A 57,671-nucleotide genomic window follows, 5' to 3' on the forward strand; every position below is an offset into this window, starting at 1 on the left:
GTGGCCGTCCGCGAGGCCTCGGCCAGTCCGGGGACATCGTAGGCCTTTTCAAAGCGGATATGAACGCTTTTTTCACCCGTGCGCTCCATGGTTCCGCAATGTTCCCTGCCTCGCGCCTGCAAAGCGCCGCCGATGCGGGGAACGCTGTGCCCATAGGAATTTGCAAAGACGTTATCGTAGCGTTTTCCGCCGAAATAGCTCGCACTATAAAGGCCACGTCCCGGATCGCAAAGAAACACCCGGCCATCAACGGCGAGGATAAAACTGCCGACGTCATTATGGTTATGCGGCTCGTCGTTATGCCCTGCCTTAATGGCCAGCGCAAACGGCGCCAAGATGAAACGCGCAATGCCGGAAACGGGCATGAAAACGTCTTCAAGCGCCGGCTCGGGCGCGTCGGCGCCGTCCCACCACGCAAGATTGCGCAACGACGAACTCAGACGCCAGTCGGTCATGTCTGACGCAAGCCCCAGCAAGGCGGTCGCGCCGTGCCGTTCCGCAAACCGCGCGGCGAGGAACGGGCGGACCGAGGATCGCTCCTCGGCATCGGCGAAACTGGCATACAGCCCGTTGCCGAGATAGGCCGCAAGCGGATAACGCGCGATGGCCGCCAGCTTCGGATTGGCCATCAGGTCCATGGCGCCCTTGGTCCGTTCCCGCAGCATTTCGGCAAATCCCACGAAATGAATCAGTCCGTAATTCCAGTACCCGATTCCCTCCAGACAGCCGCCGTCCGCCTCGAAGGCATTTGCGATGAACCGATCCAGTTGCGTAATGACCGATGTGATTGCATTTTCGAGTCGTCCGGGGTCGTCCTCCAACAACAGAAAAACCTGGCCGACGGATCCCGCGCAAACACCGGTCCAGTTGTTGCGGCCGCCGCCCCATGAGTATTCACCGGCGTGCTTGAGATACGGATCGCAAATGCGCGCACGTATCTCGTCGCGGACGCGCGCCCGTATCTCGTCGTTCAGGTTTTCGCCCAACAACGACAACACATGGGCGAGTTCGCATCCGGTTTCCGCGGCGAAAAGGTCTATATATCCCTTGCCCTTGGACTCGTGCGCGGGCAACACCCACGTGCTCTCCTCGCAGATGTTCCAGAGCAGATCGCTGACCCGGTTGATGCGTTCCTCAGACGGATCAGCCCATGCGCTTAAAACCGACTGGGTAAGCAGGGTGCGTTTTTCAAAATAGGGCCTCTCATAGGGAAAACGTTCACCCGCCACGCGAAATCGGCGATATAATGTGTACGTCGTTTCGGGAATGGTACGGACGGCATCCGCCGCGCGAGCCCATCGTAGCAGTGCGGCCCCGTGCGAAGTTTCTAACCATTCCCCCGGTGTTTTTGCCGCCAGTTCGGGAAGCAGAACCGGTCCGGCCGCGCCTAATGGCATGCCTAATGGCGAATCAGCCCCTCCTCCATTGGCATCCAAAGTCGTTATCGCCTTTCCATGTTGGCATCCCGCGGATGCAAACGCAATAAACAATACAATAATGCCCTTCGTCATGTGTGTTTTCATGGCGCCACTATAGACGCGGGGACTGCTTGAATCAAGTCATGGAGGTTTCAATATCCACGCAACGGTGCGGCTCCGAATGCCGATTCGGCAGGGCATTTTCGATCGCATTCTGTTTTCATGCTATGAAAATCGTCCCATTATGATGTTGCGTTTTCGATTCCCCTTGACCGCAATAGTATAAAATGGACGCCATTCACCTAGGAAAAATTCGATGGATGAAACGATACAGCGTCATTGTCATGAATTAAACCGCTGCAATCAGCGGGGCGGGCGCATGTTGTCCGTGTTCGATCTGATCGAAGCGCAGACGATCGATCTGGAACTTGCGTCGGGGCTGATGGCGGGCATCACGCGGGGCGCATCGTTCATGGTGGGCGCCCGTCCGGGCGGCGCGGGCAAGACGACGGTCATGTGCGCGTTGCTGAACCTTGTGCCTCCGGATTGCCGGTTGATGGCGGCGACTCCGCCGGCCATCCAGGCGGCTTTGCCGGCCACGCCGGAAGCAAAGGTCTGCTACATTTGCCACGAAATCGGCCCTGGGCCGTATTTTGCCTATTTGTGGGGCGGCGGATTGCGCGCCTATTGCGCGCTTGTGGACAAAGGCCATGTCCGCGCGACCAATCTGCACGCAGACGATCTTGCCGAGGCGCGCGCTCAAGTGTGCAATGAAAACGGCGTACCCGCCGCGCATTTCAACGCCTTTCACTATATCGTTTTTCTGCGTGTTCGTGGTGGTTATCCGGCGACAAGACGCTGGATCGCAAAAGTGTATGAAAGCGACGGCCTGTCGTCGCATCGGCTGGTATATGACGCATCGAAGGGGGGACTTTGCGGGAACTTTTCCGATCCGTCCCGGATCGTCCAGTGCCGGGCATTTCTCGAAAAGACGCACACGTCCGGCGTGCGCACGATTGAAGCGACCCGCGCCGCGTTGATCGCGCACTGGCCCGACTTGGCCTGAACGTCACGGCATCAACTGGATGTCATCAATGGCGACGCGGACGCCCCTGTCGCCACAGGGATCGAAACGGAGCGCGGTAATATTGCCGCGCCAGCGGGGACATGCCTTGAGATCCACGGTATAGAGGTGCATTTGGCCGTCGGCAATGAGCGGAAACGAGGCGCTGGCGGCTTCGCTGGTGGCCGCGCTGCTGATTGACCAGAACAGTTGCGCGCGGGCATCGGGTTTCAGCGCGCCCTCCAGTTGCATGTTGAACGTGGCCTTCGTGAATTGGGCGGCCTTGATTCCATGGGTTTCCACGACGAGGGCGGGATCGTCGTTGGTCGTGTCGAAAAGGAGTTTGCCGTCTTCACAGCGCACATTCGCCACGCCCATCATGGCTTTCCAGCCGGCATCGGGTGTGTCGAAGGTCCACGCGCTGACGGACGGGCGCGCGGGATAGTCGTATGGTCCAAGACCGATATCGGCCGGTCCCACATTGACGGGCCAGAGCCGAGCATTGCCCACGCCGAAGACGCGCCGCACGGCTTCCAGCATGTCGAAACCGAATTCGACGCACGGTTCGATATAACTGCCCTCCCCCCACTCGTTCACCGGGCCTAGCACAACAAGCGGCTTGTTGTTTTCGATGGCAAACGCATGGGCGGATTCCAGGAGTTGCTCGAACAGGAGCGCCGTGCGGCCTTCGATCACGAACGCCTTGTCGCCATGCCACGGACGGGAATCCCAGCCCGTGTCCACGACGGGATAATAGGCCAAGGGTTTGGCTTGCGCGTTTTTCCTATCCCATTCAATCTTCGATCCCCGAACGACATTGAGATACGGCATTCGCTTCAGGGCCATGGCGCGGTCATGATCGCCGCCCCACTCGTGGTACGTCGTAATGCCGGTATATCCCTCATTTTCAAGATTTTTTATGCCGGCCTGCGAAAAATCGTAGCCCATGGCCACGAACGTAATCCCATCGTAACCGGCCGCCCGCGCCATCTCCTGCGATTCGTTCATGGCCTGTTTGACCGCATCGGAACCGCCTAGATCGCGGCGGACATTCGACGGCGCCCAAATGAACACAGCCGGCTTGCCCTCGATGCGGTAATACGCCGGCAGGTTGAAATACCGGTCAATCCATTCTTTTGTTACGGCGCGCCAGTCTTCGGCGGAATGCGTGTTGGGCGGATTATGGTTTGCCCACATGATGGCGACTTTGAGCATGTCGCGGTAACGGGCTTTTCTGTAGGCTTCGAACCAATGCGTGAGACTCTGGCCGCCTTGGCACCAATACCAGTCCACGAGAAAACACGAGATCCCGTTCTCAACGGCCCACTTGATCTGCCAGTCCACGCATTCGGGTTTCGATTCGTCATAATAGCCCAGCGCGGGCTTGCGAATCGGCGCCGTGCGCCGGATGCAATCCCATTTCGCGTCGGAATCCCATCCCGGAAAATAATAGGCGCAGACATCCACGTCGCTCTTGACCGGCACGGGCCGCGGGGGATAGTCGGCCTTGTTCAGAAACATGGACTTGGTAAAATTGAGTTTACCCTCGACGGTCTTGCCCGTGCCGACGCGAAGATACACGCGGTGTTCCATGGCTATCGGGGTCGAAACGGTCCAGAACAACGACGCGGATTCGCCGTACTCCAGCGGCGGCACTTCGCTTTCGGGCGTGGATCCCGGCACGAAACGCAAGTCGGGCGAAACAACCATGCGCGCTGGCGTGGGCTCGCTTTTCGCGGCGCCGATATTGGCTACCCTAGCCAAGATGCGGCAGGGCGTGCTGGTGCGGCTCAAGGCATTTTCAAATCCGAGATAAGTGACGGCCAACTCGGCCGGTCCCCGGGGTTCGCCTACAACGGCGATCGCATCGAGTTTCACCTTGCCTTTCGGCAGCCGGATGCCGATGGCATGAACGCCGTCGCGCCATTCCGGGATTCCCTGCATTTCCACGTTGTAGATGCGCGGTTCGGGACCGCCGCGCACATTGAATTCCGCCGACTGCGGCCCCACCACGCCCTCGGCCCCCCAAAGGATCGCCCCCACTCCGTCCGAATCCGCTTGCAACGTGACCGAAATCCAGCCCTTGTCGTGCACGGCCAGGTTGAGCGGCGGGGAGTAGAGATCAGACGATTTTGGACTTATGGTCCACGGCGTCACATCACCGTTGAAGGTCCATTCGAAGGTGGAATCCGAGGGAGCCGCCCCGCCGCCCCATTCGGCAATTCGAATCTTGTCAATCTCGAAATGCGCGCCATTGTAGAGATCCAGCCGGAGTTGCCGGATGGTCTTTTCCGTCTGCCAGAACGGCGCGATGATGATATCCTGGGTCTGCCCATTGCCTTCCACGTTGAACCGGAGGCTTTTCTCCTGGCTGAATCCCCCGTGCGGTCCAGTTGTTTCGCCTGTCCAGAACAATTCACCCTGGCCATCCTGGTTTGCGATCAGCCGAATCGCCACGTATTGCCACGGCTTGGCCTCGAATTCCAACCCGGATATCGAAAAGAACGGATCCCGGTCAATAGCATCCGCGCAGAGTTTGCCGTTTTCGACGGACACATTCGCCAGATAGGCATTCGCCGTCCAGCCCTGCGCGTCGGTATCGAAGGTCCATTCAGGCAATTCGGCCATGCCTGCCGACACGATTGCACCCGCCAACGCCATCATCCACATTATCACTGCCTCCGTCGTTTCCAACGTTTTACCATGCAACACCAACGTCATTATAACGGCCGGACGCCGGACTTGGAAATCCCCGGTTCCCAGGAATGCGCATCCATGAGATACAATACGCAAAAAAGGCACGGCATCATGAATCGCGATTGGCTGGAAACGGCTCTGCAAAAGGAAACGCTGCTCAAGGATCTGCTCTCGGCCCAAGGAGCAATCGTCGTGGCGTATTCGGGCGGCGTGGATTCGACTTATCTGGCCGACGTTGCGCACGAGACGCTCGGCGATCGCGCACGGTTGGCGCTGGCGGACTCGCCAAGCATCCCGCGCTCGGAATTGGAGGAGGCCCGCGCGCTGGCGGCCGCACGCGGCTGGAATCTTGTCGTCCTGAAGACGGCCGAATTCGACAAGGACGAGTTTCTTCGCAACGACGGCCGCCGCTGTTATGTCTGCAAGGGCGAACTGTTCGAACAAATGAATGTGTTCGCGCGGTCCGAAGGCATTTCCTGCATCGCATACGGTGAAACGGCGGACGATTCCGCCGACGCCACCCGACTGGGCCGGCTGGCCGCCCGTGAACATCGGGCGCTTGCGCCGTTGCAGACGGTCGGACTTGTCAAGGATGAAATTCGCGTGCTCAGCCGTCGGCGCGGGCTGCCCACGTGGAACAAGGCGTCCTTCGCATGTCTGGCATCCCGCGTACCAAAAGGATCACGGATCGACGCCGAATCGCTGGCGCGCATCGAACAGGCGGAAGAGGCGCTCAAGAATCTGGGATTCCACCAGTACCGGGCGCGGCATCACGGGGACCTCTGCCGCATCGAAGTGGACGCCAACGAACTCGCGCGGGCCGTGGATCCCGCCGTTCGCGAAACGATTCTGCGCGAATTGCGCAATGCGGGCTACCGGCACGTCACGCTCGACTTGGCCGGCTACCGAACCGGCAGCACCGCGACGTGAGATTGCACATTCACCGGCTGAGTTCTTTCCCGTCTAAACGGGGTGTTGAAAAAGAGGAGAGCCGCCATGGCGCGAGGCAGCGTGTACGGTCCGGAACGCGCAATATTCACCGAACCACGGTCGGGATTGCGCATCATTCAGTTGACGCATCATTCGACAATCGCGATGAACATGTATTTCGAGATGTGCTCGTTCACGGAAGACGAACGCCATGTCGTTCTGCTGGCGCAGCGAAGCGCGTGCCGCGACGCCCCATGGGATTTGTTACGGGCACGGACGGACGGCAGCGAACTGGTCCAATTGACCGAATGCGACGCCATGGGCGGCGCGGTGATTTGCCCGGCATTGAACGCGGCGCTGTATTTCGCGGACCGTGAAGTACGGAAAGTGGACCTGCTTTCACTGCACGAGACCGTTGTCGCGGAAGCACCGGCCATGCCGTACCCAAACCAGATTTCCTTCGGGGCGGTGGACGAGGCGGGCGCCGTCTATTTTGCGAGCGGCAGGCTCGAATCGGGACGCGGCGCGGTATTTCGCGTCGCAATCGGCTCCGGCCGCTCCGAAGTCGTGTTCGAGGGCGAATGCCAAAATCATCTCCACATCGATCCGCAAGGCAGCACATTGTATTTCGGCGAGAACACCCCCAACGGCTGCGTCCGCTATTTGATCGACGCGAACGGACATCATCTTCGCGAATATGGCTTCGACTGCTTTGCGCATCACACGTGGTTCGGGCGCACCGGCTTGATGCAGGGCTGTCTCCTGCCACCGGGACAGGCGATTGCAACATACCGGGAAGGGGACGACACCTACCGCACGCTGACGCAGGGTCGGTATTACTGGCACTCGTCCGCCAGCCGCGACGCCCAGTGGATTGTAGCGGACACCAACTGGCCACGCGAGGGCATTTTTCTATTGCATGTGCCGTCGGGCACGGTAACCTTTGTTTGCGATCCGTTATCTTCCTGTTCGCATCCGCAATGGACCCATCCGCATCCCAGCCTGTCGCCGTCCCTGAAATTTGTGCTGTTCAACAGCGATCGCACGGGGTTGGGACAGGTCTATCTCGCGGAATTATCGCCGGAATTTATCGAACAGGCCGCGTCCGGCGCCATCCTCAAGCCGGTTGCGCTGGATTCGAATCGGTAGGGAAGGAATGCCGGCCCCTTCCCCTTACGGCCGCAAGGTTTTTTGAAGGTGCTGAACGACCTGCCGGGTTGTCGGCGACTTCTCGATTTCCTTTGCCAGTTTCTGGCAGGCATACAAGACGGTCGTGTGATCCTTGCCGCCGAACGCCTCCCCCACTTCGTTCAACGACAGGCTGGGAATAAGCGTTTTGCACAGGTACATGGCCACCTGACGGGGAAAGGCCACCATCCGCTGGCGGTTGCGCCCGCATAAATCCGCGATGCGCACATCGAAATGATCCGCAACCGCGCGCTGAACCGCCTCGATGGTGATGGGCTTGATCTTTTCTTTTCCAATCAGATCGGCCAGCACGTCTTCGACCATTTCGATGGTAATGCGGCGCCCGGTCAATTTGCTGTAGGCGACGACGGTGATGAGGGCGCCTTCCAGTTCGCGGATGTTGGTCGAAATGTGCATGGCGATGCACTTGAGCACTTCCGCCGGAACGATGACGCTTTCCTCGGCGGCCTTGCTCTGAAGGATGGCGATCCGCGTTTCGATGTCCGGCGCCTGAATGTCGGTAATAAGGCCCCATCCGAAACGCGATATGAGCCGCTCCTCGATGCCCTGGATTTCCTTTGGACTGCGATCGCTCGACAGGACGATCTGCTTGTGCCGTTCGAATAGCGCGTTGAACGTGTGGAAGAATTCCTCCTGCGTCGCTTCCTTGCCCGCGATGAAATGCACATCGTCTATCAGCAGCACATCCGCCTTGCGGTACGTTGCCCGGAATTTCTGTGTCGCTTTTTTGGCAATGCTCGCGATCAACTGGTTGGTGAAGTCCTCCGAGGAAATGAACACGACGTTTGCATTCGGATCGCGCTGCAAGACAGCATGCCCGATGGCCTGCATCAGGTGCGTCTTTCCGAGTCCCGTGCCGCCGTACAAGAAAAGGGGATTGTACGCCCGCGCCGGATTGTCGGCCACGGCCTGCGCCGCCGCGTGCGCAAACCGGTTGCCCGCGCCCACCACGAACCGCTCGAACGTGTAGCGGGGATTGAATCCCCGCACAGGCGGGGAAGCCGGGGCCGGCACATGACGAGGCGCGACCGGTCGCTCTTCCGCCGGCGCCGAGACGGCCTGCCGGGACGGCGAAAAGCGCACCTCGCGGAAATCCGGAATGACTTTCCGAACACTTTCCGTAATCGTGTCGAGATAATGATCCCGAAGCCAGTCCGCAAAAAACTGGCTCGGTACGCTTACCACCAATTCGCCATCGGCATACGATTCGTACCGTGTCTGGGAAAACCAGTTTTTATAGCTGTGTTCGTCAAGTACCTGTTGTAGATAATCCTGCGCCAGTTCCCAAGTGTTCGCCTCTTTCGACGGCATTATCGCTTCCTTCAAAAAGGCCATTTGTGAACAGCCCAATCTTTACGAAACCCCGCCTCGACGCGCAAACTCCCCCGGCAGCCCTACCGGTCGCGTCAAAGCACAAGGTTTTCTTTTACTCTCTCGCGCGCATAAAGTCAAGCATAATTTCTTTCGAGAAAACGCGATCTCCCTGGGCAACGATCATGTCAACATGGTTTTCCACCGATATCGAAAAAGCATCCACAGGTTATCCACACCTTATCCACCAATCCAGTAAAAACGCCGTAAAAAAAAGATGTTTCCATCATCGCTTTCCAGAATGCCTCGACGCGGAGTCACCATGCCGCAAGGAGTCGGTTTTCCACATGAAAGCAATACGGGAAGCCATGAGGCGCACAAAATTGGCCATCAGGCAAGTGTTTTTTACAATCCGCCACCGGCGTGCTGTCGGGTTCTTCGTCCGCATCCGCCGTGCGAAACAAACGGATCGTCGTCTACATCAAGGGAATTCCGTTTCCGCTTCTCGTCGAGAACGATCGCCTCGTGTACCGGGGCGTGCCCGCTACCCGCATGCGGTAACGTTTCGCTCCCCGTCGAAATTCACCACCAACCGTTGTTCGTTGACTTCTTTTCCCCATTGAGTGCCCGGCCGCTGTTCAACGAGGCGGAACCCGTGTTTCTCATACAGATGCCGGGCCGCGTGCAATCCCTCAAACGTCCACAGAAAGACGCGCCGGTGGCCCGCCTCGCGGCAGAAATCCATGGCGGCTCGCATGAGCCGGTTTCCAGCCCCATGACCGCGCAACGCGTCGGACACGATAAAATAACGCAGATGGGCGCCCGCGTCCCCGGCGTGCCGCCCATCAATGGAGATATGGCCCTCGAGGCGTCCGGCAACCCACGCGGTCCAAAATCCGTCCCGCGCCGGATCGTACCGCAGGAGAAACTCCGCGAGGTCCGCGGCCGCCTTGGCCTCGAAAAACACGTCGAATCCCCAATGATCGTGATAATACGCGCCGCAGAGTTCGACGACACGTCCAAGGGCGCCGGGCACATAGCCCCGGCGTATCTCGATTTCGGGATCAGGCATCGAGCACCTTTCGGATGGCGCGCAGGAGTTCCGGGGTCCGGTAGGGTTTCGATATGAGGTTGAACCCTTCCTTGACAACGAAATTGGTGTGCACGGCGTTTTCGCTGTACCCGCTGCTGAAAAGAAAACGGACGCTCGGGGATTTTTTCTTGATGCGTTCCATGACTTCCCTGCCGCCGAGTTTCGGCATCATCACATCCAGCAGCGCCAGATGAATTTGGCCGTCATGTTCCTCGAAGATGCGCAGCGCCTCCTCGCCGTCGCATGCCGTCAGCACGGTATAACCCGCATTGCGCAGCAGGCGCGCGACGAGTCCCCGCACCATTTCCTCGTCTTCGGCCATCAGAATGGTTTCGGACCCGCCGACGGCGCGCGGTTCAATTTTGCTTCCGACCGCTTCGGCGGGGCGATCGACGATCGGAATATAGATCTTGAACGTGGTGCCCTTCCCTGGTTCGCTGTACACATGGATAAGGCCGTTGTGATGCTTGACGATGCCGTAGACCGTGGCCAGGCCAAGGCCCGTGCCATGCCCCACGGCTTTCGTGGTGAAGAACGGCTCGAAAATATTCCCCAAGGTCTCGTCGTCCATGCCGTGGCCCGTGTCGTTCACGCTGAGCAGGACATACCGGCCTTCCACAGCCCATGGATGGCTCTTGCGGTAATCCTGGCCGATGGTCACGTTTTCCGTTTCGATGGTCAGCATGCCGCCGCCGGGCATAGCGTCGCGCGCATTGACGCACAGGTTCATCAGCACCTGCTCGAATTGCCCCTTGTCCACGCATACGGTTCCGAGACGTTCACCGCGCAGGAAACGAAGATCAATATGTTCACCAATGATCCGGCGGATCATCTTGAGCATCGGCTGGATCAACTCGTTCAGGTCCACGTTCACGGGCTGAATGACATGGCGCCGGCTGAACGCCAGCAGTTGGCGGGTCAATTCGGCGGCGCGCTCCGCGGCCCTATGTACCTCGTCAAGATCCTGCCGCGTGGCGGATCCCGGTTCGCTGCCCGCCCGCAGGATGTCCAGATGGCCTAGAATGACTTGAAGCAGGTTGTTGAAATCGTGCGCGATTCCGCCCGCCAACTGTCCCACCGCCTCCATTTTCTGGGCCTGCCGCAACTGGGTTTCAAGCCGGGCCTTTTCTTCTTCCGCGCGTTTGCGTGCGGTAATGTCGTCGAAGGTGACGTAAAAAGTCCCGCGTTCCACGCTGTACGCGGACACGGAAAAATGGCGTTCCAATGCCGGCACCATCGTTTCGAACCGTTCCGGTACGCCGCTCCCGGCCACCCGGCCGTAAATTTCGAACAACTCGGGATTCGATTCGCGAATGCCAGGGATTACCTCGGAAATGGGTTTGCCGATCACATCCGTGAGGCCGGTCATCTCTTCAAAAGCTTTGTTTACGTTTAGATGAACATAATCCACCGGGCGTCCGTTTTCGTCGTAGATCATTCGACAGTGCGCGAACCCTTCGATCAAATTGTCGAATAAGGAACGATAACGGTTCTCACTGGCGCGAAAGGCATCCTGCGCCGCCCGCTCCCCGGTCTGATCCCTGAAAACCAACACGACGCCCAAAACCGCCCCGGACTCGTTGCGTATGGGCGCGCCGCTGTCGGCGATCGGATATTCCCTGCCGTCTTTCGACAGGAGCAGCGTGTGGTTGGCAAGGCCCACAACCGCGCCTTCCCGAAGCACGCGCACCACGGGATTTTCGACGGTGGCGCGGGTATCCTCGTTCACGATGCAAAACACTTCGTCGAGCGGTTTCCCGCGCGCGTCCGATTCCGGCCAGCCCGTAAGGCGCTCCGCCACGGGATTCATGTTTCGTACACGACCGACGGTGTCCGTCGTGATGACGGCGTCGCCGATGCTGTACAGGGTCGTGCGGAATTCCTCCTCGGCCTCGCGCTGCCGCCGTTCCGTCTCGTAAAGCCGCCGGTAGAGATCCGCCTGCCGGTTGCGATAACTGTAAAAGGCGGCCTCGGCGGCCAACAAAATCAGGAGGAAGACGAACAACGCCGTGATACCGGCGCGATAGCCGGCCTCGGCCATGATTTCGCTTCGGTCCACTTTCGCCACCATGAACCACGGCGTGCCGGGAATGGCGCGGAGATCCGCGAGGACCCGCTCGCCGCGATAGTCGCGTCCTTCAAACATCCCCTGTTTTCCCAAAATCACCTGTACGGCCGGAACGTCCTTGCGTGATAGCGGGATGCGAAACGCGAGCGCGGTGTTCTTCCTGTGCCGGAGCTCGTTGAGGAAAAGGACATGGTCCCCCTCGGCGCGCACGAGCAGCGTTTCCGCGGATCGGCTGGGCGTGGGCCACGATTGAATCAGTGGATAGAGCAGATCGTCTGCATAACTCCGAAGCGCCAGCACGGCAAGGGGATGGCCGTCCGCGTCGAATACGGGCGCGGTGGCGTCAAGGCAAATCCGTCCGTCTGAACAGCGGAAAAAGTCGCTCAATACGGCATCGCGCCGGGAAATGGCCGCCTGGATGTTCTGTTGCACTTCTTCCCCGGGGACATCGGCCTGTTTCGACGCGGACAGCAGAACACGGCCATCCGGCGCGAAAAGAACAGCATCGCCATACACGCCCACGTCATGTTCGAGATCCAGCCGGCCCTGCAGCGCATTGCGAAAAGCCGGATTCTCGGGATCGCGCAGCCAGTCGCTGACCGCTTTGCTCAACAAGGGACTCTTGACCGTCCGCCCGGCATCGGCAAGCCGTTCGCGGCGCCATCGTTGAATCTGACCCGCTTTTAGATCGGCGATAGATTTGATGTCTTCATATCGTTCCTGCCGGAGAGAATTCACTTCTAAGCGGTAATAGGCAAAGCCGGCAATCACCAAGCCCAATGCGGCTGCGGCAAACCATGCCGCCTGATTGCGCCATGATAATCGGGTCTGAAAAGTCTTGTTCACCGTCACACCTCCCGCTCGCCGGGTATAAACATCTCACATCCATCCCCAAGCCATTGGGAAAGTGTACCACATTCCATTGTTCTATCATATCCGGACCGGTTAGCCTCAAGCCGGTTTATCCTTACGCCCCGCCGGAGGTTGGAATCCCTTGTCTTTGAACAACCATACCCTGTTTTCTATCTGCGGATATCTGCGTCATCTGTGGAAGATCACGCGATCCACTGATGACATACATCAAAACCATCATCCGTTTCACAAAGAAACAAGCGCCGGATAATTTTGAAACGCGTTGTCGTCACGATCCCGTTTTCCCAACACCATGAACATGATTCCCGGAGAGTTGGACAAGAGATGAAGAAACAGTTAAGTTGTTGGGGCGATTGCGATTACGCGCACAAGCACGAGCACGAAGGAATTGGGGTAATGTGAATTTTCGACGTGGGCCGAATGGAATTATCCCCCCCACGCTGTATCCGAACCTCTTACGTGCTTTGCGGACAAGCATTTGCACATAATCTCCCCGCGTTTCATCTGTATTTTGTTCACGGCACGGGTGTTGCTCTTCAATAATCGTTGAAACATATATTTCCCTTGGAGGAATGCGAAATGCGTTTGGACAAATTGACCATAAAAGCCCAAGAGGCCCTGTCGGAGGCCATGGACAGCGCCGCGCGGCGCGGCCACGCGGAAATCGCCTCGTTGCACCTACTGGAAGCCTTGATTGTCCAGGAAAAAGGCGCTGTGGCCGCCATCCTACAGCGGATAGGCGTTGCATCGGAGCAAATTTTGGCCGAGATTGATACGCGCCTGAAGGGGCTTCCGCGTGTCAGCGGCGCGGCGGGCCAAGCCGGGCTGAGCCGCGAGGCCCAACAGGCGCTCGAAGCCGGCTGGAAAACGGCGCAAACGCTCAAGGACGAATACTTGAGCACTGAACATATTCTGCTGGGCATTCTTGAAGGCCGCGACGATACGGCCGGGCGCATTCTACGCGAGCTGGGGGTCACCACGGAGGCCGTTTTGGCGGCGTTGAAGGAGATCCGCGGCACGCAGCGCGTGACCGACCCGAACGCCGAGGCGACCTACGACGCGCTGGCGAAATACAGCCGCGACCTGACGCAACTCGCGCGCGCAGGCAAACTCGATCCCGTTATCGGACGCGACGAGGAAATCCGCCGCGTCATTCAGGTCTTGTCGCGCCGGACGAAGAACAATCCCGTACTGATCGGCGAGCCGGGCGTCGGCAAAACCGCGATCGTCGAGGGACTTGCCCAACGGATCGTGGCAGGCGACGTGCCCGAGAATCTCAAGCACAAACGCGTTGCCACGCTCGATCTGGGCGCGCTGGTGGCCGGCGCGAAGTTTCGCGGCGAATTCGAGGAGCGTCTCAAGGCGGTCTTGCGCGAAGTCCAGGAAGCGACCGGGGAAATTATCCTGTTCATAGACGAATTGCACACGCTGGTCGGCGCGGGCGCGGCCGAAGGCGCAATGGACGCTTCGAACATGTTGAAACCGGCGCTTGCCCGCGGCGAGTTGCACTGCATCGGCGCCACGACGCTCAACGAATACAAGAAACGGGTCGAAAAAGATCCCGCGCTCGAACGGCGGTTCCAGCCGGTGCTCGTCGGCGAGCCGAACGTCGAGGACACGATTGCAATTCTGCGCGGCTTGAAGGAAAAATACGAAGTCCATCACGGCGTGCGCATTCAGGACGCGGCGCTGGTATCGGCCGCTGTCCTGAGCCATCGCTACATATCGGACCGCTTCCTGCCCGACAAAGCGATTGATCTGATTGACGAAGCCGCCTCGCGGCTGCGCATCGAAATTGACAGCATGCCCTATGAAATAGACGTGCTCGACCGGCGCATCCGCCAGCTTGAAATCGAGCATCTGGCCGTGTCGAAGGAAAACAACAAAGCCGCACGGGAGATGTCGGAGGGCATTGCGCACGAAATCGCCGAATTGCGCGAGGAATTGGGCGCGAAGAAGGCCCAATGGCAGGCGGAAAAAGAGGTCATCGAGCGCATTCGCGCCACGAATGCCCGAATTGACGAGGCGCGGCGGGAGGAAGAAATCGCCGAGCGGGCGGGCGACCTCGCGAAGGTGGCCCAGATTCGATACGGGACGATCGCGGATCTGCAACGTGCGCTTCAATCCGAAAACGCCCGTCTGCTTGAAATTCAAAAGAACGGCAGTTTCCTCAGCGAGGAAGTCACCGAGGAGCGCGTCGCAAAGATCGTGTCGAGTTGGACGCACATCCCCGTCGAAAAAATGATGGAAGGCGAAATGGCGCGCCTGCTCAAAATGGAGGATCGACTCGCGGAACGCGTGATCGGCCAACGCGACGGCATCCGCGTCGTGTCGGACGCCGTCCGCCGCGCACGCGCCGGATTGAAGGAGCCGGAACGCCCTATCGGATCGTTTATTTTCCTCGGCCCGACGGGCGTCGGCAAGACCGAACTGGCCCGCGCGCTCGCCGAACTCCTGTTCGACGACGAACACGCCATGGTGCGGCTCGACATGTCGGAATACATGGAAAAGCACACCGTGGCCCGCTTGATCGGAGCGCCGCCGGGATATGTCGGTTATGAAGAAGGCGGACAGTTGACCGAAATCGTCCGCCGCCGTCCGTACTGCGTCGTGCTGCTCGACGAAATCGAGAAGGCGCATGCCGACGTGTTCAACGTGCTGCTGCAAATCCTCGACGACGGCCGCCTGACCGACGGCCAGGGCCGCACTGTGGACTTTAAAAACACCGTCGTCATCATGACATCCAATCTCGGCAGCGAGGTCTTCAACGGCGCGGGCGAACACGCGGATAAAACGGAAGCCGTCCTGCAGGCATTGCGGCGCCATTTCCGTCCTGAATTTTTAAATCGCGTGGACGACATCGTCGTGTTTCATTCGCTGTCCCGCGAGGATATCCGCCGAATCGTGGACGTGCAGATAAAACGCCTGTCGAAACGCCTCGAAGAAAAACATATCGCCATCGAACTGTCCGATGCCGCGCGCGATTACCTTGCCGATGAAGGTTTCGATCCGGCTTACGGCGCGCGCCCGTTGAAACGCGCGATCCAGCGGCTCGTGCTCGACCCGATGGCGATGGAAATTCTGTCCGGCGCCATTCAGGAAGGATCGCGGGTATTCGTGGATCTGGAGGACGGCGGCTTGCGATTCCGCCCTTTGGCGAACGCGGTCCCGTGACGGCAACCGTGTCCGTTTGCATCCCCGCACACGGAGGATGCTCCAAACCACAAGCGGTCACACCCGGATGGGCAGAATCATGAAGGGAACGCCCCGGGAATACAGGCGTCGCTGAACGGCAAACACGATGTAGTTGTGAAGCAGGCGCGTAAAAGCGGTCTCTTCGGGAAAGACGAGCTGTCCGCCAAAAAATACGCCCTGTGGAAAACGTTCCAGAACGTTGTGGGACAATTTGACTATTTCTTCGACGATATCCGTGCCGACAACGCCATGGGATTCCGCGTAATAACCTTCGGCATTCATGTAGGCGACATATTTCGCCAATTCCGCATCAAGAAATTGCCGCAGGCGTTCCATCTCCTCGGCGCCCTTGAAATTGCCGGCGTCCACGGCGCCGACCTGCAGGAAAACGAATTGCCGGAAAGCACCCCCAAACGTGCGGACAATGCTGAACAGGGTATGCAGCCCCAGCCCGTTGAAGCCGTTTACCAGCACGATGGCCGTCTTGGCGTCCGGGTCGTAGGCGCCGGCGGGTGTTGCGGGTTTCGGCAGGCGTTCGACCGTGGCCTTGGTGGCCTCGACCAGACTGTCCAACCGGCCCAGCATTCGCCGGGTGCTGTCGTAATGCCGCCGAATGAAAAGGGCCAGCGCGACCAGTCCGCCTGTCACCGCCAGCGTAATCCAACCCCCTTCCCTGAATTTGATGATCGTCATGGAAATGAGAATACCCGCCGTCAAGACAAGGCCGGTCCCATTGATTGCGATGCCCTTGAGCCACGGGTGATTTTTTCCCCGCAAGCGCCACCAGTGGCGGACCATGCCCAGTTGGGCCAGCACGAACGTAATGAATACGGTAATGCTGTACAGCACCACCAAATATTGCACGCTGCCCCGCGCGAACGCCATGACAATCAAGGCCGCGCCGCCCATCAACACCACGCCGTTTTGGGTAACCAGCCGGTCGCTGAGCATGGCGAACCGGCTGGGAAACCACCGATCCAGGGCCATGTTCGCCAACACGCGGGGGCCGCCGAGAAAACCGGCCTGCGCCGCGACGAACAGAATCGCCGTTTCCGACACCAGCGTGAGCAAAACGAAGGTCCGGGCCGTATTGCGGGACCAATGTGCCGTCAGGCGTTCAAGCATGGTCGCATTGAGCGTTTTGCCTTCCTCCAGCACGGCGCCGGACAGCATATAGGCGATCATCAGGCCAATCACGGCGATTACAAGCGATGTGGCCATGTAGATCATGGTCCGCTTGCCGGTTTGCGCGCGCGGTTCGCGCAACATGGGAAGCCCGTTGCTCACCGCCTCGATGCCGGTAAACGTACCGGCGCCCATGCTGTACGCATGCAACATAAGCAGAAGCATCCCCACCACGCCCAGTTCGGACGAAGCGCCGCGCACCTGCTGCGCCGTCTGGGCGGCCACGCGGCCCATGTCGCCAACATGGCTGAAAATAGAGTAGGCAATCGCGAAGACATGGGTCGCGAGAAAAAGCAAAAATACCGGTAATAACGGAATGACGGCTTCCCTGACGCCGCGCATGTTCAGGGCGGTCAGTAGCAACACCCCCAGCACAGCCACCCATATCTTATAACCATGCCACTCGACCGGCAAGAAACTAGAATATACCGGTATTTGGTGTAACGCACGGGCGTGTAGAAGGCTTCGGGCGCTTGACCCAGCCACATGTCGTAATCGAAACCTTCGGGGACGGGCTTGGGCTTGGGGTTGATGTTCATGGGGCTGCCGCCCTGGGCAAATCCCCCATAAATGGCCACCCTAATCGTGTGCAGCTTGCCGATGCGTCCGTTGCGGACCCATTCGCAAGCCTTCAGAAATTTGATGGAAGCCCGCGCCTCGCTGGCGGTTTGAAAGATTCGTTGCCGTTGTTGCATCACGTCGCTCAGGACGCGTCCCTCCCGTATGGTGAGGGAAAGGGGCTTTTCGCAAAAAACATCCTTGCCCGCCTTCGCGGCGGCAATGGCGGGAAGCGCATGCCAATGATCCGGCGTTGAAATGACTACCGCGTCCACATCGGAACGCGCAACCACCTCACGCCAGTCCCGCGTTGTAAAACAGGTTTCGAACTCCTGGGCGGACGGTTTCAGGCTGTAACTCTGCATGGCCAGATGGGCGCCGCGCAGACGTTTCTCAAAAACATCGCAAAGGGCCACCACCTGCACTTCGGGCTGCGCCATGAACACGCGGAGATTCTTCAGTTTTCCTTCATAACCAAGGCCGATGAAGCCGAGCGCAATCCGGTTGCTCGGCGCCACCGTGCCGTTCAGGCCGAGTGCGGACGCCGGAAGGATGGCGGGAAAACAGGCCGCCGCACCTTGTGCGATCATCTGTTTCAGAAAAGTGCGTCGCTTCATAAAAATCTGCCCGTCGGCCTGTTCATTTTAGCACAGAACACCGTGTTCGCCACGTGCGTTTCAAATCAATTCAAAGTACCGCCGGCGTTCCCAATCGGTGACGCTGCGCATGAACTCGCCGATTTCCCACCGGGCAACGGCGGCATAATGGTCAACCACGTCGTCGCCGAGAAGCCGGCGGGCGATGGCGCTCGATGAAAACGCATCCGCGGCCTCGATCGGATTGCGGTGCAGGCGGGGCGCATCCTTTACCTCATAACCATTTGCCTCGACGAAGGGGCCGATCGGTTCGATCCCGTTTTCAATGCCGTACAGGCCGGATGCAATCATTGCGGCATAGGCGGCATGCGCATTGACGTCCGCGCCGGGAATGCGGTTTTCCAACCTTGTGGATGCGCCATGGCCGCATGATCGGAACGCAACGGTGCGGTTGTCGCCGCCCCATGTAATCGTCGTCGGCGCGAACGTAAGATCGCCGTAGCGTTTGTATGAGTTGATCGTAGGCGCATACAAGAGGTGGAAATCGCGGGCAAGCGCCATCATGCCGCCGAGGAAATGCCGCATCGTTTTCGACATTCCCCGATCGCCCTTCGGATCGTAAAACGCCGGTTTGCCGTCTTGCCATAGGCTCATGTGGATGTGCGCGCCATTCGACGAATGATCCGTGTGCCATTTCGCCATGAATGTCGCCTGAAGACCTCTCATTGCGGCCATTTCGCGCACGCCTTGTTTGAACACGACGTGCCGGTCGGCCATTTCGAGCGCGTCCGTGTACACGAGATTCACCTCGTGCTGCCCGTATCCCCACTCGGCTTTGCTGCACTCGACCTCGACGCCCGCCGCAGCCAACTGCCGGCGGATCTCGCCGATGATTGGTTCGTCCATGGAGGAGCGAAAGATGCAATAGTCCCCAATGTATCCGGCAATCGTCGTCAAGTCGCGATAGTCTTTCGCGCGCGAACTCTCCGGCGTCTCGCGGAACAGGAAAAATTCAAGTTCGCTCGCGGCCTTTACCGTGAACCCCATTGCGGCGGCCTTGTCGAGCTGCTTGCGCAGCATCGATCTCGGCGCAATCGGCACAAGGGAACCGTCGTGCGATTTCGTGTCGCAAATGACCAGCGCCGTCTTCTCGAACCACGAATAGAGGCGCGTCGTGGACCAATCGGGCACGGCCGTCATGTCGCCGTATCCCGTGTGCCAGCCCGTGAAGGCAAGGCCGGGGATCAGGATCCGTTCGACGTCCCAGCCGAAATTGCAGTCGCAGGTATGGACACCGCCCGCCATGTCGCGCAGGAACGGTTCCGCCGCGCACCGCTTGCCGTACAAACGGCCCTGCAAATCCACTCCGGCGACGATGACGGTATCCACCATTCCATCCGCCACCCATTTCCGTAACCGTTCCATGGCCAGACCCTCTTCGTGTCTTTGTGCCTTCGTGGTTCTGATTAGATTTCAATCCGCTTGAATGTCGGCAGATAGTCCTTGTTCTTCCTGAGCATTTCCTGGACCATTTTCTTGATTTCGGCCAGCGAAAGCACGGCGGCCGTCAGCGGATCGTAGGCAATGGACTGGTAGACGAGTTTCGGATCGCCGGTCAGCGCCGCCTCGACGGCCATTTCCTCGACGGCGATCGTCACGTTGTTCAATGCGGCGCACTGAATGGGCAGCGCGCCGACGTGAATGGCGTTGAATCCGCGACGGTTCGCGACGACGGGCACCTCGACGCACGCGTCGGCGGGCAGGTTCGTGATGAGATTCGTGTTGCGCACATTTCCGTTGAACTCGAAGGGTTCGCCGCCCATGTAGGCATTGATGATGGAGGCGGCATATTCATGGCCGCGTTCGAGCGACATCGGCGCGCCCTTGCTAAACCAATCCCGGATGTCTTTCTTCCAACTTTTCGCCGTGTGCAGATAATGCTTGAGAATGTAGGCGTATTCGCCGGGATTCCAGCCGGTGCCATGCGTGCAATATTTCTCAATCAAATCGGGCCGCTTGCGGAACCACCAGTTGTACTCGGAATTATGCCCGCTCGATTCCGTCACGTAATAGTCGAGCGCGAGGAACATTTCGTTGCGAACCTGCTCCTCGTTGTAGATCTTCTTGTTTGTCGTGATGGCCTTGCGAATGAGCGGGTACGCGTCCTTGCCCTTCCATTTGAACTCGGTGTACCACGCCATGTGATTGATTCCGGCACAGACGTAATCAATCTCGTTCATCGGCGCGCCGATCCAGTTAGCGAGCATGGCCGCCGTTCCTTGGACGCTGTGGCACAGGCCGGAGGTCTGAATCTTCGACACGCGTTGCATCGCCCGGCACAGCATCGCCATCGGGTTCGTATAGTTGAGCAGGATCGCGCGTGGACAATACCGTTCCATGTCCTTGACGATGCTTACCATGACCGGGATCGTGCGCAGTGCGCGAAATACGCCGCTCGGACCGCGCGTGTCGCCGACGTTCGTGTCCACGCCGTACTTCTTCGGGATCTCGATGTCATGCCGCCACACCTGCACGTCCCCCGAAAGGATCGTGCAGAGCACCGCGTCCGCGCCTTTGAGCGCTTCCTTGCGGTCGAGCGTCGCTTCGACCTTCGCCGGATATCCGCCGCGCTCGACGATAAGGCCGACGGCCTTGCGGGCAAATTCGAGCCGTTCCTTGTTGACGTCCATCAACGCGATGGTCGCGTCCTTGAGCAGCGGAAACGTCAACACATCCCGAACCAGCCCGCGCGTGAATCCCAAACTGCCCGCCCCGATAAATGCTATCTTCGCCATGACCTGCTCCCAAAATGTTAGAGGTTCCCGGCGGTCCTTCCCGCCGAATCAAACGAAATGATTATCGCGGTCTGTGTATTGGCAGTCAACAAGTTGGGATGCCTTCCCCCTTCTTGCCCGTGCTCGTGTTTGTGCTCGTATTGTCCCTTGAGCCTTGTCCCTTCATCCTTCCTCCGCAGATTGCGCAGATGTTCGCAGATATTCACGGAGATGCGGATAATTAAAGTATGCAACCATCGAAATCGTCTGGGTCCGAACGCAAAATGAATCGCTACACGACGATGTCTTTTTCGACGATTTCGCCGGGACGGGTCGTGGCGCCGGGCCAGAGTTTGCGCCCCGGATAGATGGCGGTATGGATGCCCGTGTGCGCATCGTCGCCGATAACAGTCCCAAGCTTCTTACGTCCCGTGTCCACCGGATTCCCGTTGACTATCGAGCGGTGCGTTGCGCCGTCGTGCCGGACGTTCGCCGTGACGGTGCCGCAGCCAAGATTGGCGCGTTCCCCGATTACACTGTCGCCGATATAACTGAGGTGGCACGCATACACGCCGTCCATGAAAATCGAGTTCTTGATCTCGACGGCCTGTCCGATGCGGCAACCGTCGCCCAGTGTGACATGGGGCCGAATCCAGCAGTTGGGACCGATTTCGCAATTCTCCCCGATGCAGACCGGCCCGTCAATGACCACGCCCGAACGGATCACCGTGCCCTTGCCCACCGACACGGGACCGTTGATGACCGCCGCCGGATGCACCTCGCCCCCTATGCACGGCGTCATACGCTTCAGCATGAATTCGTTGGCATCAAGCAAGTGCCACGGATAGCCGATGGGAAACCAGTAACCGGCCGCCTCCACCACACGGAAGACGCCTCTGTCGGCAAGGGTCTGGACCGCCGACGTGATTTCGATCTCGCCGCGCACGGACGGTTCGGTGTGGCGTAAAACATCGAACACCTGGGGCGTAAACTTGTAGACGCCGATGTTGGCGAGGTTCGAGAAAACATCCGTCGGTTTTTCGACGAGCCGCACCACTCGGTTCTCTTCACCGACCTCGTAGATGCCGTAGAGACGCGGATCGGGTACGGTCATCGCCAGCGCCGCCTGTTCCTCGCGCGCAATGCGGGCCAAGTCCGCCGGATCATACAAGTCGTCGCCGTTCATCGCCAGAAACGGGCCGCCGATACAGTCCGCGCACTGCAGGATGGCATGGCCCGTGCCGCGTTGCTCCTTTTGGACCACATACTCGATCGGCATCCCGTCGTATTCGTTGCCGAACGCCTCGCGGATCATCTCCGCGCGATAGCCGACCACCAGCACAATTCCATCGGCCACGCCGCGCAGCGCGTCGAGTTGATGCGCCAGGATATGCTTGTTCGCCACCTTGAGCAACGGCTTTGGGCGCGTCAACGTCAACGGATACGTCCGCGTGGATTTTCCCGCCGCCATGATTACCGCTTTCATAGGAGCCTCCACATCTCAGTAAGAAATGGTATCGCAACGACCTCGGACGTGTCCATATCGCATAAAGACGGCATAAAGACAGCCCGATGGAGCACTGGAATCACAGACTCAGTTCATGGGTAATGAGCAGGGCGGCGACAATTCCCGCCATTTCCGCCCGATAGGTAACGTTTCCCAGCGTGATGGGCGTTGCGCCGCGGGCCATGGCCAGCGAATGTTCTTCTTCGGTAAGCCCTCCCTCGGGTCCGACGATGACGCCTGTTTCGCGATGCAACATGGCCTGCCGCAACGAAACCGGGTTGCCATCCCGGGTGGCGAGAAGGATCGGCATGGGTTCGGCATCGAGCGCGGCGTCCAAACCGGCATGGACGACAAAGGACGGAAGCCATACCCGGCCGCATTGTTTGCAGGCTTCGATGGCGATCCGCCGCCATTTTTCTTGCGGCCGGGGCAATTGCTCTGAATGTCCGCCGCGGAAAAAGACGAAACGCGAGATGCCGGTCTCGGTTCCGTGCCGAATCAGAAATTCGACGGCCTTTTCGCGCAGCAGCCACGCCTGAAAAAGCGTCACGCGCACATCCGGCGGCGGGTAACGTCGTTCGGCTTCGATGGCCACGACCACATCCCGCCGGGAAACTTGGGCGATGGTTCCATCGCATTCGCGTCCCTCGCCGTCGAAAAGCAACACGGGATCCCCCGTTTTTACGCGCACGACGCGAGCGGCATGATGCGCTTCCTCATCCGGAAGCGCCACAAGCGGGGGCGTCAACTGGTGCGCGGGGACGTGGAAACGATGAATGTGCGGCATCCGGCGTAGCAATCCTTTTTCCTGTTTGCAGTCTATCGGAAACATTCCGGAAATGCGAATCATCCACGCCAACACGGGTTTGTCTGTGTTATCATTACAGTCGGCTCAAAGCGGACAAGGCATCATGGCGATGCCCGGATTGGGCTTCGCCATGGATGCACGGATACCGAAGCGATGACCACGCTGCTCGACGTGCGCAATCTCAGCAAGCATTTTACGATTACGTCCGGACCCTTTCGCCGGGATGCCGGCGTAATCAAGGCGGTGGACGATGTCAGTTTTTCGATTGGCAGGGGCGAGACGCTTGGGCTGGTCGGCGAAAGCGGATGCGGCAAGACGACGACCGGTCGCCTGATCCTGCGCCTGATTGAACGCACTGCGGGCACGATGACCTTTCATCACGAAGGCGAAGCGATCGACATCGCTTCGCTTCAAGGCGAAAGACTGCGCCGGTTTCGCCGTCATATCCAACTCGTGTTTCAGGACCCGTTTTCGTCGCTCAATCCGCGTATGACCGTCTTCGACATCGTGGCCGAACCGCTGCGGGCGCACGGCTGCGGTTCCCGTGGCGAAATCGAGGCGCGCGTCGAATCGCTGATGCGATCGGTCGGATTGAATCCCGCGTATTTGCGGCGGTATCCGCATGCCTTCAGCGGCGGTCAGCGCCAGCGCGTCGGCATTGCGCGCGCGCTCGCGTTGAACCCATGCCTAGTCATCTGCGACGAACCCGTATCGGCGCTCGATGTTTCCGTCCAGGCGCAAATTCTCAACCTGCTCAAGGAATTGCAGGAACAGTTTGGACTCGCCTATTTGTTCATCGCGCACGACTTGTCCGTCGTCGAAAACATCAGCGCGCGCGTAGCCGTAATGTATGCCGGACGCATCGTCGAAATGGCGCCCACGAACGACATTTTCCAGGATCCAAGGCATCCCTATACCGGCGCGCTGCTGCATGCCTTGCCGAAACCGGAACCGGCCCGCGGCAAGGCCCGCCCTGTTCTGCCGGGCGAAGTCGCGGATCCGAGCCGGCTTCCTGACGGATGTCCGTTTCATCCGCGCTGCGTTCATGCGAACGGCCGTTGCCGCGGGGAAACGCCTTGCCTTCGGGAATGCGCCCCCGGCCATATCGTCGCATGCCACCGCGCCGAGGAAAATCTTTTGGGCCTGTGATTTCGCCCTGCATTTTCCCGGATGTTGAAAAGATTGCGAAAAGCCGAAAAAGGGGCAGGAACCGCAAACCGATTCCTGCCCTTATGAACAACGCTAAATGGTGTCTGCCTGCTTATTGGGGCAGATCCTTGTAGATATCGGTGGTCATCCAGTTCAGTTCGCCTTCCATGAACATCTTGCCGACTTTATCAATCAAGTCGTCATGGTTGCAGCAGAGCAGCCGGAAATTGTTCTCGATGCGCTTGCGCGCGATATTGCAGAACAGATCCACGACATCCTGAACCGTCTTGTTGTTCGGATCCTTGGCCAAAATGGCGTCGGCGCGCGCCAGCGCGGCGGCCATCGCATAGATGTCGGTGCCGATTTCGACATACCGGGCGAGAATGAGCGTCTTGCGTTCAAGTTTCTGCTGGTAGCGGGCCATGGTGTGGAACAAGCGTCGGGCCATCTTACGGCAGGTCTTCGCGCAATACGCAAGGTGCGCGACATTCCGCGAATTGAGATGCTTGGTATTGGAGGGCGCCGCGACGGGGAGCCATTGCTTGGGATACCACGCCGCATAGAACTTGAAAGCGTCCATGATGAGCGCCATCTTGCTCTTTTTCTTGACGTTGGCGCGCGGATCCATGATCGGCATGATCAGGCTGAAATGGGTGTCGAGGGCTTCGCGCGCGATAATCAGTTCCATGATCTGCGTCGTGCCTTCGAGGATGCGGGCCACGCGGGCGTCGCGCATTGTCCGTTCGCAGACCATCGGTACATCGCCGCGTTCCTTCAACGACGAAACATTTTCGTAACCACGACCGCCGCGGACCTGCATGAAGTCGTCGCCGACGCGCCACGCGGCCTCGGTGCAGAAATACTTGGCCATGGCGGCCTCGAGGCGAATATCCACGCCGCCCTTGTCGGCCAGCGCGCATGCCAGCCAATTCATCGCTTCCATCGCAAAAGTTTCGGCGGCAATGCGGGCCGTCATGTTGGCGACCGCCTGATGCTTGCCGATGGGCGCGCCCCACTGGATGCGCTTGTTCACCCAGTCGTGGAGGTAATACATGGCCTGCTTGGAGGCTGAACCGGCAATGGCCGGCACTGTCAAACGTCCCGTGTTCAACGTCATGAGCGCGATCTTAAGGCCTTCGCCGGGCTTGCCGACGATATTCTCGGCAGGCACTTTCATGTTGTTGAACCGAAGAAGACCATTCGAGATGCCGTGCAGGCCCATGAAACGGCAACGGTAGGCAACCTCAAAGCCTTTCGCGGTTTCGGGATCCTTGCGATCCACGACAAACGCCGTAATTTGCGGACGCATCTTGCCTTTGACTTCCTTGGGCGGCGTCTGCGCCATCACGATAAGAATCTCGGCATCCGGACCGTTCGTGATCCAGAGTTTCTCACCGTTGATTAGATAGTATTTGCCGTCCTCTGTCGGGGTGGCGGTGGTCTTCATCGCGGCCGGATCCGAGCCGACGCCCGGTTCGGTCAATGCGAAGGCCGACACCGCGCCGGCCGCCAGACGGGGCAGGTATTTTTTCTTTTGTTCGTCCGTGCCAACCACCTTGAGCGGCTGAGGAACGCCGATGCTTTGATGAGCGGACAACCACGTTGCCGTGCTCTGGCAGTACGTGCCGATATAGCCCACCACGCGGCTGTAATTCGTCTGCGACAAGCCCAGACCGCCATAATCCTTTGAAATTTTCATTCCAAAGAATCCGGCTTCGCCCAACCCCTTGATGGCTTCCGGAGGGTACACAAATTCACGGTCAATCTTGTCCGGATCGATGTACTTCTCCATGGTTTCCTTGGCTTTGAGGATCAACTCGTCGCCGATTTTCTTGTCTTCCGCGGGCTGTTCCGGATACGGATGCACCAAGTCCCACCGAAAGTTGCCCTTGAACAACTCCGCGATGAAACTCGGGTACTTCCACTCCGTTTCACGCGCATCCTCGGCCAGATCCATTGACTTCTGTTTTTCTTTGTCCTCTACTTGCATGGCTTTATCCTCTTTTTTAACTACTCCGCACGACCCACCACAGAGGGATTCACACCAGTGTACCCATTGCCCACACGAAAGTCAAAAACAAAATTGCGCATTCCAAACATAATGCGACACCGAATTTCCGCAAAAGGTAAACACTGCTATTTTTACAGCATCCACGCCTGCGCTTCGGTTCAACGATATTCTCACGAATTTGTCAAATAAATTCATGTTTTGTTTTCGCCGCCGCCACTTTCAAGGCTCATTTCGCGTAATTTTCGCTTGAGCAATTTGCCGGTTGGGCCCTTGGGAAGCGACGGCAAAATTTCAATATAGCGTGGCACCTTGTATTTGGCCATGCGTTCTTCGCAGTAATGGCGAAGTTCTTCCGGAGTTGTCGTGGCGGATTTGGCCAACGCGACATACGCCTTGACTTCTTCGCCGCGCGCCTCGTCAGGCACGCCGATCACGCACACTTCCACGATGTCGGGATGCCCATAAAGCGCTTCTTCGATTTCGCGCGGATAGATATTCATGCCGCCGCGAATGATGAGATCTTTTTTACGGTCCACGATGAAGAAATAGCCATCCTCGTCCATCTTGGCGAGATCGCCGGTGTGGAACCAGCCGTCTATAATGACCGATTCGGTCGCGCCGGGCCGCTTGTAGTAGCCTTTCATGAGATTATGGCCGCGCAGGACGATTTCACCGACTTCATCCACCCCGGCAAAGGTTCCGTCTTCGCGCATGATCTTCATTTCGCATCCCCAAATGGGGGTGCCGATGGAGCCGGGCTTGCTGGGCCGATCGGGCATGTTGAACGACGCAACCGGGCTGGTCTCGGTCAGGCCGTAGCCTTCGAGAATACGCACGCCAAAGCGATCGTAAAAACGGTTTAGCACGTCAACCGGCAACGCGGCGCCGCCCGACACGGCCATTTTGAGCGATGAAATATCGTATTGGCCGCTTTCCTCTGAACTTAGCATCCAGAAAAACATCGTCGGAACGGCCGCAAGGAACGTGACGCGATCGCGTTGGATGATTTCAAGGGTCTTCTTCGTTTCGAAGACGGGCAGCATGGTTAACGTGGCCCCGGCCATCAAGCCGACGTTCATCACGCAGGTCTGACCGAAGGAATGGAATAGAGGCAAGACCACCAGCCCGACATCGTCCGGCTGGACCTTGACGATATAGTCCCTTGCATAAAAGGCATTGAAAAAGATGTTGAAATGGGTTAGTTCGGCGCCCTTCGGGGTGCCGGTCGTGCCGGAGGTATACAAAATAACCGCAGTATCTTCCGGCATGGTCTGCACCATGTCGAAAGTGGGCGACGCCACGCCCAGCGCGGGTTCAAGGGCTTCGCCCACCGGAGGTGGCGAGGATGGCGATCCACCCACCAGAATGAGATGGCGGCAGGTTTCGGTCTGTAAAAACGCCCTTCGGGCTTCTTCCTCGAAACCGTGCCAGGCGATAAAGACAAAGGCATCCGAATCTTCGAGTTGATACTGGATTTCCAGCGCCTTCAACATGCAGTTGATAGGGACGACGGTCCCCCCCGCGTTCAAAATGCCATAATAGGCAATGGGAAAATGTGGCGTATTCGGCAGCATAATCGCGACCTTGTCGCCCTTTTTCACCCCGCGATCCCGAAGAACGTTGGCCATTTTTTTGACTGCGGCCGCCAATTCGGCATAACTCATTTTCCATTGGTCTAGAATGAGCGCCGTCTTTTCGGGATACTTCTCCGCGGTCGCGTCCAGGAAATACGCCAGATTCAAACTCATGCGTGCCGCCTCCCTGATTTTGCCGATACCGGCATACGCCCGTATCAGGCGTGTGATCATACTACGCCATTTGTTCTATTCTCCGGTTCTTCCATTGGGCGGCCAGCCAACCGCCGCACCGCATACTAGCGGAAAAAAAAGAGTGAATTCAACCCCGCGAAAAGAGATGCGCAGGACACATCCTCAGACCGGGATTCGCTTGTGGTTCAAAAGTCTTTCTCGCATTCAATCCAGAATCCATTCGAGTCCGAGTTCCATGAGTTTGGCCGGCAAGGGATTGCCGGTGGCCAAATCCCATCCCATGATTCCGTAATAATGGTCAAGCATGCTCGGAAAAATATCGCGTTTGACGTGTGCGCCTTTGCTGGGTCCGTCCGGAATGGGTTCATACAAACGATCAGGGAGTATGTCGTCGTGACGCGAGAAACCGCGCCGCGCATTCACCATGCGCATCATGTTCGTCTTGCGCTCGCCGACTTTCATAAGTTCCCAGAAGGTGCAATCCCAGCCGGTCACGTGACGGACGAAGTCTTCGAGTTCGCGGTAGCCGAACAGGTTGCCCGGTCCCCATACGAACATGCACAGCGTCAGCGTGTCGAGCAGGCTGTAGTAATGCTGGCTGAACACGGTCATTCGGATCTTGGGCAGATCGGTCGAAGATCGCGTACCCTTGCCGATGATGGCAAGGCCGGCGGCCAGTTCGCCGCCGCCCGCCAGGAGCCAGTCGTGTTCGCATGACATGTGGTCGCCGCCGATGGGAACCGTCGCATACATAATCGCCTGGCTCGGTTTGACCTGCGCCATGTGCGCGGGAAGCCCCTGGCCTTTGCAGTGGACGGCAAAGGGCGTCGTCTTCTCGCCGAAGTGTTTCACAGCCGCGTTGAAGCCTTCCGCGAGCACATCGCCGACCCCATCGCGGCGTCCAATGCGATCGATGAGCCAGAAAAGACTCTCCGGGTCGCCGAAGCACAATTTCCTACCCCCGATCGAATCGGTCGAGATGATCCCGTTTTCTGCGGATTCGATCGCATAGGCGGCGATGGCGCCCGTCGTAATCGTGTCGAGGCCGTATTCGTTGCACATTTCGTTGGCCTTCGCAACGGCTTCCGGAACAGTAATGTCGAGGTTCGATCCGAGTGTGCTCAACGTCTCGAATTCCGGTCCACCGAGTTTATCGCTGACTTCGTACTTCCCGGTACATTTGACGCGCTTGCGGCATGCGACGGCGCAACCCATGCACGTGGACTGTCCCGCGCCGATTTTCTCCCCGAACACCTGCCCGGACAATTCCTTGTATTCGGGATGCCAGCCTTGCGTGTAATTGTGCGTGGCCATATTGCCGGCCTCGGACTGGAATTGGACAACGCCGGGTGTGCCATGAGCGCGGAGCGTTGATGGAAAGTCCGACGTTTTGACCCGTTCGGCGCCAAGGGCCGCAAGATTACGAATGGCATCCGGATTGGCTGTGGCGAGTTTGGCCTTGCGTGGCGCTCGAACGACAACGGCGCGGAGGTTCTTGGATCCCATGACGGCGCCCATGCCCGTGCGCCCGACCACGTCGTTTCGGCCGGCCATGATGCACGCATAGCGGACAAGGCGTTCGCCGGCCGGACCGCATTGGAGAACGCAAACGCGCGTGTCGGCCTGTTTGAGTTCCGATTCCAGGATATCGTGGACTTCACTGACAGGACGTCCCGTCAGATGGGCCGCATCGCGGATTTCGACCTTCTCGCCGTCCACGAGCACATAGCAGGGCGCATCCGCCTTGCCGGTCACGACAATGGCGTCATATCCCGCCAATTTGAGAAAAGGCCCGAAATCGCCGCCGGCCTGCCCTTCCCCCACGGCATTCGTCAATGGAGACAAGGCCACCGCGCTGAAACGGCTCGCGCCCGAAATGGCACAGCCCGTCGTCACGCTGGGCGCAAGCGTCAACACATTCTCTGGTCCGAGCGGATCGGTTTCAGGCGTCGTTTCTTTCAACAGAAAATACGCCCCGAACGCGCCTCCGCCCATGTAGGTGCGGTAGAACTCTTCGGGAAACGCTTCCTTTTCGATGGATCGCGTGCCGAGATTTATCCGTAATATGACGCCATGGTAACCGTTGGGCATGTTGACCTCCCTGCCGTTGTTTCCCGACATAAAACAGCGCATTATAAGAGGCCGGACGGATTGCAATCCAACCGGTGGCACGGAGGTGAAAGCCATGATGTGGCAAAGGACAATCGGGGCGTTCGTGAAACTGGCTCTGTGCATGGCCTGTGTATGCGCGGGCGCGGCGGAACACGGGGCCGGACGCACGGCAAAAACGGATCCGGAGTTCGCGCCGGTACAGGACGTCCAAGGCCTGCCGCGCGTACTACTCATCGGCGATTCGATTTCCATCGGCTACACATTGCCGGTGCGCGAATTACTGAAGGGGAAGGCCAATGTCCATCGCATTCCGGTCAATGGGGGCCCGACCCCCAACGGATTGCGACACCTGAAAGAATGGCTAGGGACGGGCAAATGGGATGTTATCCATTTCAATTGGGGTCTGCACGACCTGAAATTCATGGAAGACGGCGCCCGGCAAGTCGCCATTGGGCAATATGCGGCGAATCTCCGACAACTTGTGAAAATACTCAAACAAACCGGAGCAAAATTGATTTGGGCCAGCACGACACCGGTCCCGACCGAAGAGGTCAAGCCGCCGCGCAAGAACGACGACGTAATCGCGTACAATGCCGTCGCGAAACAAATCATGGATGAAAACGGGATATCCATTGACGATTTATATGCGTTTGCGCTGCCCATACTGTCTTCAATTCAGAGACCGGCCAACGTACATTTTACCGAGGGTGGTTCGAGAGCTTTGGCGGAACAAGTGGTCAAATCCATAAAAAGCGCGCTATAGGGTTTCATGATGCGGCCTCACGAATCGGCATTCGCTGCGCTTGTAATGGAAGGTGTGTCGAAACGTTTTCCCGGCACGCTCGCCGTGGACAACGTCTCCATGGAAGTGCGCGCGGGAGAAATCCATGCGTTGATGGGCGAGAACGGCGCGGGCAAGTCAACGCTGATGAAGATCCTGGCCGGCGCCTTCAACGATTACACCGGCGCGATTCGCGTGGGCGGGCAAGAAGTGCGCCTCGAATCGCCGATGGCGGCAAAGCGACACGGCATCGGAATGGTCTTTCAGGAACTGAGCCTTGCGCGTCCCATCAGTATCGCCGAGAATCTCCTGGCCGGACGAATGCCTGTCACGCGGTGGGGCATGCTCGACCGGCGGAGAATGCTCGATGAGGCGCGGCGCTGTCTTGAACTCGTCGGACTCGACATCAATCCACTCAAAACCGTCGAGGAGATCAGCCAGCACGAGGCGCAACAGGTCGAAATTGCGAAGGTGCTCGGAAACGCTCCCTGCATACTGATTCTCGACGAACCGACGTCGGCCTTGTCGCGCGAAGAAGTTCATCGGCTCTTCGCGATCCTGCGCGATCTGCGGCGCGGCGGCCTCGCGATCGTGTATATCTCCCATCATTTGCCGGAAGTCTTCGAGATCGCCGATCGGGTCACGGTACTGCGCGATGGGAGAAAGATCGCCACCCGCGACATCGCGGACACGACACCGCAGGCGCTTGTCCAGATGATGGTCGGCCAAACCATCGAGCGGTTCTATTCGAGGCGCGAAACCGCATGGGGCGGAAGCGCTCTTCGTGTCGAACATCTCACCCGGCATGGTTTCTTTCATGATGTTTCTTTCGAGGTCCGGAAAGGTGAAATTCTCGGACTCGCCGGATTGTCCGGCGCGGGACGGACGGAACTGGCGCGATCGTTGTGCGGACTGGATCCGCTGGACCATGGCGTCGTGAACGTGTGCGGGGAAGAGTTTGCCGGAGATTACCCGCAAGCCGTCGCGAAAGGGCTGGTCTACCTCACGGAAGATCGCAAAGTGGACGGATTGTTTCTTCGTTTGTCTGTGGAGAAGAACTTGCTGGCGGCCCTCCTTCCGTTCCACTCGAAGGCAGGGATTTACCGGTCTGGCCGCGATATATTTGTAACGCGAAAATACCTTGAAGAACTCGAAGTGGTGGCAGCGTCGGCGGAAACGGATGCGGGAACGTTATCGGGCGGCAACCAGCAAAAGGTGCTCTTGGGCAAGTGGCTCGCGACAAATCCGCGCGTGTTGATCCTCGACGAACCAACGCGCGGCGTGGACGTAAAGGCCAAGAGGAAGATTCACGAATCGCTTTTGGCAATCGCGAACCGGGGTGCGGCCATGGTGCTCATCAGTTCGGATCTGCCGGAGTTAGCCGGTTTGTCCGACCGTGTCCTCGTCATGCGGCGTGGTCGCCTGATTGGGGAAATGCACAAAGAAGACCTTTCCGAAGAAGCCCTCTTGCTTGCGATGAACGGGCACGAAGCTCCGGCCGGAAGATCCCCATGATCAGACGGACCCGACCGATCAGTCACATCATCGAGATGGCCGGGATCTATGTCGTTGCTCTTTTGTTACTGATTGCCGGAGCGTTCGTCTCTCCAGACTTTCCGACGGCGGAGAATTTCGTGAATATCCTGAGCGCCGTCGCATTGCTGGGCATTGTTTCATCGGGAATGGCCTTCGTGACCTTTTCCGGCAACATGGCGGACCTCTCCGTGCCGGCCATCATGGCATTTTCGGGAATTATCGCGGTGGCCGCGCTGCCGCTGGGATTGGCGCCCGCGCTGGTCATGGGCATCCTCGCGGGTGTGGCGATTGGCGCCATGAACGGTCTTGTCGTTGGAAAACTGAATGCAAATCCAATCCTGTGGACGCTGGCCGTGGCCTTCTTCATGGAAGGTTTCATGCGTTTCACGTGGAGCAACAACCAAGTCTATCCGGACACTGCGCCGGGCACGCCGGGCGCGGCCTTCATCGAAATTTTTCGCATGCACGCCGGGCCCGTGCCGCTGGTTGTCGTCATCATGCTGGCGCTGTTTGCCGCGGGACACCTCGTGATGACGCGGACGCGGTTTGGCCATGAAAGCCGCCTGGTGGGTTCGTCCCGTGCCGCCGCGCGCGCATCCGGCATCCGTGTTTCGCGCGTCGTGTTCCTGAATTTCGTTGTCGCGGCGTTTGCGGCGGCGATCGCCGGAATCCTGATCACATCCATGAACAAACTCGGCGTCTTCTATCTGGGACAGGGCTACGATTTCAAGGCCGTCACGGCGGTCGTGATAGGCGGCGTAATGCTGAGCGGCGGACGCGGGCATATCCCGGGCGTGTTCGGCGGCGTGTTGGTCATCGGCCTGCTGGCGAATATCATGACCTTCCTTGGCATCACGGCGTTCCGGCAGAACATCGTCATGGGGATCGTGTTCATTGCCGTCGTGGGTCTGCAACAGTATCGGCTTCGTGCACAGGGGAAAGATTATGCCTAGGCTTGCCCGCCTGCTGAACGAACACCGCGCGCTTATCATGCTGGCCATGCTCTTCGCGGCCTTGTCCGCGTTCGCGCCGAATTTTCTGTCCATTCACAACATGACGGCCATCCTGCGCGGGGCGAGCCTGAATGCGGTGGCTGCCATCGGGTTCACGATTGTGCTCATTCTCGGCCAGTTGGACCTGTCTATCGGCGCAGTGGTCATGCTGTGCGGGATGATCGCAATACGTCTGGAACCGTCGCTGGGCTGGGCCGGCGCGATTGCGGCGGCACTGACAACGGGTGGAACCGTTGGCGTCGCAAACGGCCTCCTGGTCGTGAAGGCGCGCATCAATTCGTTCATCGTGACACTCGGCACGATGACGATGGTCACGGGGCTGATGCACCTCTACAGCGGCGGTGGATCGGCGGCCATCGCGGATTTCCGGCTTGCCGACTGGCTCGAAACGCCGGTTGTTCCGTTCCTGCCGCCGATGGTGATTATCACGCTGACATGGGTCGCCGGCTTCACCGTGTTTCTGAATCGAACGCGAGTCGGGCGCGGTTTCTTTCTGGTCGGCGCCAATCCCGAAGCCGCGTGGCTGGCCGGATTGAACCGCGACCGGTACTTGATGGCGGGATTCGTCCTCTCCGGCGTCACGGCGGCGCTGGCGGGCGCGATGTTCGCGGCGAGCCTCAGTTCGATGACCTCGGCGGCCGTGCTCGGAACGCGAACTCTCATGACGGTCCTGGCGGCGGTCATCATCGGCGGAACGCTCATGACCGGCGGAAAAGGCAGTGTGCTCAAGAGTTATTTCGCCGTGTTGATGTTGACAACGCTGTTCAACGGGATCGGCTGTTTCGGACTGGGATTCGAGGTCCAGATCTTCGTGAACGGCTTGATTTTGGCCGTGGTCGTGCTGTACGAGGCGTACGCGATTCACCGGCACGAACGAATGAAGGGACAGCGGCCCGACTTGATGAGGGAAGCCGCCGAAGGTAGGGTATTCGCAAGCGACGAAGGAGCGCCCGACATGAATTCGAAAGACCGGTTCCCGCTGATTTGTATCACGATTGTCGCGATTGTCGCGATCGCCGCCACGGCCATCACGGCGATGTATTTCAAGTATGCGTCATCCCAAGCCATGCTGGTTGCAGGCGTGCCGGCTGAGTCGGCCCCGGAAGTGGATGTTTTTTCACTCAAGGGAACCGACGGCCAGCCCTACATCCTCCGTGCAACCGAGAAGAAGACGATTCCCGAACGCCCGGCCGATCCCTCTGCCCTGCCGGAAACCGACAAGGGCCATTGGTGGGACATCGAGTTCGCGGGATGGAAGGCGGAGAAGGTCCCGATGCCGGATTCGCCGAAGAACGGCCCACGCGGAAAGAAGGTGATTCTGTTGAAAGCGGGCGATCACCCGTACTGGACGGCGTACGTGAACGGGTTCACCGTCATGGCGAACGCATACGGCATGAAGATCAAGGTGTTCAATGGCAACTGGAACATGGACCTTCAAGCGCAACAAGCAGACCAGGCCGTCAACGAACGGCCCGATATGGTTATCCTTGCGCCCGTTGACGCGACCGCCTGCACGCCGCTGTTGCGTAAAATCAACAAGGCCGGCATCCCGTGCATCGCCTCGAACACCATCCCGTGCGACGAGGCCATGAAGTATTGCCTTGCGTGGACCGGCCCGGATGATTGGGGGCAGTTCCGCATGCTGGCGCGCGTGTTTGCCGACGCGCTCGGCAAACAAGGCGGCTATGCCATTATCCGCCACATGCCGGGCAGTTCGCCGTTCTTCTCGCGGACCTATGCGCCCATCACCGAACTCCTCGATTACGCGCCGGAAATGAAGATGCTCGCCATGGACACCTCGAATCTCGAGGCGGAAGGCGCGATGCAACTGACCGCGGCATGGATCGCGAAGTTCGGCGCCGAACTGAAAGGGTTGATCCTTGCCGCCGACGATTTCAGCCTGACGGGCGCGCTCGAAGCCCTACGCACAGCCGGACGGACGGATATCGTGATCGTCGCCGCGGGAAACAGCAAAACGGGCATGGATGCCGTGAAAGCGGGTGATGCGCTGGCCATCACCTATCAGTCCGCGGAAGGCGACGGCGCGCTCGCCGTCCATTCCGCCGCTCGCTGGTTCAACGGAGAAAAACTCGACCCGGTGACGTATCTGCCGAAACACATCATCACGAAGGCCGATGTGGACCAATTCATGCCGGCCCAGTGGTAGAATGCAGGACTTGTCGTGCTCGACGTCGTGATCGTCATCGCAATCGGGCGACACCGACTGTGAACACGACAACGGAAGGAGAACGAAATGTTGCACGATCCGAGTCATTACGCGCCGCCGGCGCCCGCCGAAGAAATCCGGCTGAATCCCAAAGACAAAGATATCCTTCGCGGATTGGCGGATGAAGTCGCGCAAATCGCCGCGTTGCCCGTGCACAAGGAAAAGTCCATCTTGTGGCAGCGGTTGAATGATCTCGACAGCGTGCGGCCGATGGTGTGGATCAACGAGGTCTGCTGGAACGAGATGAACGTCAACGACGAGTTGACGCTGCGATGCGTCCACCCCTGGGCGCGCGACCAGGAACGCGATCTGCGGCGTCTGATCTATCAGTGGCGGCATTTCCCCGCCGACATGGTCGTCAGCGACTTTCTCCCGTGCCCGCTCGCGATCCACAGCACCGATTTCGGCATCGTCGAGGATGTGGACACCATCGCAATGGACGAGTCGAGCGACATCGTGTCCCGGACCTTTCACCCGCAGATCAAGAATCCGGAAGACCTTGAAAAAATCAAGATGCCTGTTGTCACACACGATGCCAACGCGACCGCGATCCGGTATCAGGCGATGAACGACGTGTACGGCGGCATCATGCCCGTGAAAAAAGTCGGCCAGTCGCATATTTGGTTCACGCCTTGGGACTACCTGATTCGGTGGTGGGGCGTGCAGGAGGCAATGATCGATCTTATCGCGCGGCCGGAAATGGTCCATGCCGCCGTCGAACGCATGGTGGATGCGTGGATGACGGAACTCGACCAGTTCGTCGCGCAAAACCTGCTCTCGCTCGACAACAACAATACCCGCGTCGGCTCCGGAGGCTATGGTTACACGAGTGCATTGCCGGGTGAAGATTACGACCCGGCATACGTGAAACCGCACAACATGTGGGGATGCTCGAACGCGCAGATTTTTTCGACCGTCTCGCCCGAAATGCACTGGGAATTCGCACTCGAACACGACATGCGCTGGCTCGAACGGTGGGGACTCGCCTACTACGGATGCTGCGAACCGCTCGACCACAAGATTGACATCCTCCGCCGCATCCCGAACCTCCGCAAGATTTCCGTCAGCCCATGGTGTGATGCCGAGAAAGTCGTCGAAGGCATCCGGCGTGATTACGTCATCAGCCACAAGCCCAATCCCGCCATCCTCGCCGAAGAAACTTGGGACCCGGCCCAAGCCCGCGCCAACATTCGCCGGTTCCTCGACAAGACGCAGGGACAATGCCACGTCGAACTCATCATGAAAGACATCTCGACCGTCCGCAACCAGCCCCGACGCCTCTGGGAATGGGCCGCCATCGCCATGGAAGAGGCAATGCGGACGTAGATCCCGCCGCAACAATCCAAGCCGATCCGATGTGATGCCTTGCCGGGATACCGACGACATGTTCGCAAGACTGGGGGATTCGATGCGCGTTCCGGCCTGCGCAAAGCGCTTCTCCACTTTGCGTTTGAAGCGCCCGAAATCGTCGAAACTTACAGGCGGTTTTTAACGCGCTGCCATGAATCGGTGATCAAGAAACTTTCTTCCATGTTGACCATCATCCGCACGAACTTTTTCATTGGAATTGCGAAGGAGAGAGTTTCCTTGCGCACAAACGGGCGCGCGGAAATGTCGAACATGCCCAGCACCGCGCGTGGGTGTTCCGATTGGGCTTCCGTGTACGGATATCCCACAATTGCGCCGCATCCGGCGCAGAAGGGCGCGATGACGCCGTGCGGCGACGGTTCGTCGTAATTGGCCAAGGTAAACAGGGCGGCTAGCACATCCGGCGCGACATCGAAAAAAACGGCCACTGGTTCGTCGGTTTCGTCCAGCGTATCCCATCTTTTGAAGACGGCATACCGCGCAGGCGCTGTGAACACGGGCGAGTTGCGAATGAATTCGCGGACCAGTTCGGGCGACTGTTTATAGCGTTCCCCCTCGAGTTTGCCTGGTATGCCGCAGGAGAGGAAATATTCGAAACCGGGCATGAGTTCCTGGCTGAATCCGAGATAACGTTTCCCGCCGGAGCAACCGAGCGACTCGCGTTCGAAGGCAAGCGGCTCCCCCTTTCGGACGCCGCCCAACTGGGCCAGAAAACAGGCGTGGCCCTCTTGTTTGGGCACGACGGAAACACCGCCGGGATCGTCCGTGTAGAAAAATGCGATCGGAAGCGGGGCGTTCGGAACGAACGATTCCCAACGCCGAATGAACAAGTATTTGACTCCAATATCCATTTTTGTTGCCTCCTTGTGTCTCGACAACGCGAAAACGGCGCGCAAACGGGGATATCAGTCCGCCTGCGTCATGGAAACTGTTTCCGCAGGCAGAACGCGGGCGAGTTCCTCGAGGGTCGTAAGCCCTTCTCGAACGCATCGGGCGCCGTCGGTGGCAAGCGGGACCATGCCCCGGTTCAATGCGGCCTCATGCACGACGAAGGTACGCGGGCGCGAAAGAATGAGATTGGCGATGACATCGTCAACGGCCAGCAGTTCGCCGATGGCGCTGCGTCCACGATACCCTATGCCCTGGCAGGCCTCGCATCCCCGGCCGCACACAAACGATACGCCGGCATCGGCCAGTCCGAACCGCCTGGCAAGCGCCGGATCAGGCGCGCACGCGGTGGCGCATGAAGGACAATTGCGCCGCAGCAAACGCTGCGCCAGCACACCCGTGATGGACGAGGCGACGAGGTAGGGCTCGACGCCCATGTCGAGCAGGCGCGTGAACACGCCTGCCGCCGTGCCGCTGTGGATGGTGCTGATGACGAGGTGGCCGGTCAGTCCGGCCTGAATGGCCACCCGGGCTGTTTCCAGATCGCGGATCTCGCCGATCATGATCACTTCGGGGTCTTGGCGCATCAACGAACGCAGCGCGGCATCGAACGTAAATCCCACGTGCGGGTTTACCTCGGTTTGGGCCACGCGTCCCAGGCGGTATTCGACCGGATCCTCGATCGTCACGACGTGGGCGGCTGTCGTGCGCGCGTTGATGATTTCCTTGAGCAGCGCATAGATGGTCGTCGTTTTGCCGCTCGAAGCGGGACCGGTCAGTAACAGGGTCCCCTGGGGACGCCCGACAATCACGCGCAATGCCGCAGCCACTTCCGCGCGGAACCCCAGCGCGTCGAGGGAGAACAGCGACGGGTCGGCATCGAGGACGCGGATCACGATTTTCTCGCCGTAGACGGTCGGAAACGTGGACACGCGCATGGCTTTTCCGCAGGCGGTGGCTTCCGGGTCTATGCGCCCATCCTGGGGCATATCCTTCTGATAAGTCAGCATGCGCGCAACGACCTTCACGCGTCCCAAGATTTTCGGATAATGCTGAATGGGCAGGCGGGCGGCTTCGTGAAGCAGGCCGTCTATTCGGTACCGGACGGATAGGCAGTCATCCCACGGTTCGAGATGGATGTCGCTGGCCCGATTGTCGATCGCGTGACGCAACACGACGTCCACCGCGCGGATGGCGTCCTCGTCGCTGCTTCCCAGCAGCGATCGCAGGCTGCCTTCGATGGCGCGTAAAGGGGCCGGGATAGAAGAGGATGATTCATTTGCCATATATGGCTCCTGCTTGAACTACCGCACCAGCGTGGGCAATGAAAAGACTGCGGAAAAAATGCCCGAATACAGCCAAAAAACCAATGTGCCCAGCGCGCACACCGCAGCCGGCGCCGCGATATCGAGGAAAATGTGTGCGGTCTTGACCGCGTCGTCGCGGTACAGGGTGGAAACACGGCCCAGGATATCCGGAAGGGATCCCGCATTCTCGCCCAATGCAATTACGCCCAGAAACGAATCCGGCAAGACGCGCGATTCGGCGTTCAACGCGGTTTTGAGGGAAATACCCTGCTCGATGCGCTTTTTAACGCGGGCCAACGCCTCGCGATACGCGGGATTGATATCCAATTGCGCCGCATTTTCGAGCGCGGTGTCAAGCGGCGTTCCGATGGACAACAAGTCCCGAAGCACCGAGGCGACGTGCGAGAGATCGCGCCGGGACACCATGTATCGCACGAATGGAATGTGCAGACTCAGCCGGCCGAGAAAGCGCTGCAGGGCCGTCCGGCGATTGGAAAGAAACGGCAGGTTCCGCCAAAGCGCAACGGCTATTACCAGCGCAACCGCCAGAAACACATAGGCCTCCCACCGGTTCAGATAACGGGAGACGCCCAGCAAGGTTTGCGTGACAAAGGGAAGGGATTGGCCGAATCCTCCGAAAATGGTGACGAATTGCGGGACGATGAACAGACACAACTGTATCGCGAGAAACAGCTCGATAAAAAAAACGATCCCGATATAGAGCGCGTAATTGCGCAACTTGTCGCTGAACGCCGAGAGTTGCACAAGACCCTCTTCAATCCGGGCGAAGGCTTGTTCCAGTTGGCCGCTCTTTTCCCCGTTGCGGACCAGTTCGACATAGTATTCTGGAAAGAAATCGGTGCGGCGTCCGAGCGCGTCCGACAAGGACAAACCCGAGACGATATCCTGCCGGACGGCCAGCAGCACGTCGCGCAGCGCGGGACTCGGCGCCTCGGAAGCCAACGCCAGCAAACCACCCGGCAAAGGCGCGTTGGCGCGGATCAATTCCGCGATTTGCGCGGTCAAAACCAGCAGGTCGTTTCGCCACCTCGAGGCACGAAAATAGGTGCGTTTTTTCTTTTGTTTGATGACTTCCATGCGATCCGCCCTTTATGCTCCGACCAGTGAACTGAGATTCAAGACCGGCAAAAACATGGCAATGACCACGAACGCGATGATCAAGCCCATCGCCACCGTCAAGGCGGGACCGGACATGGTCAAAAGCAGGCGCGTACGGCGCGTTACTTCGCGTTCGTAGGATTCCGCAAGGCTCAGAAGGGCTTCCGGCGCCCGCCCGTGTTCTTCCGCATTGCCCAAAATCCAAAGATAACTTCGGCGAAACCGGCGGGTGCCCGCCAGCGCGGACACGAGCCTTTCACCGTGCGACACCAACAGGGCGGCGCCCATGCCCGCTCCGCGGAAGGACGGGCTGCCCGTCGCGGCGGCCGCGAGAATGATGCTTTCCGGGGCCTGAGCCTGGTTGCTCAGCAGCATTCCCAGGCACCGGGTGAATCGCTCGACCAGCGAAGTGGCGTAGATCGTGCGGAAAAACGGGATGCGCAATTTGATCCGGTCCGCCAAACGGGCGCCCCATTCGGTCGTGCGGGCAATACGAATCAAAAGCCAGAGAACCAGCAGGCCCAATCCCCCATACATCAGTTCCCTCGGGGATGCCTGCATGAACTTCTCGCCAAGGAATCCGAAGAAATGGCCGATTGCGAACGCGGCCCGTGTCGGCCACGGCAGTTGGCGTCCGAAGGTGGCATAGATGTTTTCAAAGTTGGGAAGAATGACGATGCTGAAAATGGTCAGCATCGTCACGACAGCAATAATAAGAAAAATTGGATAGGCAAGAACCTCTTCAAGTCTGCTGCGGATCTCCACCTGCCGGTTGGCATACGTTGCCAGTTGGCCCAGTACCTTTGGCAGGTTGCCGGTGCGCTCGCCGGCGCGAATCAGGCTCAGATACACCTGCGAAAAGGCTTCCGGATGCGATTTGAGAGCTTCCTCGAGCGTGGCGCCGGATTCAAGGCGTTTCTGGATGTCTGTAATGACGCGCCTCACACGCCGGCTGCGAACGTCCTTGCCCAGTTCCTTGAGCGCGGGCGAGATGGGCAACCCGCTCTGCGTAATTGTCAGCAATTGCTCCGTCAGAAACGCGATATCCTTGGCATTGAGCGCGGTTGCGCGCTCGGACAGGGTCGCGGACGGCGGCTGATCGCGATCGACCAAGTTCGAGATGGCAATCCCGCGTTCCGTCAAGACGACGGACGCCTGATGCGCCGATTCCGCTTCCAGGGAACCCATTACGGTTTTTCCTTCATGGTCCGTGCCGCTGTATTCGTATACCGGCATATCGTCACCTCGTCTTTCGCCCGTCAGGGCGCCAGTTCTCGCCATGCCACACGCGCAAAAGTGCGCGGATCGCCTTCGCCCGCCCGGTAAATGGCCTCGACCCTTCGCTCGGTCGCCTGGCACCGGGCCGCCGCGTATAATCCATACAAACCGGCCTCTTCTACGCCGTCCACTACGCCGTCACCGTTGTTATCGAGGCCGTCCGACGCCCAATCGAGCGCCACGACCCAGTAGTCCGCCGTGCCGTCGGGCGTCTTTACCGGCGACACGCCGGCCTCGTCGAACGCGGGAAGCGCGAGACCGCCCGGCACCCCGGCATTCGGCGCGGCGACTTTTCCTTCGGCCAAACCGGCCCATTGCGCGACACCGATGGAGCCGGTCCGGCCCGCCTGCAACTCGGCAACGCTTCGCGCCAAGGCAAATTCCACCGCGTTCAGCGCCCCGTTCGCCTGAACGAACACATCCGACTGCCGCACGTCGCTCTTGAGGCGCACGGCCACGGTATTCAAAATAACCAGCGCCGCGGCGATGAACATCAACGCCAGCAGCATCGCCATGCCCGCGTCCGGATTCTCTGTACGGCGTATCATGCTTAGTTCCTCGGTATGACGTCCTGGGTCAAGGTGGCCGTGTACCAATGCCCGCGCGTGTCGGGAAACTGGGTGTCAATCGTCACGCGAACGGCCTTTCCCGCGGACTCGAACCAGATGCCGCGCTCCAGGCGCTTGTTGCCGTTTAGATCCTCGCCGTCGTCCAGCACCCCGTTTCCGTTGGCGTCTTCATTGGGCGTGAGACCGTTACACAAAACGCGCATGGCATCGCCCTTGAACAGCAGCAACTGGCTATTGACGACGCCATCCCCGTTTTCATCGTCGTTTTCACGGCGGATATTGCGAACATCGGACAATTCCACCGTGCCGTTTCGAGCCAGCGCAACACCGTTGCCGTCCGTATCGGTTGCAATCTGGAACGAAAGCGAAGGCCCCGGTAGAGGCGTCAATGTGGCGGCGGCGGCGCCCGCGAGTTCGCGCACAGTCCGGAGAAGCGCCTTTCCTGCCTCTTCTTGGGCACGAATCGAGGCTTCCTGCGACTCGGCCACACGCTGCACGCCGATGGCAAGGCCGAACAACGAACCGGTCGCCACCACCAGCAACGATATCGCGAAGAGAAGTTCAATCAATGAGAAACCGTCGCGTCGCATGGTCTACCTCGTTATCAGCACGGAACCGGAAACCACGTGCGAATGCCCTTTGGAGTCCATGCGCGTCACCGTGGCGCGCATTTCGAGCGGACGCGGCAACGGTTCTGCCAGGGATTGCCCGGCCATCGGCAGGCGAATCGGTTCGCCCCTTGCGTCCACGCATTCGACAACCACCGTTTCCACCGCATCGGAGGCCGGTGGCGCGAAAGCAAGCGCCTCGTCATAGGAGAGCGTGCGCAACTGTTCGAGCACGCCGGCCAGACGGCAGGACGCAATACGCCGGCTATCCGATATGGAGCCCAAATCGCTCAGGCTGATAATGGAACCAAAAATCATACTGAGCGTAAGCGCCATGATTCCCGTCGCGAACATGACTTCAATCAATGCCACACCGGCGCTTGCATGTACACTGCGGCGATTGAAATACATTGCGTCACTTCCCTCCACTTGCCTCAAGTACCCTAATCTACACACTTTGCTGTAATTTGTCAAACAAAAAAAGCATCGTTGCGAGTACCGTGTTCTTGGAGTCGTGAAGGTCTCAAAAATTAGAATTCGGCGCCAAAAACGCACGCTTGGACCCTGACCCTAATCGTGATAGAATAAAAAGCGGGAACGGTTCGACATAAACGCCGCACATTGCGGCAGCGGGAGGACACGTAATGGCGACAAAGAAGTTGAACATCGGGTTGATTGGCTATGGATTCATGGGGCGGGCGCATTCCAATGCGTACCGCAAGGTAAACCAGTTCTTCACCTTGGATTACCAACCGGTCCTCAAGGCGGCCTGCGCACGCAAGGCGGACAAAATCAACGCCTTCGCCGCGAACTGGGGCTGGGAAAGCGTCGAGACCGACTGGCGGAAACTGGTCGAGCGCAAAGACATTGACGTCATAGACATTGGAAGCCCGAACAACACGCATAAGGACATCGCCATCGCGGCGGCGGAGGCCGGGAAGATGGTCCTCTGCGAGAAACCTCTGGCCATGAATGCCGCCGAAGGTCTTGCGATGACGGAAGCCATCGAAAAGGCGGGCGTGCCGAACATGGTATGGTTCAATTATCGGCGCGTGCCGGCGATTTCCCTGGCAAAACAGTTGATTGACGAGGGACGAATCGGGCGCGTGTTCCATTATCGGGCGAAATATCTCCAAGACTGGACGATCAGCCCCGACTTGCCGCAGGGCGGCGCGGCGCTGTGGCGGCTCGATATAGACGTGGCGGGCAGCGGCGTGACCGGCGACCTGCTGGCGCACTCGATTGACACGGCCATCTGGCTCATCGGCGGCGTGGACAAGGTATCGGCGATGACGGAGACGTTCATCAAAGAGCGTGCATTGCAGGATGAACCGGGTGTTCGCAAGCCGGTGGGCATTGACGATGCCTGCGCGTTCCTCGCCCGTTTTAAGAATGGCGCGCTGGCCACCTTCGAGTCTACCCGCTATGCCCGCGGCCGGAAAAATCAAAACACTTTTGAAGTCAACGGCGACAAGGGTTCGATTTATTTCGATCTCGAAGACGCGCATCAACTCCAGTACTACGATCACGGCGACGATTCGCATGTCCACGGCTGGCGGACCATCCTCGTGACCGATGCCGATCATCCCTACATGAAGCAGTGGTGGGTGCCCGGATGCGTTATCGGGTACGAGCACACGTTTATCAACGCACTTGCCGATTTCCTGAAGGGACTCGAAACGGGCGTGCCCGCGAGGCCCAATTTCCGCGATGCGCTCGAAACACAATACGTGTGCGATACCGTGCTGAAATCGGCCAAGACCGGCCTGTGGGAAAAGGTGCCTGTAAAAGAGTAGAATGAACATCGGTACAAGACATATCCGCGCTGTAACGAAGTCAAGGAGGTAAAGAATGCTAAGTCGGAGAAGTTTTTTGAAGACCGCCGTGGCGGCGGCGCCGCTGATCCTGTCGCCGAAAGCCCTTGGGCGCACCGGCGCCGGGGCCAACGAGACGGTGAACATCGGCTTGATTGGCTTGGGCGGCCGTTGCCGCCACTTGGCGGAAACATGCGCGCGCATTCCCAACATGCGGATTGCGGCGATTTGCGACTGTTTCAAGCCACGGGTGGACAAGTTCCTTGAACTTCAGCCGGATGGGCAGAAATGGAATCCCTATACCGATTTTCGGCGCATGATTGAACGCGAAAAACTCGATGGAGTGATGGTCATCACGACGACCCACGCGCGGGCATGGGTCACCTGCCACGCGATGGCGATGGGCATGGATGTGTATATCGAAAAGCCGATGTGCCTGACTATCGCCGAGGGCCGCGAGATGGTCAAATGCGCACGGAAATTCAAACGCGTGACACAGGTCGGCACCCAGCAACGATCAATGCCGCTCAACAATTGGGCCAGCGACCTCGTCAAGAACGGCACCATCGGCAAGGTCACGAGCGTGCTCGCGCCGAATTTCGTGTGCCCGTCGCGCTGGACGCCCAAAGAGGGCGAGGAAATGCCCGCGGGCGGTTGCGACGACTGGTGGGAGACATGGACCAATCAGGCCGAATACCGGCCCTATCGCCGTGAACTGCATGAAGGATGGGCGCGCTGGTGGGATTATGACGGCGGCGGTATCTCGTTTGGCGTAACAGGTTGGGGCACGCACAGTTACGATCAAGTGCAACGCGGTTTGGGCACCGACAAGACCGGCCCGGTCGAAGTTGTTCTGGAAGAACCAGTCACCTCAGGACCCTGCGGAAAATTCGAGAACCGCGAAGCGGGACCGGAGGAAACCGGATCAAATTTCTATCACATGGTCCGAAACCTTTCCGGCCCACGCGCGAAGGTCCGCATGAAGTTCGCAAACGGCGCGCAACTTCTTTGCCATCTCGATGCGGACAACGGCCCCGGACTCGGATGTGTCTTTATCGGCGAAAAGGGCCGGATCGAAATCAACCGCGACCGCATCGCATCCGATCCGAAAGACATCATTCTGAAGGCGGATCGGCCCGAGCCGCTCAAGGTTATGGAAAGCCAGCCGCACGTCGAAAATTGGATTGAGTGCATCAAAACTCGCGAGACCTGCACCGCCGACATCGAGTACGGCCAGCGCAGTTCGACCTTGTGCTATCTTGTAAATATTGCGCGCGACCTTGGGCGTGTCGGTGAAACCTTGAAATGGAATCCGAAATCGGAACGATTCACGAACTGTCCCGAAGGAAACACCATGCTCTCAAGACCACGTCGCAAGGGATATGAACTGCCCAAGCATTCGGAATCCCCAGAAAAACGCATTGAACGGGCCTGAGTTTCATCACCCCATTGCGGTTCAGCCGCAATGCCTCCATCCTGGGTATGATTTCTTTGTCCGTAATTTCTGCGCATCATGCACAGAAGTTGCGGATAAAGATAATAATGCAAACAATCGCGCGGCATTCGGTACTCCGGGCAGGGCGACCGGATACGCGCATGAAACGGTTTAGAACGGGAAGGGCCGCCCGCCGGTCAAACATGCGGGGCGCCACTTCCGCCTCGAAAATCGCTATCGGGAGAACAAATCATGGCACGATTGGGTTTTGGGATTATCGGTTGTGGAAACATCGGACCGGTGCATGCGGAAGCGTTGTCGCAGGTACGCGGCGCAAAATTGGTGGCCGTGTCGGACGTGGTCGAACAAAATGCGCGAACCCTCGCGGAAAAATATGGGGCATCATGGTACACGGACTACCGCAGGCTGCTGGATCGCAAGGACGTGGACGCCGTGTGCCTGTGCGTTCCCAGCGGGGTGCGGGGCACAATGGGCGAAACCTGCGCCGCTGCGGGCAAGCACATCCTGGCGGAGAAACCCCTGGAAATCAACACCCGAAAAATTGACCGCCTGATTGAAGCCGCGGCCCAGGCCGGGGTCAAACTGGGCTGCGTGTTCCAGAGCCGTTTCGCGGAAGGGGCGCAGCGGATTCGCAAGGCGGTTGAGCAGGGGCGTTTCGGCCGGCTTGTGCTTGGCGACGCCTATATCAAATGGTTCCGGTCGCAGGAATATTACGACAGCAGCCAATGGCGCGGCACATGGAAACTCGATGGCGGCGGCGCGCTCATCAACCAGGGCATTCACCAGGTAGATTTGCTTCTCTGGTTCATGGGTCCGGCAAAATGGGTACGGGCCGAATCGCGCATCCTCGCGCACGACCGCATCGAAGTCGAGGATCTGGCCTGTGCGACCATTCAATTTGAAAACGGCGCGCTCGGCGTCATCGAAGCAAGCACGGCGATTTGGCCCGGACATGCCGCCAAGGTCGAAATCCACGGGTCCGAAGGAAGCGCCGTGCTCGAAGACGGCGAATTGCGGTTTTGGCAATTCAGAAAAGAAACCAAGGCCGATGCGCGCCTCCGAGCCACGTTCGGCGGCGAATCCGCGCTCGGTTCGGGCGCGGGCGATCCGCTGAGCCATCTGAAATGCGAGGGCCACCGGCGCCAGATACAGGACTTCGTCAAGGCCATCCAGGAAGATCGCCCGCCCTTTGTGGACGGTCCCGAAGGTCGCCGGTCGGTGGCGCTCATCGAAGCGATTTACAAGTCCGCCGCGACGGGAAAAACAATCAAACTGTAACCGGCCCGCTCCAAAATGCAACCCGGATGACGCAACGGCCAAGCAAAAGGGATTTTGCCGTTTTTGTTGGATTTCACGTGCAAACGGGCATGAAATTGCAGTACAATCAAATCGTGCATGGAGGGTTAGGATAATTGGCAATCCACCGGTCTTGAAAACCGGCGCCTTCGGGCTTGAGGGTTCGAGTCCCTCACCCTCCGCCATCTTGCCTCGATTGACGAGCCATTGCGGGCCATTGCGGCATGTCCACGAGTTTATAAACGGCGGCCCACGGCCGATCGCCACACCATGACCCCTTACGCAGACCTTCACTTGCACACCAACCATTCGGACGGTTCCGACCGCCCGGAACGCGTGATCGAACGCGCGGCGGCCCTGGGTTTTTCCGCTGTTGCCATCGCAGATCACGACACGATAACGAGCGTGGCCGAAGCACGCGAAAGGGCGTATGCGATAGGGATGGGGTTCTTGACGGGCGTGGAAATCAGTGCGTCGTACGGACATGCCGAAGTACACGTCCTGGGACTTGGTCTCAGGGTCGAGGATGAGGATTTGCGCAAGGGACTCGCATCCCAGCGCGAGGCGCGATCGCGGCGAATCGATCAAATCCTTGATGAATTGAAGCGTTGCGGGGTCGAAATTTCACGCGATGAGATAGAGGCGCAATTGACGGGTGGCGGCGCCCTGGGACGCGTTCATATCGCGCGCGCACTGAAGGATCGCGGGATCACGAAAACGGTGCAGGAGGGTTTCGATCGGTTCATTCGCAGCGGACGAAAGGCCTATGTGCCGAAGGCGGCAATGCCTTGTCGTGAGGCGATCGATTTGATCCACAGCGCCGGCGGCCTTGCTTTTCTGGCCCATCCGGGCGTCGGCAGCGCCGTCCCCAAATTGCTCCCCACTCTCCTCAAAATGCCCTTCGACGGCCTCGAAGCGTTCCACACCAAGCACACGCCCACCCAGACGAAAAGCCTCATCCGATTGGCGGAAGAACGCGGCCTGCTGATTTCGGGCGGCTCGGACTGCCATGGCACCGCCATCAAAAAAGAACCGGATATGGGCGCTATCCGGCTTCCGATGGAATATGTCGAACGAATCCGGGAAGCGCTGGCGCGGCATCAGACGTGCGAAGGGTGATTGGCCTCATCGGCCATGCGCTTGGCGAGAATGGGCGGACATCCGGCACAACCGTTTTCGCGATGCGGCACCGATTTTGGAATAAAATGCGGGAGGGACGGGTCGCCAATAACGGAATTCAACGGACGCTCCATAATATGACCAAGGCGGTATTGGTCATTGCCGATCACGAGGCCGCACGTGTACAGATTGCCATCCGGCGCCACAAAAACCAGGCTGTCGGGCATGTCGCAAGGCGGTTCGTGATCTTCCGCGCACACGTCCGCAATGCGGACCCGGATGTTCTCATGCTCCAAGGCGGCCCATTTTTCGTACACCTCGCTGTTCACGAACAGCCATGTATGCGAGCGATCCAAGCGTTTGAGTTCTTCAATCTCCCGCGGGCCTATCTCGGCGCAACGCGCATGAATGCCTACATCCAGCCCATGAATTTGTTGCGCCCAATGGCAGATAGTCCAAAGGCAGGGATTGTCCTGAAGGGCTTCTCCGGTGCAGATGACAATACAACATACCCCCAGCGACGCCGCCTCGTCTATCACGTTGAGCCAGTCGTCGGCATTGAGGACGCCGCTGGAAATATCCGACTGCGAATCCGTTGTCCGATCGGCGATGTTAATCCAGAGAAAACGAATGCTGGCCTCGTCGGCGCCTTCTCCCGTCGAATGGGCGGCGCATTTATGAATCTCTTTTCGTATGGTCCGGGGTAGTTCAAAAAGATTTTTCGTGATTCCCGATTCCAATGTTCTTTCCGTTTTGGTTGTTTTGGGTTCCATTACGCCTTCTCTTCCAACATGGCCAGTTTCCAGTTGATTTCTCGAATGGCCGGGTACAACGACCGGTAGGCCGAAAAAAGTTCTTCATACACGGCATTTCGCTTCGGATTGGGTTCAAATACATCACGAATCTTCACCACCCGCGCCGCCATGGCGCGCAAGTCATCCACAATTCCTGCGGCTTTCCCACCCAACATCGCCACGCCCAGCGATGCGGCTTCCGACGCTTCCAACACCGCCACCGGAATTCCCATGATATCCGCCTTGCGCTGCACCCAAATACGGCTTTTCGCGCCTCCACCAATGGCGCGAAGCCGTTGAATCCTCACGCCTGCTGATTGTAACAATTCCAAATTCAATTTCATTTCATAGACCACGCCGGAGAGGATCGCGCTCACGATTGCCGGTTTGTCGGTGTTGAGGGTCAACCCCAGAATGGCGCCGCGTCCCATGGGGTCAAAGTGCGGGGTGCCGGTCATCGTAAAATGAGGCAGGACAAGGAGATGCTCCGGTTCTTGCGGAACGGATTCGCAAATGATGTCGTAAACATCCCGGCCGGATTCTTCCGCAAGGGCCCGTTCGGATTCCGCCAAGGTGTCGCGATACCACTTCAAAAGCGCGCCGCCGGTAAAATTGAAACCCAGGCTCGCGTAAAGACCCGACACACAACTGGGATAACAGCAGACATTGCCTTCCAATGCCTCTTCCGTAAGGGAAAAACGGTCGAATATGGCGCAAATACACTCGACCGTCCCCGTGGCATACATCGCTTCGCCGCTGTCGAGAATGCCCGCCCCCAAGGCGCCGGCGGGTTGATCGTGACCGCCGGTCGCGACGACAATCCCGCGGGGCAAGCCGATCGCATCGGCGACGGAATCCGGAATCGTTCCCACAACGGACCCGGATGGCGCGGTGCGCGCAAACAGCGAACGGTCAAGTCCCGCAATGCCCAGCAGTTCATCCGACCAGTCGCCGGCGTGGATGTCGAAGGCCATGGTTCGCGCCGCGAGCGGAAAACTCATTACGGGTTCGAGGCCGAGACGGAGATGGACGAAATCCTCGTAACAGAGAAATTTCCATGTCTTGGCGAAGATTTCTGGACCATTCTCCCTGAACCACATCGCCTTGTTGATGGTGTACATGCCGTGCAGCGGCATGCCGGAAATCCGGGCCAGTTCATAACGGGATTTGCGTTCGAGCCACCACGCGGGCATGTGGGCCGTCCGCCCGTCGAACGTGACCAGGCTGTTTGCCAGACAGCGTCCGTCGCGGTCGACGGGATGGCACGCCTCACCCTGGCAGGAAACCGCCATGGATTGAATGGGATCGTGGCGCGTCGCGCGGGCGATTTCCGCCAGAACGGCCTTCACGCACGTCCATACGCGTTCGGGATCGAGTTCCTGCCAGCCCGGCCTCGGCGATATCAACGGATATTCCCGATACGCGGACGCCACCACCCGCCCATCGAGATCGAACGCGACGCCCTTGGTTCCCGTGGTTCCGACATCCAGCCCCAAAAGGCTCATTTTATCATCTCCACCCAGTCGTTTTGCCTATTTTGGCGAAGCAAGAAGATGTAGTCAACTTCCCTTCGGGAAAATTTCAAGCACTTCCGGATTGACGCAGTTCGGCACGTCGCGGCCCGACAGCGCCGCGATGAGATTGGCGGCGGCCATTTCCGCCATGCGCGCGCGCGTGGTCCGCGTGGCGCTGCCGAGATGCGGAACCAAGACCGCGTTTGGACAAGCCAGCAATGCGGGATGTATTTCAGGCTCGCGCTCGTACACGTCGAGTCCGGCGGCAAAAATGCGCCTCGAGGACAAGGCTTCGGCCAAGGCGGCCTCGTCCACGATCGGTCCGCGGGCGGTATTGACCAAAACGGCCGTCGGCTTCATGCGCGCGAACTCCGCCGCGCCGAAGGCATGCGTCGTTTCCGGCAGCAACGGGCAATGGATCGAAATAAAATCCGATTCGGCCAAAAGCGTCTGCTTCTCCACAAGGGCGGCATTCAATTCGTTTTCCCGATCCGCCGGAAGCCGGACTGCGTCATGGTAGATGACGCGCATATCGAATCCCCGCGCCCGCCGCGCCATGGCTTGGCCGATGCGGCCCATGCCGAAAAGGCCGAGGGTTTGTCCGTGAATGTCCACGCCGAGGAACAGTTGCGGCCCCCACGATTTCCATTCCCCCGCGCGAAGATAACGTTCCGATTCCGTCACGCGCCGCGCCGCGGCCATCATCAGCGCCCACGTCATGTCCGCCGTCGTTTCGGTCAATACGCCCGGCGTGTTCGTGACCACGATGCCGCGCCGCGTGGCGGCGGCGATATCCACGTTGTTGTAGCCGACGGCGTAATTCGCGACGACCTTCAGTTGCGGCCCGGCAGCCTCGAAGACCTCCTCGTCCATCGCATCCGTCAGGATAGACAACACTCCATGGACGCCCCGCACGCCCTCCAAGAGGGCCTCACGCGATATCGGGCGATCATCTTGCGACACAACGACGTCGCCGCCAAAGGCTTCATGCAACAGTTTCAAGCCTGCATCCGGTATCGGGCGCGTAACGAAAACACGCGGCATGATTCAAACACCTTTCTTCATGAGGCAAATTCCGTGCAAGATTGCGGCAAAGGCGGATTTTACCGGGGAATGCCGCAACCGGGCAAGCGCGCCCCAACAACTTTATTATGACGCATGCGCGGGAGGGTCATAATCCAGTATGATGTTTTTGGAATTTCCGAGTTTTACTTTCTTTGTCCGCAACTTCCATGCGCCGCACGGGGGGGGTGCGGGCAAAGAAAGTAACCCTTTGATGGAAACATCGCGGCCGAGCCGCAAGGGACTGTTGCCATTGACAGGGCGCCATGGCCCGGACAACGAGAGGAGTGTACAATGAAAAATATACGAACGTCCGCATCGGTTGCGCTGGTACTGCTTTCCTCCTTATGCGGCCGGGACGCATCAGGCGCAGACCGCATCAAGATCAACATTCGAGAGACCAAGGCCCCCATCTCGCCTTTTGTCTATGGGCAGTTCATCGAACATCTGGGGCGGTGCATCTATGGCGGCATCTGGGCGGAAATGCTGGAAGACCGTAAGTTCTTCTACCCGGTAGACGGAAAGCAGTCCGGTTGGGCGCAAAACAAGGGCAAGAACGTATCATGGGAAGGTGACGGAATTCCCTATGAGATCGTCGTGGCGTCACCTTGGCAGATTCTCGGTCCGGCGGACGCGGTATCCATGAACACGGACCACCCTTTCGTGGGCGACCATGATCCGGTGCTTTCCGTGGATGGATCCGATGAATTGCGCGGAATCTATCATCCGCGGTTGGCCCTGGAAAAAGACCGTGCCTACACGGGATATGTCATTCTGAAAACAACCGGCACGATGGATCGCGTGGAGGCAGTGCTGCAATGGGGCAAAACAGACTCGGACGCGGCCGTGGCCGCTTTCAATATACAAGGCGATGCCTTTTCCAAATACCCTTTTACTCTGACCGCCGGGGGAAACACGCACGATGGCCGGTTGATTATCCGCTGCGCCGGACAAGGCACGGTGCATATCGGGGCGGTATCCCTTATGCCCGCGGACCATGTGGACGGTTTCCGCAGGGACGTGCTTTCGTTGCTGCGCGAACTGGATTCACCCATTTATCGCTGGCCAGGCGGCAATTTCGTCAGCGGCTATGACTGGCGCGATGGCATCGGCGATCGAGACAAGCGCCCCCCGCGCAAGAATCCAGCTTGGACCGGCATTGAACACAACGATGTCGGCATTCACGAGTTCATGCATTTCTGCGAACTATTGAAAACAGAGCCCTATGTGGCGCTGAACACCGGACTGGGCGATGCCTCCTCCGCGGCGGCTGAAGTGCAATACATAACCGGCGCGGCGGACACTCCCGAGGGCGCCAAACGCGCGGCCAATGGGCGATCCGAACCGTGGAACGTCAAATGGTGGGCCGTGGGCAATGAGATGTACGGGGAATGGCAATTGGGCCACATGCCCCTTGAAGAATATGTAAACAAACATAATGCCGTGGTGGATGCCATCCGGACTGTTTCGCCGAATGCGCAATGTATCGGCGTCGGCGCCGCGGGCCCATGGAGCGAAACCATGCTCACCCGCTGCGCCGATCACATGACGCTTCTTAGCGAACATCTCTATTGGCAACACAAGAAAGACGTAACGGAACATGTCCGAATGGCCGTGGATGCAATAGATCGTGTCGCAAACATCCATCGCGGGTATCGTGCATCCATTGCCGGACTGAAAGAAAAGGACATCCGCATCGCCTTGGATGAATGGAATTACTGGTACGGGCCGTATCTCTACGGCGAACTGGGCACGCGGTATTTCCTGCGGGATGCCCTGGGCTGCGCCGCCGCGCTTCACGCCATGTTCCGCAACAGCGACCTGTATTTCATGGCGAATTACGCGCAGACGGTCAATGTCATCGGCGCCATCAAGACCACGGGGACGAAGGCCTGGCTGGAAACCACCGGACAGGCGCTGAAGTTGTACCGCCATCATTTCGGAACCATCCCCGTTGCCGTGGAAGAGACGACGGACGGGCTGGACGTTGCCGCCGCCTGGAAAGAAGATCGGAGCGCCCTCACGTTGGCCCTTGTAAACACAACCGACAGAAAGAAGACAATCCAATGGGAGGCGGATGGATTAGCCTTGCCCAAGACGATATCCGGCTGGTTGATTCAGCATGACGATCCAGACGCCTATAATGACGAGAACAACCGGGATAAGGTCAAGATACAGGAAGTTTCCCTTGTTGTCACGGATGATCGGCTGAACGTGAATCCTTACAGCGTGACGATGCTCACCATTCCGGCGGGGAATTAAAACGGCAGGAAGGAGAATGCGTTTGATATCACGATCCTCGGTCCGCAAAGGCCTCTACGTCCTCCTGCTGGGCGGAGCCGGTTTTTACGGACTTATTGTGGCGGGAGTCTGGGCAATCCAGGATCGTCTCCTGTTCGGGAGGCGCAGCACGGCGCTCGTGCAGACTCCGGACGCGCTGAAATGGGCCTATGAGGACGTGTGGTCCGAAACGCCGGACGGACGGACGCACGGGTGGTGGATTCCGCACGAAAACGCGCGCGGCGCCGTGCTGTATTCGCACGGGAGCGGCAAGAACATTTCGCATTATCTGGACGATATGGCGTTGTTGCGCGATCTCGGTTTTTCCATCCTCATGTACGATTACGGCGGGTACGGCCAAAGCACGGGAAAACCCTCGGAAGCGCGGTGCCATGCGGATATCCGGGCCATGTGGAATCATCTCGTCAACGTGCGCAAGATACCCCCGGAACGGATTGTGTTGATGGGCAGTTCGATGGGCGGGGGCGTGACGGCGGATCTTGCCGCCGAGGTCGTGGCGGGCGCGGTCATTCTGGAAGCCACGTTCACTTCCATCCCCGATGTGGTGTCCAGCGCACATCCTTGGATTCCCGCGCGCCTGATTGCACGGCATCGTTTTGCCAACATCGAGAAAGTCGGACGTATTCGCAGTCCCGTGTTGATCATCCACAGCGTGGATGATGCCACCGTCCCCTTTGCCCAGGCACGCATGCTGTACGAACGCGTTGCGGCGCCCAAAACCTTTCTCGAAATCCATGGAAGCCACGGAGGCGGCAAGTTTGCCTCGCGGGAACAATACACCGCCGGTCTCGGCGCATTCCTCGACCAATACGTGAATGGAGCGACGGGCGCTATTTCTTGAGGATGCCGCCCCGGCCCTGGCTAAGGAAAATGCCCTGGAGATTCATGCGAAGTTCTTCGGGGTTGTCGGAGGCGTACATGGCCTCTTCCTCAGTGATGAGTTTCTGCTTGATAAGCCCGACGAGGCTGTTGTTGAAGGTCTGCATGCCGTCCTCGCGCCCGCCGGCAATGGCGAGTGGAATTTGCTTGATGTTGTTTTCACGGATGAGGGCGGCAATGGCCGGATTGTTGAACATGATCTCGACGGCCGGCACGCGGCCTTTGCCGTCGGCGGTGGGCAGCAGCCGCTGCGCGACCAATGCGCGCAACTGAAGCGATAGTTGAGACCGAATCTGATCGTGCTGGTTGGAGGGAAACAGGTCGAGAATGCGGTCAACGCTCATCATGGCGTTTGTCGTGTGAAGCGTGCTGAAGACGAGGTGGCCGGTTTCGGCGGCGGACATGGCGGCGGCGAACGTTTCCGGGTCGCGCATTTCGCCGATGAGAATCACGTCGGGATCCTCGCGCATGGCGGCCCGCAGCGCCACAGAAAAATCGCGCGTGTCAATGGCCATTTCACGCTGTGTGACGATACTCTTTTTGTTGCTGTGCAGATATTCGATGGGATCCTCGAGCGTGACGATGTGAAGGCGCTGCGTATCGTTGATGCGGTCAATCAACGAGGCCAGCGTGGTGGATTTGCCGCTGCCGGTGGTGCCGGTAACCAGGACAAGCCCGCGCCGCATCTCGCATATCCGGTCAAGGGCCTCGGGAAGATGAAGCGCGGCGAGATCGAGGATTTTGCTGCGGACATGCCGCATCACGATCCCCACGGAACCGCGCTGGCGAAGCACATTCACACGGAATCGTCCCAAACCCGATATGCTGAGCGCGACGTCCATGTCGCCAGTCTTCAGGAAACGATCCTTCTGATCGGCATTGAGGATTTCATCCACGAAACCGGATGTGTCCTTCGGCGTCAGCGCTTCTCCGCGCAGGAACCGAATCACGCCGTCAATGCGCACAGCCGGGGGGCTGCCGACGGTCAAATGGACGTCTGAAGCGCCATTCTTCACGGCGTATGTTAGAATGTCCTCGAAAAAACTCATGGTTCAACACCCCTCGTTCCGTCAACCAGCCGGGCCGTCCGTCTTCGTCTTGTTTCGATCGGCCGTTTCATACCATAAAAAATTATAGCACAGACGTTCGCTTTCGCATACGTTTTCCGGAAGGTTTCTTCGGGGCGTTGACAAAGGGCCAAGGATAACCACAAATGTGGCAATGCGCGTCATCGGCAGGGCGTTCATAACGGCAGTGCTGGCACGTAATGGTTTTCATTGTTTTTTTCTTTTGGTTCGACATGGGGCAAGGCCTCTATCTTCCCGTCCGCGGCGATAGGCGCACCGGCTGGGCGCCACGCCGGATTTCGGCAATGGTGCGCGTCTTCAATCGCGCGGCCCCCGGCCCTTTATAAACGCCCAAGGGCCTTGACGTGGCAAGGCGTTTTTTGGCCTTGGGAATCTCGTGGCGGTATTGCGGCAGCCACGGCGCAAGCGCGACGAGCATTTCATCGGCCATTTGCCAAATTTCCTCCGGATTGCAGACCGCCGCGCAGAGCGGATCGTGGAGCATGGCCTGTTTAAGCAGGGTTACATCGCCATGCACGGCCGCCTCGACGGCCATGCGCTGTACCTGCACGCTGGCATGGCAGGTGGCCGCACAGGCCAAAGGCAGATTCCCCACGCGCGGCATATTGATCCCGTTGCCGTCCACATACCCCGGCGCCTCCACGATGCAATCATCCGGCAGATTTGAAATGCAGCCGTTGTTGACGACATTGAAGAAACCGCGGTAGATCCGGCCCGTTTCCAGCGCCTCAATGATTCGGCTTCCGTGTTCCTCCGATCGGTTTTCCGCCGAAAAGACGCGCGCGGGTTCCTCCAACCAGCGTGGAAATTCCGTCTCGAACCAGTTCCGGTTTTCGGTGCAGTCGCGCAAATAGCCGCCAGTTTCCCCGTTTATCCAGGAACTCAGATCGATCCATCGCATGATTTCGGAGGAGCGTTTCCGGTACCACGGCACATATTCGGACACATGGCCGTTGCTTTCGGTCGTGTAGTAGCCGAACCGGCGCATCATGTCAATCCGCACTTTTTCCGTTTTCGAATAGACGGGGTGCTTCTCAAAGGCTTCGAGTAAACGGTCGGTGAGTTCCCGGCCCCTGTGTTTGACGGAGATGTACCACGTTTGGTGATTGATCCCCGCGCAGATGATATCGAGTTCGTGGCGCGGGATACCGAGCACATCGGCGATCTGATGGCAGCCCCCTTGGACGCCGTGGCACAAGCCGACGGTCCTGACGCCGCCGTATTGGTTGCACGCCCATGTCAACATGGCCATCGGATTCGAGTAGTTCATGAACAAGGCGTTGTCCGCGGCCACGTCCCGGATGTCCCTGCAGAAATCGAGCAGCGCC

The 57,671-nt window shown here is 58.8% G+C and carries 42 protein-coding genes and 1 tRNA gene (1 of these 43 running past the window's edge); 17 read left to right on the forward strand and 26 right to left on the reverse strand.

The annotated features are described in order from the left end of the window. A partial coding sequence (locus P5540_08790) for a heparinase II/III family protein (GenBank protein HRT64913.1) occupies positions 1–1,397 on the reverse strand: 1,397 nt, incomplete at its 3' end. Between the two features lie 337 nt (positions 1,398–1,734). On the opposite strand from P5540_08790, the gene P5540_08795 reads away from it, so the two are divergent. Beyond that, positions 1,735–2,484, forward strand: coding sequence for a hypothetical protein (locus tag P5540_08795; protein HRT64914.1), 750 nt, complete (start codon positions 1,735–1,737; stop codon positions 2,482–2,484). Between the two features lie 3 nt (positions 2,485–2,487). On the opposite strand, the gene P5540_08800 is transcribed toward P5540_08795, so the two are convergent. Further along, positions 2,488–5,151, reverse strand: coding sequence for a glycoside hydrolase family 99-like domain-containing protein (locus P5540_08800; GenBank protein ID HRT64915.1), 2,664 nt, complete (start codon positions 5,149–5,151; stop codon positions 2,488–2,490). Between the two features lie 138 nt (positions 5,152–5,289). Between P5540_08800 and larE the strand changes: the two genes are divergently transcribed. Both larE and P5540_08810 read left to right on the forward strand, forming a co-directional pair. After that, entirely contained in the window at positions 5,290–6,108 is an 819-nt protein-coding gene (gene larE / locus P5540_08805) for an ATP-dependent sacrificial sulfur transferase LarE (GenBank protein ID HRT64916.1), read from the forward strand. Between the two features lie 66 nt (positions 6,109–6,174). Beyond that, positions 6,175–7,257: a hypothetical protein gene (locus P5540_08810; GenBank protein ID HRT64917.1), complete on the forward strand. Its 1,083-nt coding sequence runs from the start codon at positions 6,175–6,177 to the stop codon at positions 7,255–7,257. Positions 7,258–7,281: 24 nt separating this feature from the next. Here the strand turns inward: P5540_08810 and dnaA are convergent, their stop codons facing one another. The 3 genes from dnaA to P5540_08825 form a co-directional block, all read right to left on the reverse strand. Next, on the reverse strand, positions 7,282–8,628 hold the full coding sequence (gene dnaA / locus P5540_08815; protein HRT64918.1) for a chromosomal replication initiator protein DnaA: 1,347 nt from the start codon (positions 8,626–8,628) through the stop codon (positions 7,282–7,284). 544 nt (positions 8,629–9,172) lie between these two features. After that, positions 9,173–9,700 (reverse strand): GNAT family N-acetyltransferase, encoded by a 528-nt coding sequence (locus tag P5540_08820; GenBank protein ID HRT64919.1) that lies wholly within the window; start codon positions 9,698–9,700, stop codon positions 9,173–9,175. Continuing rightward, complete coding sequence (locus tag P5540_08825) at positions 9,693–12,635, reverse strand: PAS domain S-box protein (protein HRT64920.1); 2,943 nt, start codon at positions 12,633–12,635, stop codon at positions 9,693–9,695. The genes P5540_08820 and P5540_08825 overlap by 8 nt, the downstream gene beginning before the upstream one ends. A gap of 606 nt (positions 12,636–13,241) precedes the next feature. Here P5540_08825 and clpB point away from each other — a divergent pair. Then, on the forward strand, positions 13,242–15,836 hold the full coding sequence (clpB, locus tag P5540_08830) for an ATP-dependent chaperone ClpB (protein HRT64921.1): 2,595 nt from the start codon (positions 13,242–13,244) through the stop codon (positions 15,834–15,836). Positions 15,837–15,893: 57 nt separating this feature from the next. On the opposite strand, the gene P5540_08835 is transcribed toward clpB, so the two are convergent. The 6 genes from P5540_08835 to P5540_08860 form a co-directional block, all read right to left on the reverse strand. Next, positions 15,894–17,423: an APC family permease gene (locus P5540_08835; protein HRT64922.1), complete on the reverse strand. Its 1,530-nt coding sequence runs from the start codon at positions 17,421–17,423 to the stop codon at positions 15,894–15,896. Next, the gene (locus tag P5540_08840; GenBank protein ID HRT64923.1) at positions 17,396–18,217 is read right to left on the reverse strand and encodes a Gfo/Idh/MocA family oxidoreductase; all 822 of its coding nucleotides are present in this window, start codon (positions 18,215–18,217) and stop codon (positions 17,396–17,398) included. Before P5540_08840 ends, P5540_08835 begins: the two co-directional genes overlap by 28 nt. Before the next feature lie 60 nt (positions 18,218–18,277). Continuing rightward, a complete protein-coding gene (locus tag P5540_08845; protein HRT64924.1) occupies positions 18,278–19,621 on the reverse strand; it encodes a glutamine synthetase family protein in 1,344 nt (447 codons plus the stop codon). A gap of 41 nt (positions 19,622–19,662) precedes the next feature. Beyond that, positions 19,663–20,991, reverse strand: a complete 1,329-nt coding sequence (gene melA / locus P5540_08850; protein ID HRT64925.1) for an alpha-galactosidase — start codon at positions 20,989–20,991, stop codon at positions 19,663–19,665. Positions 20,992–21,262: 271 nt separating this feature from the next. Continuing rightward, positions 21,263–22,456: a sugar phosphate nucleotidyltransferase gene (locus P5540_08855; GenBank protein ID HRT64926.1), complete on the reverse strand. Its 1,194-nt coding sequence runs from the start codon at positions 22,454–22,456 to the stop codon at positions 21,263–21,265. 100 nt (positions 22,457–22,556) lie between these two features. Then, positions 22,557–23,264, reverse strand: coding sequence for an RsmE family RNA methyltransferase (locus tag P5540_08860; GenBank protein ID HRT64927.1), 708 nt, complete (start codon positions 23,262–23,264; stop codon positions 22,557–22,559). A 174-nt stretch (positions 23,265–23,438) separates the two neighbouring features. Here P5540_08860 and P5540_08865 point away from each other — a divergent pair, with 174 nt between their 5' ends. Beyond that, the gene (locus P5540_08865) at positions 23,439–24,434 is read left to right on the forward strand and encodes an ATP-binding cassette domain-containing protein (protein ID HRT64928.1); all 996 of its coding nucleotides are present in this window, start codon (positions 23,439–23,441) and stop codon (positions 24,432–24,434) included. A gap of 112 nt (positions 24,435–24,546) precedes the next feature. On the opposite strand, the gene P5540_08870 is transcribed toward P5540_08865, so the two are convergent. From P5540_08870 to P5540_08880, 3 genes are all read right to left on the reverse strand, one after another. Continuing rightward, positions 24,547–26,424, reverse strand: coding sequence for an acyl-CoA dehydrogenase family protein (locus tag P5540_08870; GenBank protein ID HRT64929.1), 1,878 nt, complete (start codon positions 26,422–26,424; stop codon positions 24,547–24,549). A 212-nt stretch (positions 26,425–26,636) separates the two neighbouring features. Beyond that, positions 26,637–28,193: a long-chain fatty acid--CoA ligase gene (locus P5540_08875; protein ID HRT64930.1), complete on the reverse strand. Its 1,557-nt coding sequence runs from the start codon at positions 28,191–28,193 to the stop codon at positions 26,637–26,639. A 225-nt stretch (positions 28,194–28,418) separates the two neighbouring features. Then, complete coding sequence (locus tag P5540_08880; GenBank protein HRT64931.1) at positions 28,419–30,305, reverse strand: aldehyde ferredoxin oxidoreductase family protein; 1,887 nt, start codon at positions 30,303–30,305, stop codon at positions 28,419–28,421. Between the two features lie 94 nt (positions 30,306–30,399). Between P5540_08880 and P5540_08885 the strand changes: the two genes are divergently transcribed. From P5540_08885 to P5540_08905, 5 genes are all read left to right on the forward strand, one after another. Then, positions 30,400–31,089, forward strand: a complete 690-nt coding sequence (locus P5540_08885; GenBank protein HRT64932.1) for an SGNH/GDSL hydrolase family protein — start codon at positions 30,400–30,402, stop codon at positions 31,087–31,089. Between the two features lie 45 nt (positions 31,090–31,134). After that, entirely contained in the window at positions 31,135–32,622 is a 1,488-nt protein-coding gene (locus tag P5540_08890; GenBank protein HRT64933.1) for a sugar ABC transporter ATP-binding protein, read from the forward strand. Next, positions 32,619–33,596 (forward strand): ABC transporter permease, encoded by a 978-nt coding sequence (locus P5540_08895; GenBank protein ID HRT64934.1) that lies wholly within the window; start codon positions 32,619–32,621, stop codon positions 33,594–33,596. The genes P5540_08890 and P5540_08895 overlap by 4 nt, the downstream gene beginning before the upstream one ends. Beyond that, the gene (locus tag P5540_08900) at positions 33,589–35,823 is read left to right on the forward strand and encodes a substrate-binding domain-containing protein (GenBank protein HRT64935.1); all 2,235 of its coding nucleotides are present in this window, start codon (positions 33,589–33,591) and stop codon (positions 35,821–35,823) included. The genes P5540_08895 and P5540_08900 overlap by 8 nt, the downstream gene beginning before the upstream one ends. A gap of 87 nt (positions 35,824–35,910) precedes the next feature. Next, positions 35,911–37,209: a hypothetical protein gene (locus P5540_08905; protein ID HRT64936.1), complete on the forward strand. Its 1,299-nt coding sequence runs from the start codon at positions 35,911–35,913 to the stop codon at positions 37,207–37,209. Between the two features lie 149 nt (positions 37,210–37,358). Here P5540_08905 and P5540_08910 read toward each other — a convergent pair whose 3' ends face one another. The 7 genes from P5540_08910 to P5540_08940 are packed head-to-tail and all read right to left on the reverse strand — an operon-like array spanning position 37,359 to position 43,431. Beyond that, entirely contained in the window at positions 37,359–38,102 is a 744-nt protein-coding gene (locus tag P5540_08910) for a DUF169 domain-containing protein (GenBank protein ID HRT64937.1), read from the reverse strand. Positions 38,103–38,156: 54 nt separating this feature from the next. Next, a complete protein-coding gene (locus tag P5540_08915) occupies positions 38,157–39,425 on the reverse strand; it encodes a GspE/PulE family protein (protein ID HRT64938.1) in 1,269 nt (422 codons plus the stop codon). A gap of 18 nt (positions 39,426–39,443) precedes the next feature. Further along, complete coding sequence (locus P5540_08920) at positions 39,444–40,544, reverse strand: type II secretion system F family protein (GenBank protein ID HRT64939.1); 1,101 nt, start codon at positions 40,542–40,544, stop codon at positions 39,444–39,446. Between the two features lie 12 nt (positions 40,545–40,556). Then, positions 40,557–41,801 carry a type II secretion system F family protein gene (locus P5540_08925; protein HRT64940.1) on the reverse strand — a complete coding sequence of 415 codons (1,245 nt, stop codon included), beginning with the start codon at positions 41,799–41,801 and terminating at the stop codon, positions 40,557–40,559. A 23-nt stretch (positions 41,802–41,824) separates the two neighbouring features. Further along, complete coding sequence (locus P5540_08930; GenBank protein HRT64941.1) at positions 41,825–42,391, reverse strand: hypothetical protein; 567 nt, start codon at positions 42,389–42,391, stop codon at positions 41,825–41,827. 2 nt (positions 42,392–42,393) lie between these two features. Beyond that, positions 42,394–43,002 (reverse strand): prepilin-type N-terminal cleavage/methylation domain-containing protein, encoded by a 609-nt coding sequence (locus tag P5540_08935; protein HRT64942.1) that lies wholly within the window; start codon positions 43,000–43,002, stop codon positions 42,394–42,396. A gap of 3 nt (positions 43,003–43,005) precedes the next feature. Beyond that, positions 43,006–43,431 (reverse strand): hypothetical protein, encoded by a 426-nt coding sequence (locus P5540_08940; GenBank protein HRT64943.1) that lies wholly within the window; start codon positions 43,429–43,431, stop codon positions 43,006–43,008. Positions 43,432–43,664: 233 nt separating this feature from the next. Here P5540_08940 and P5540_08945 point away from each other — a divergent pair, with 233 nt between their 5' ends. The 5 genes from P5540_08945 (at position 43,665) to P5540_08965 (ending at position 48,705) form a co-directional block, all read left to right on the forward strand. Next, positions 43,665–44,816: a Gfo/Idh/MocA family oxidoreductase gene (locus tag P5540_08945; protein ID HRT64944.1), complete on the forward strand. Its 1,152-nt coding sequence runs from the start codon at positions 43,665–43,667 to the stop codon at positions 44,814–44,816. 55 nt (positions 44,817–44,871) lie between these two features. Beyond that, positions 44,872–46,269: a Gfo/Idh/MocA family oxidoreductase gene (locus tag P5540_08950; protein HRT64945.1), complete on the forward strand. Its 1,398-nt coding sequence runs from the start codon at positions 44,872–44,874 to the stop codon at positions 46,267–46,269. 252 nt (positions 46,270–46,521) lie between these two features. Next, positions 46,522–47,568, forward strand: coding sequence for a Gfo/Idh/MocA family oxidoreductase (locus tag P5540_08955; GenBank protein HRT64946.1), 1,047 nt, complete (start codon positions 46,522–46,524; stop codon positions 47,566–47,568). A 119-nt stretch (positions 47,569–47,687) separates the two neighbouring features. Continuing rightward, positions 47,688–47,771, forward strand: a tRNA-Ser gene (locus tag P5540_08960). 85 nt (positions 47,772–47,856) lie between these two features. Beyond that, positions 47,857–48,705 (forward strand): PHP domain-containing protein, encoded by an 849-nt coding sequence (locus tag P5540_08965; GenBank protein HRT64947.1) that lies wholly within the window; start codon positions 47,857–47,859, stop codon positions 48,703–48,705. Here the strand turns inward: P5540_08965 and P5540_08970 are convergent. The 3 genes from P5540_08970 to P5540_08980 are packed head-to-tail and all read right to left on the reverse strand — an operon-like array spanning position 48,687 to position 52,057. Next, the gene (locus P5540_08970) at positions 48,687–49,445 is read right to left on the reverse strand and encodes an SPASM domain-containing protein (GenBank protein HRT64948.1); all 759 of its coding nucleotides are present in this window, start codon (positions 49,443–49,445) and stop codon (positions 48,687–48,689) included. The genes P5540_08965 and P5540_08970 overlap by 19 nt on opposite strands. A gap of 32 nt (positions 49,446–49,477) precedes the next feature. Next, on the reverse strand, positions 49,478–51,004 hold the full coding sequence (locus P5540_08975; protein ID HRT64949.1) for an FGGY-family carbohydrate kinase: 1,527 nt from the start codon (positions 51,002–51,004) through the stop codon (positions 49,478–49,480). A gap of 54 nt (positions 51,005–51,058) precedes the next feature. Continuing rightward, entirely contained in the window at positions 51,059–52,057 is a 999-nt protein-coding gene (locus tag P5540_08980) for a D-glycerate dehydrogenase (protein HRT64950.1), read from the reverse strand. Between the two features lie 312 nt (positions 52,058–52,369). Between P5540_08980 and P5540_08985 the strand changes: the two genes are divergently transcribed. Together P5540_08985 and P5540_08990 are read left to right on the forward strand one after the other, a co-directional pair. After that, the gene (locus P5540_08985) at positions 52,370–54,337 is read left to right on the forward strand and encodes an alpha-L-arabinofuranosidase C-terminal domain-containing protein (protein ID HRT64951.1); all 1,968 of its coding nucleotides are present in this window, start codon (positions 52,370–52,372) and stop codon (positions 54,335–54,337) included. A gap of 16 nt (positions 54,338–54,353) precedes the next feature. After that, positions 54,354–55,217: an alpha/beta fold hydrolase gene (locus P5540_08990; protein ID HRT64952.1), complete on the forward strand. Its 864-nt coding sequence runs from the start codon at positions 54,354–54,356 to the stop codon at positions 55,215–55,217. On the opposite strand, the gene P5540_08995 is transcribed toward P5540_08990, so the two are convergent. Both P5540_08995 and P5540_09000 read right to left on the reverse strand, forming a co-directional pair. After that, positions 55,207–56,304: a type IV pilus twitching motility protein PilT gene (locus P5540_08995; protein ID HRT64953.1), complete on the reverse strand. Its 1,098-nt coding sequence runs from the start codon at positions 56,302–56,304 to the stop codon at positions 55,207–55,209. The two genes, P5540_08990 and P5540_08995, sit on opposite strands and share 11 nt — an antisense overlap. Positions 56,305–56,569: 265 nt before the next feature. Further along, a protein-coding gene (locus tag P5540_09000) for an alpha-glucosidase/alpha-galactosidase (protein ID HRT64954.1) crosses the window boundary here: on the reverse strand, positions 56,570–57,671 show its 3' portion. The gene runs 374 nt beyond the window's last position; the window shows 1,102 of its 1,476 coding nt (coding positions 375–1,476); its start codon lies off the right edge, out of view; the stop codon is at positions 56,570–56,572.

The sequence above is a fragment of the Candidatus Hydrogenedentota bacterium genome (assembly GCA_035450225.1).
In the GTDB taxonomy this organism is placed as follows: domain Bacteria; phylum Hydrogenedentota; class Hydrogenedentia; order Hydrogenedentales; family SLHB01; genus DSVR01.

What these genes read in the sequence shown, in the direction of transcription:
- P5540_08930 (HRT64941.1), bottom strand. Translation starts at nt 42,391, where the DNA reads ATGATACGCCGTACAGAGAATCCGGACGCGGGCATGGCGATGCTGCTG.
- P5540_08810 (HRT64917.1), top strand. Translation starts at nt 6,175, where the DNA reads ATGGCGCGAGGCAGCGTGTACGGTCCGGAACGCGCAATATTCACCGAA.
- P5540_08945 (HRT64944.1), top strand. Translation starts at nt 43,665, where the DNA reads ATGGCGACAAAGAAGTTGAACATCGGGTTGATTGGCTATGGATTCATG.
- P5540_08855 (HRT64926.1), bottom strand. Translation starts at nt 22,456, where the DNA reads ATGAAAGCGGTAATCATGGCGGCGGGAAAATCCACGCGGACGTATCCG.
- dnaA (HRT64918.1), bottom strand. Translation starts at nt 8,628, where the DNA reads ATGCCGTCGAAAGAGGCGAACACTTGGGAACTGGCGCAGGATTATCTA.
- P5540_08980 (HRT64950.1), bottom strand. Translation starts at nt 52,057, where the DNA reads ATGCCGCGTGTTTTCGTTACGCGCCCGATACCGGATGCAGGCTTGAAA.
- P5540_08990 (HRT64952.1), top strand. Translation starts at nt 54,354, where the DNA reads ATGCGTTTGATATCACGATCCTCGGTCCGCAAAGGCCTCTACGTCCTC.
- P5540_08995 (HRT64953.1), bottom strand. Translation starts at nt 56,304, where the DNA reads ATGAGTTTTTTCGAGGACATTCTAACATACGCCGTGAAGAATGGCGCT.
- P5540_08920 (HRT64939.1), bottom strand. Translation starts at nt 40,544, where the DNA reads ATGGAAGTCATCAAACAAAAGAAAAAACGCACCTATTTTCGTGCCTCG.
- P5540_08925 (HRT64940.1), bottom strand. Translation starts at nt 41,801, where the DNA reads ATGCCGGTATACGAATACAGCGGCACGGACCATGAAGGAAAAACCGTA.
- P5540_08940 (HRT64943.1), bottom strand. Translation starts at nt 43,431, where the DNA reads ATGTATTTCAATCGCCGCAGTGTACATGCAAGCGCCGGTGTGGCATTG.
- P5540_08895 (HRT64934.1), top strand. Translation starts at nt 32,619, where the DNA reads ATGATCAGACGGACCCGACCGATCAGTCACATCATCGAGATGGCCGGG.
- P5540_08965 (HRT64947.1), top strand. Translation starts at nt 47,857, where the DNA reads ATGACCCCTTACGCAGACCTTCACTTGCACACCAACCATTCGGACGGT.
- P5540_08890 (HRT64933.1), top strand. Translation starts at nt 31,135, where the DNA reads ATGGAAGGTGTGTCGAAACGTTTTCCCGGCACGCTCGCCGTGGACAAC.
- P5540_08955 (HRT64946.1), top strand. Translation starts at nt 46,522, where the DNA reads ATGGCACGATTGGGTTTTGGGATTATCGGTTGTGGAAACATCGGACCG.
- larE (HRT64916.1), top strand. Translation starts at nt 5,290, where the DNA reads ATGAATCGCGATTGGCTGGAAACGGCTCTGCAAAAGGAAACGCTGCTC.
- P5540_08950 (HRT64945.1), top strand. Translation starts at nt 44,872, where the DNA reads ATGCTAAGTCGGAGAAGTTTTTTGAAGACCGCCGTGGCGGCGGCGCCG.
- P5540_08905 (HRT64936.1), top strand. Translation starts at nt 35,911, where the DNA reads ATGTTGCACGATCCGAGTCATTACGCGCCGCCGGCGCCCGCCGAAGAA.
- P5540_08985 (HRT64951.1), top strand. Translation starts at nt 52,370, where the DNA reads ATGAAAAATATACGAACGTCCGCATCGGTTGCGCTGGTACTGCTTTCC.
- P5540_08880 (HRT64931.1), bottom strand. Translation starts at nt 30,305, where the DNA reads ATGCCCAACGGTTACCATGGCGTCATATTACGGATAAATCTCGGCACG.
- P5540_08840 (HRT64923.1), bottom strand. Translation starts at nt 18,217, where the DNA reads ATGAAGCGACGCACTTTTCTGAAACAGATGATCGCACAAGGTGCGGCG.
- P5540_08915 (HRT64938.1), bottom strand. Translation starts at nt 39,425, where the DNA reads ATGGCAAATGAATCATCCTCTTCTATCCCGGCCCCTTTACGCGCCATC.
- P5540_08865 (HRT64928.1), top strand. Translation starts at nt 23,439, where the DNA reads ATGACCACGCTGCTCGACGTGCGCAATCTCAGCAAGCATTTTACGATT.
- P5540_08820 (HRT64919.1), bottom strand. Translation starts at nt 9,700, where the DNA reads ATGCCTGATCCCGAAATCGAGATACGCCGGGGCTATGTGCCCGGCGCC.
- P5540_08910 (HRT64937.1), bottom strand. Translation starts at nt 38,102, where the DNA reads ATGGATATTGGAGTCAAATACTTGTTCATTCGGCGTTGGGAATCGTTC.
- P5540_08845 (HRT64924.1), bottom strand. Translation starts at nt 19,621, where the DNA reads ATGGAACGGTTACGGAAATGGGTGGCGGATGGAATGGTGGATACCGTC.
- P5540_08885 (HRT64932.1), top strand. Translation starts at nt 30,400, where the DNA reads ATGATGTGGCAAAGGACAATCGGGGCGTTCGTGAAACTGGCTCTGTGC.
- clpB (HRT64921.1), top strand. Translation starts at nt 13,242, where the DNA reads ATGCGTTTGGACAAATTGACCATAAAAGCCCAAGAGGCCCTGTCGGAG.
- melA (HRT64925.1), bottom strand. Translation starts at nt 20,991, where the DNA reads ATGGCGAAGATAGCATTTATCGGGGCGGGCAGTTTGGGATTCACGCGC.
- P5540_08860 (HRT64927.1), bottom strand. Translation starts at nt 23,264, where the DNA reads ATGCCGCACATTCATCGTTTCCACGTCCCCGCGCACCAGTTGACGCCC.
- P5540_08875 (HRT64930.1), bottom strand. Translation starts at nt 28,193, where the DNA reads ATGAGTTTGAATCTGGCGTATTTCCTGGACGCGACCGCGGAGAAGTAT.
- P5540_08975 (HRT64949.1), bottom strand. Translation starts at nt 51,004, where the DNA reads ATGAGCCTTTTGGGGCTGGATGTCGGAACCACGGGAACCAAGGGCGTC.
- P5540_08870 (HRT64929.1), bottom strand. Translation starts at nt 26,424, where the DNA reads ATGCAAGTAGAGGACAAAGAAAAACAGAAGTCAATGGATCTGGCCGAG.
- P5540_08900 (HRT64935.1), top strand. Translation starts at nt 33,589, where the DNA reads ATGCCTAGGCTTGCCCGCCTGCTGAACGAACACCGCGCGCTTATCATG.
- P5540_08795 (HRT64914.1), top strand. Translation starts at nt 1,735, where the DNA reads ATGGATGAAACGATACAGCGTCATTGTCATGAATTAAACCGCTGCAAT.
- P5540_08800 (HRT64915.1), bottom strand. Translation starts at nt 5,151, where the DNA reads ATGTGGATGATGGCGTTGGCGGGTGCAATCGTGTCGGCAGGCATGGCC.
- P5540_08935 (HRT64942.1), bottom strand. Translation starts at nt 43,002, where the DNA reads ATGCGACGCGACGGTTTCTCATTGATTGAACTTCTCTTCGCGATATCG.